The 57671-nt window shown below is 39.7% G+C and carries 42 protein-coding genes, 1 tRNA gene, 1 rRNA gene and 2 pseudogenes; 22 read left to right on the forward strand and 24 right to left on the reverse strand.

The features are described from left to right. The 3 genes from rrf to H4J61_RS04895 all read left to right on the forward strand — a co-directional run bounded on the left by rrf (window position 1) and on the right by H4J61_RS04895 (window position 2057). A 5S ribosomal RNA gene (rrf, locus tag H4J61_RS04885) occupies window positions 1-114 on the forward strand. A gap of 44 nt (window positions 115-158) precedes the next feature. Next, window positions 159-243: transfer RNA gene (locus H4J61_RS04890), tRNA-Tyr, on the forward strand. Between the two features lie 446 nt (window positions 244-689). Beyond that, window positions 690-2057, forward strand: coding sequence for a DEAD/DEAH box helicase (locus H4J61_RS04895; protein ID WP_182135890.1), 1368 nt, complete (start codon window positions 690-692; stop codon window positions 2055-2057). Between the two features lie 53 nt (window positions 2058-2110). Here the strand turns inward: H4J61_RS04895 and H4J61_RS04900 are convergent, their stop codons facing one another. Beyond that, a complete protein-coding gene (locus H4J61_RS04900) occupies window positions 2111-2554 on the reverse strand; it encodes a YaiI/YqxD family protein (RefSeq protein ID WP_182135889.1) in 444 nt (147 codons plus the stop codon). Window positions 2555-2661: 107 nt separating this feature from the next. Here H4J61_RS04900 and H4J61_RS04905 point away from each other — a divergent pair, with 107 nt between their 5' ends. From H4J61_RS04905 to H4J61_RS04915, 3 genes are all read left to right on the forward strand, one after another. Next, window positions 2662-3138: an acyl-CoA thioesterase gene (locus H4J61_RS04905; protein ID WP_182135888.1), complete on the forward strand. Its 477-nt coding sequence runs from the start codon at window positions 2662-2664 to the stop codon at window positions 3136-3138. A gap of 73 nt (window positions 3139-3211) precedes the next feature. Beyond that, window positions 3212-3565 (forward strand): DUF2750 domain-containing protein, encoded by a 354-nt coding sequence (locus tag H4J61_RS04910; RefSeq protein ID WP_182135906.1) that lies wholly within the window; start codon window positions 3212-3214, stop codon window positions 3563-3565. Between the two features lie 6 nt (window positions 3566-3571). Further along, window positions 3572-4828, forward strand: coding sequence for a DEAD/DEAH box helicase (locus H4J61_RS04915; RefSeq protein WP_182135887.1), 1257 nt, complete (start codon window positions 3572-3574; stop codon window positions 4826-4828). 150 nt (window positions 4829-4978) lie between these two features. Here the strand turns inward: H4J61_RS04915 and H4J61_RS04920 are convergent, their stop codons facing one another. Then, entirely contained in the window at window positions 4979-6094 is a 1116-nt protein-coding gene (locus H4J61_RS04920; RefSeq protein ID WP_182184173.1) for an alpha/beta hydrolase, read from the reverse strand. A 606-nt stretch (window positions 6095-6700) separates the two neighbouring features. Continuing rightward, the gene (locus H4J61_RS04925; RefSeq protein WP_182184175.1) at window positions 6701-6907 is read right to left on the reverse strand and encodes a cysteine-rich CWC family protein; all 207 of its coding nucleotides are present in this window, start codon (window positions 6905-6907) and stop codon (window positions 6701-6703) included. A 278-nt stretch (window positions 6908-7185) separates the two neighbouring features. Here H4J61_RS04925 and H4J61_RS04930 point away from each other — a divergent pair, with 278 nt between their 5' ends. After that, window positions 7186-9132, forward strand: coding sequence for a DNA topoisomerase III (locus tag H4J61_RS04930; protein ID WP_182184178.1), 1947 nt, complete (start codon window positions 7186-7188; stop codon window positions 9130-9132). Between the two features lie 302 nt (window positions 9133-9434). Here the strand turns inward: H4J61_RS04930 and H4J61_RS04935 are convergent, their stop codons facing one another. Next, window positions 9435-10064, reverse strand: coding sequence for a GNAT family N-acetyltransferase (locus H4J61_RS04935; protein WP_182135883.1), 630 nt, complete (start codon window positions 10062-10064; stop codon window positions 9435-9437). A 460-nt stretch (window positions 10065-10524) separates the two neighbouring features. Here H4J61_RS04935 and H4J61_RS04940 point away from each other — a divergent pair, with 460 nt between their 5' ends. Beyond that, entirely contained in the window at window positions 10525-10773 is a 249-nt protein-coding gene (locus H4J61_RS04940; RefSeq protein WP_182184180.1) for a DUF3297 family protein, read from the forward strand. A gap of 344 nt (window positions 10774-11117) precedes the next feature. Here the strand turns inward: H4J61_RS04940 and H4J61_RS04945 are convergent, their stop codons facing one another. From H4J61_RS04945 to H4J61_RS04965, 5 genes are all read right to left on the reverse strand, one after another. Further along, complete coding sequence (locus H4J61_RS04945; protein WP_182184183.1) at window positions 11118-11624, reverse strand: helix-turn-helix transcriptional regulator; 507 nt, start codon at window positions 11622-11624, stop codon at window positions 11118-11120. Between the two features lie 58 nt (window positions 11625-11682). Next, window positions 11683-13422: a DUF5666 domain-containing protein gene (locus H4J61_RS04950; RefSeq protein WP_182184186.1), complete on the reverse strand. Its 1740-nt coding sequence runs from the start codon at window positions 13420-13422 to the stop codon at window positions 11683-11685. A gap of 443 nt (window positions 13423-13865) precedes the next feature. Next, window positions 13866-15275 carry an aldehyde dehydrogenase family protein gene (locus H4J61_RS04955; RefSeq protein WP_182184188.1) on the reverse strand — a complete coding sequence of 470 codons (1410 nt, stop codon included), beginning with the start codon at window positions 15273-15275 and terminating at the stop codon, window positions 13866-13868. Window positions 15276-15334: 59 nt separating this feature from the next. Next, the gene (locus tag H4J61_RS04960; RefSeq protein ID WP_404852060.1) at window positions 15335-16975 is read right to left on the reverse strand and encodes an acetolactate synthase large subunit; all 1641 of its coding nucleotides are present in this window, start codon (window positions 16973-16975) and stop codon (window positions 15335-15337) included. Between the two features lie 147 nt (window positions 16976-17122). Beyond that, window positions 17123-18877, reverse strand: coding sequence for a S9 family peptidase (locus H4J61_RS04965; protein WP_182184193.1), 1755 nt, complete (start codon window positions 18875-18877; stop codon window positions 17123-17125). A gap of 375 nt (window positions 18878-19252) precedes the next feature. Between H4J61_RS04965 and H4J61_RS04970 the strand changes: the two genes are divergently transcribed. After that, window positions 19253-19780, forward strand: coding sequence for a hypothetical protein (locus tag H4J61_RS04970; protein ID WP_182184195.1), 528 nt, complete (start codon window positions 19253-19255; stop codon window positions 19778-19780). 342 nt (window positions 19781-20122) lie between these two features. Here the strand turns inward: H4J61_RS04970 and H4J61_RS04975 are convergent, their stop codons facing one another. Both H4J61_RS04975 and H4J61_RS04980 read right to left on the reverse strand, forming a co-directional pair. Beyond that, the gene (locus H4J61_RS04975; RefSeq protein WP_182135870.1) at window positions 20123-20884 is read right to left on the reverse strand and encodes an ABC transporter permease; all 762 of its coding nucleotides are present in this window, start codon (window positions 20882-20884) and stop codon (window positions 20123-20125) included. Further along, window positions 20881-21798 carry an ABC transporter ATP-binding protein gene (locus tag H4J61_RS04980; protein ID WP_259363114.1) on the reverse strand — a complete coding sequence of 306 codons (918 nt, stop codon included), beginning with the start codon at window positions 21796-21798 and terminating at the stop codon, window positions 20881-20883. Before H4J61_RS04980 ends, H4J61_RS04975 begins: the two co-directional genes overlap by 4 nt. A 410-nt stretch (window positions 21799-22208) precedes the next feature. On the opposite strand from H4J61_RS04980, the gene H4J61_RS04985 reads away from it, so the two are divergent. Next, window positions 22209-23024, forward strand: coding sequence for an ABC transporter substrate-binding protein (locus H4J61_RS04985; RefSeq protein WP_182184200.1), 816 nt, complete (start codon window positions 22209-22211; stop codon window positions 23022-23024). Between the two features lie 248 nt (window positions 23025-23272). Here the strand turns inward: H4J61_RS04985 and H4J61_RS04990 are convergent. Both H4J61_RS04990 and tnpA read right to left on the reverse strand, forming a co-directional pair. Continuing rightward, a pseudogene (locus H4J61_RS04990) lies at window positions 23273-23704 on the reverse strand (NAD(P)/FAD-dependent oxidoreductase); the annotation flags it as partial. A gap of 145 nt (window positions 23705-23849) precedes the next feature. After that, window positions 23850-24391, reverse strand: a pseudogene (gene tnpA / locus H4J61_RS04995) (IS66 family insertion sequence element accessory protein TnpA); the annotation flags it as partial. A 515-nt stretch (window positions 24392-24906) separates the two neighbouring features. On the opposite strand from tnpA, the gene H4J61_RS05000 reads away from it, so the two are divergent. The 3 genes from H4J61_RS05000 (at window position 24907) to H4J61_RS05010 (ending at window position 29776) form a co-directional block, all read left to right on the forward strand. Then, window positions 24907-27630, forward strand: a complete 2724-nt coding sequence (locus tag H4J61_RS05000) for a TrlF family AAA-like ATPase (protein ID WP_182181640.1) — start codon at window positions 24907-24909, stop codon at window positions 27628-27630. Window positions 27631-27641: 11 nt separating this feature from the next. Further along, window positions 27642-28259: a DUF6988 family protein gene (locus H4J61_RS05005; protein ID WP_220460115.1), complete on the forward strand. Its 618-nt coding sequence runs from the start codon at window positions 27642-27644 to the stop codon at window positions 28257-28259. A gap of 65 nt (window positions 28260-28324) precedes the next feature. After that, entirely contained in the window at window positions 28325-29776 is a 1452-nt protein-coding gene (locus H4J61_RS05010) for a hypothetical protein (protein ID WP_182181639.1), read from the forward strand. Between the two features lie 140 nt (window positions 29777-29916). Here H4J61_RS05010 and H4J61_RS05015 read toward each other — a convergent pair whose 3' ends face one another. Then, window positions 29917-31053: an NAD(P)/FAD-dependent oxidoreductase gene (locus tag H4J61_RS05015; protein WP_404852061.1), complete on the reverse strand. Its 1137-nt coding sequence runs from the start codon at window positions 31051-31053 to the stop codon at window positions 29917-29919. Window positions 31054-31384: 331 nt separating this feature from the next. Here H4J61_RS05015 and H4J61_RS05020 point away from each other — a divergent pair, with 331 nt between their 5' ends. Further along, complete coding sequence (locus H4J61_RS05020) at window positions 31385-32908, forward strand: hypothetical protein (protein ID WP_182135866.1); 1524 nt, start codon at window positions 31385-31387, stop codon at window positions 32906-32908. Between the two features lie 363 nt (window positions 32909-33271). Here H4J61_RS05020 and H4J61_RS05025 read toward each other — a convergent pair whose 3' ends face one another. Next, window positions 33272-33745, reverse strand: a complete 474-nt coding sequence (locus H4J61_RS05025) for a peroxiredoxin (protein WP_182135865.1) — start codon at window positions 33743-33745, stop codon at window positions 33272-33274. Window positions 33746-34261: 516 nt separating this feature from the next. On the opposite strand from H4J61_RS05025, the gene H4J61_RS05030 reads away from it, so the two are divergent. Beyond that, entirely contained in the window at window positions 34262-35620 is a 1359-nt protein-coding gene (locus H4J61_RS05030; RefSeq protein WP_182184206.1) for a dicarboxylate/amino acid:cation symporter, read from the forward strand. 150 nt (window positions 35621-35770) lie between these two features. On the opposite strand, the gene H4J61_RS05035 is transcribed toward H4J61_RS05030, so the two are convergent. Genes H4J61_RS05035 through prlC form a run of 3 tightly spaced genes read right to left on the reverse strand, consistent with a single transcriptional unit; the run spans window position 35771 to window position 39313 of the window. Then, on the reverse strand, window positions 35771-36562 hold the full coding sequence (locus H4J61_RS05035; protein WP_182184208.1) for a class I SAM-dependent methyltransferase: 792 nt from the start codon (window positions 36560-36562) through the stop codon (window positions 35771-35773). Further along, on the reverse strand, window positions 36552-37265 hold the full coding sequence (locus H4J61_RS05040; RefSeq protein ID WP_182184210.1) for a DNA-3-methyladenine glycosylase I: 714 nt from the start codon (window positions 37263-37265) through the stop codon (window positions 36552-36554). The genes H4J61_RS05035 and H4J61_RS05040 overlap by 11 nt, the downstream gene beginning before the upstream one ends. Before the next feature lie 5 nt (window positions 37266-37270). Continuing rightward, entirely contained in the window at window positions 37271-39313 is a 2043-nt protein-coding gene (gene prlC / locus H4J61_RS05045; RefSeq protein ID WP_182184212.1) for an oligopeptidase A, read from the reverse strand. A 258-nt stretch (window positions 39314-39571) separates the two neighbouring features. On the opposite strand from prlC, the gene gorA reads away from it, so the two are divergent. The 4 genes from gorA to H4J61_RS05065 all read left to right on the forward strand — a co-directional run bounded on the left by gorA (window position 39572) and on the right by H4J61_RS05065 (window position 48583). Continuing rightward, window positions 39572-40924 carry a glutathione-disulfide reductase gene (gorA, locus tag H4J61_RS05050; RefSeq protein WP_182135860.1) on the forward strand — a complete coding sequence of 451 codons (1353 nt, stop codon included), beginning with the start codon at window positions 39572-39574 and terminating at the stop codon, window positions 40922-40924. Window positions 40925-41141: 217 nt separating this feature from the next. Further along, window positions 41142-42053, forward strand: a complete 912-nt coding sequence (gene menA, locus H4J61_RS05055; protein WP_182184215.1) for a 1,4-dihydroxy-2-naphthoate octaprenyltransferase — start codon at window positions 41142-41144, stop codon at window positions 42051-42053. Window positions 42054-42584: 531 nt separating this feature from the next. After that, the gene (gene polA, locus H4J61_RS05060) at window positions 42585-45329 is read left to right on the forward strand and encodes a DNA polymerase I (protein WP_182184217.1); all 2745 of its coding nucleotides are present in this window, start codon (window positions 42585-42587) and stop codon (window positions 45327-45329) included. A gap of 404 nt (window positions 45330-45733) precedes the next feature. Next, window positions 45734-48583, forward strand: a complete 2850-nt coding sequence (locus H4J61_RS05065; protein WP_220461191.1) for a pitrilysin family protein — start codon at window positions 45734-45736, stop codon at window positions 48581-48583. A 432-nt stretch (window positions 48584-49015) separates the two neighbouring features. On the opposite strand, the gene H4J61_RS05070 is transcribed toward H4J61_RS05065, so the two are convergent. Beyond that, on the reverse strand, window positions 49016-50539 hold the full coding sequence (locus tag H4J61_RS05070; protein ID WP_182184220.1) for a S10 family peptidase: 1524 nt from the start codon (window positions 50537-50539) through the stop codon (window positions 49016-49018). 421 nt (window positions 50540-50960) lie between these two features. Then, window positions 50961-51539 carry a HutD family protein gene (locus H4J61_RS05075; protein WP_182184222.1) on the reverse strand — a complete coding sequence of 193 codons (579 nt, stop codon included), beginning with the start codon at window positions 51537-51539 and terminating at the stop codon, window positions 50961-50963. Window positions 51540-51790: 251 nt separating this feature from the next. Between H4J61_RS05075 and H4J61_RS05080 the strand changes: the two genes are divergently transcribed. After that, on the forward strand, window positions 51791-52297 hold the full coding sequence (locus H4J61_RS05080; RefSeq protein ID WP_182135855.1) for an outer membrane beta-barrel protein: 507 nt from the start codon (window positions 51791-51793) through the stop codon (window positions 52295-52297). 172 nt (window positions 52298-52469) lie between these two features. Here H4J61_RS05080 and H4J61_RS05085 read toward each other — a convergent pair whose 3' ends face one another. Together H4J61_RS05085 and H4J61_RS05090 are read right to left on the reverse strand one after the other, a co-directional pair. Then, a complete protein-coding gene (locus H4J61_RS05085; protein ID WP_182184224.1) occupies window positions 52470-53090 on the reverse strand; it encodes a cytochrome c in 621 nt (206 codons plus the stop codon). A gap of 243 nt (window positions 53091-53333) precedes the next feature. Next, window positions 53334-54566 (reverse strand): cytochrome c, encoded by a 1233-nt coding sequence (locus H4J61_RS05090; protein ID WP_182184225.1) that lies wholly within the window; start codon window positions 54564-54566, stop codon window positions 53334-53336. A 196-nt stretch (window positions 54567-54762) separates the two neighbouring features. On the opposite strand from H4J61_RS05090, the gene yihA reads away from it, so the two are divergent. After that, the gene (gene yihA / locus H4J61_RS05095) at window positions 54763-55419 is read left to right on the forward strand and encodes a ribosome biogenesis GTP-binding protein YihA/YsxC (RefSeq protein WP_182184226.1); all 657 of its coding nucleotides are present in this window, start codon (window positions 54763-54765) and stop codon (window positions 55417-55419) included. A gap of 306 nt (window positions 55420-55725) precedes the next feature. Here the strand turns inward: yihA and msrA are convergent, their stop codons facing one another. Both msrA and msrB read right to left on the reverse strand, forming a co-directional pair. After that, complete coding sequence (gene msrA / locus H4J61_RS05100; protein ID WP_182135852.1) at window positions 55726-56223, reverse strand: peptide-methionine (S)-S-oxide reductase MsrA; 498 nt, start codon at window positions 56221-56223, stop codon at window positions 55726-55728. Between the two features lie 3 nt (window positions 56224-56226). Further along, entirely contained in the window at window positions 56227-56670 is a 444-nt protein-coding gene (gene msrB / locus H4J61_RS05105; RefSeq protein WP_182135851.1) for a peptide-methionine (R)-S-oxide reductase MsrB, read from the reverse strand. Window positions 56671-56958: 288 nt separating this feature from the next. On the opposite strand from msrB, the gene H4J61_RS05110 reads away from it, so the two are divergent. Then, window positions 56959-57420 (forward strand): nuclear transport factor 2 family protein, encoded by a 462-nt coding sequence (locus tag H4J61_RS05110; protein WP_182184227.1) that lies wholly within the window; start codon window positions 56959-56961, stop codon window positions 57418-57420. The last annotated feature ends 251 nt before the right edge of the window (window positions 57421-57671 follow it).

Here is a 57671-nt window from a genome sequence, read left to right on the forward strand (position 1 = left end):
CTAGCGACAATAGCGACATGGCCCCACCTGATCCCATTCCGAACTCAGAAGTGAAACGTGTTAGCGCCGATGGTAGTGTGGGAGTTCCCATGTGAGAGTAGGACATTGCTAGGCTTCTATTTAGAATACCCAGCTTATGGCTGGGTTTTCGGCCCTGTGGAGGGGTTCCCGAGTGGCCAAAGGGATCAGACTGTAAATCTGACGGCTCAGCCTTCGGTGGTTCGAATCCACCTCCCTCCACCACCATTCTAAAACCCGTAACTAACGTTACGGGTTTTTTCGTTTCTATCTATCAATTAATCATTTTTTTTAGAGCCTTGCCGCCGATAGTTCTTCTTTTTCTATGTGAATTTTTACAGAAAGGAAGGATGAGAAGTGAATAAGTAAGCAATCAAGGCATATAAAAGCACTTTTTGTTTTAGTGTTTACCTCCTGTAGTCCTCTTGCTTCTCTCCCTGTGAGATATTTTTTCTTTTTACAGGTATAAAAGAATGAATGAGAAAGGAATAAGTGAATACTTAAGACATTAAAGAACAGCTTAACTTTACCTTCCCCTTCTCCATTAGTATTAATTTAGTTGCTGTTTATGATAGAAGAATAAGCACTTTCATTGCACTAAAGCCGTCTATACTGTATTCTGCATCGCCGTTTGACATTGGATCAAACCAACAGCGAGAAGAGAATATTCTATGAGTTTTACCGATTTAGGTTTATCTGCACCGATTCAAAAAGCCATTGCGGAAAAAGGTTACGATACGCCATCACCTATTCAAGCTCAGGCTATTCCTGCCGTGCTTGATGGTAAAGACGTTATGGCTGCTGCGCAAACGGGTACAGGTAAAACAGCCGGTTTTACTTTACCTATTCTTGAGCTGTTATCTAAGGGCGATAACGTCCGCCCAAACCAGGCTAGAACGCTTATTATCACTCCGACTCGTGAGCTTGCGGCACAAATTGCTGAAAACGTAGAAATGTATGGTAAATACTTACCATTGAAATCTACTGTAGTCTTTGGTGGTGTTAAAATTAACCCACAAATGCTGCGCTTGCGTCAAGGCGTTGATATTCTAGTCGCTACTCCTGGGCGTCTACTCGATTTATATAATCAAAAAGCGGTGCGATTTAATCAATTAGAGATTTTGGTACTTGATGAAGCAGATAGAATGCTAGATATGGGTTTCTTACGTGATATTAAGAAAATTTTATCTTTGCTGCCAAAAACACGTCAAACACTACTATTCTCAGCAACATTTTCTCCTGATATTCGTGAACTAGCTAAAGGCATAGTTAATGATCCCGTTGAAATTTCCATTAGCCCAAAAAACACGACTGCTGAATCTGTTGAGCAATTAATTTATTCGGTTGATAAAAACAGAAAAGCCGCTTTACTGACGCATTTAATTCTAGAAAATGACTGGCAACAAGTTATCGTGTTTATGAAAACTAAACATGGCGCAAATAAATTAACTAAACAGTTAGATGCCGCAGGTATCAGAGCTGCTGCTATTCATGGCAACAAAAGCCAAGGCGCGAGAACTAAAGCTTTAGCACAATTTAAAGAGGGTAATATTAGCGTACTTGTTGCTACTGATATTGCTGCCCGTGGTATCGATATAGAACAGTTGCCGCAAGTGGTTAACTTTGAATTGCCTAATGTACCAGAAGACTATGTGCATCGTATTGGACGTACCGGCCGAGCAGGTTCTACCGGTCATGCAGTATCTTTAGTCTGTGCTGATGAAATAGATTTACTTAATGATGTAGAACATGTCATACAAACGCATTTGCCAAGAGAAGTTGTTGCCGGTTTTGAACCCGTACATGCCTTACCAGAGTCACGTAATTTACGCGCTTTAAAAGCTCAAAAGCCAAGAAAATTTAAATCAGAAAGTGTTGAGCATAAAGATGGTCAACGCTCGGGCGAGAATGCTCGTGGTCATAAACCGACTGGAAAAAACAGACGCCATATCGGCAATAGCTCTGCTAGTAACCCTTATGGCAATAGCGACGGTAATGGTGGCGGACGTCGCCGCATTAATCCTAATCCAAGTAAATAATGATAATAGCAAGGGCAAAATAATTTTTTGCCCTTGCGCTATATTTGCTTAACTTATTGCTGCGCTAGTAACTTATCAAGATTGTTAGCAAAAGCTTGTCGATCACTTTGGCTAATAGGTGGCGCTCCACCTGTTTCAATACCACTAGAGCGCAGCGTATCCATAAAGTCACGCATATTAAGACGTTGACGAATATTGGCCTCTGTGTAAAGCTCGCCTCTAGGGTTGAGTGCTAAGCAGCCTTTTTCGACGACTTCAGCCGCTAAAGGAATATCTGCTGTTATCACTAAGTCATTTGGCTCGGCTCGCTTAACAATTTCATCGTCAGCAACATCAAAGCCAGCACTCACTTGTACGAAGCTGATCACCTTAGACGGCGGTACTTTTAGATAATGATTAGCCAATAATGTTGTAAGTGTTTGAGTACGCTCTGCGGCTCGAAATAGAATCTCTTTAATAACTACCGGACACGAGTCGGCATCAACCCAAATTTTCATGGTTATCCTTTAAATTTTAACTATGACCTAACTGGTGTAATGTACCTTTAAACCGCAAATATTGTAACCACTGTTAGCCTTAATTTTACTGATAAATAGGAAGCACCATGAAGCAACCGCAACGCGATATAACCTTAAGATTTTTAGCTGAACCTCAAGACGTTAACTTTGGTGGAAAAGTTCACGGTGGTGCAGTAATGAAATGGATTGATTTGGCTGCTTATGCCTGTGCAGCAGGTTGGAGTGGTCGTTATTGTGTTACGGCTTATGCGGGTGGTATTCGTTTTGTGGCGCCAATTCATGTCGGTAGCTTAGTAGAAGTTGAGGCGAAAGTGATTTATACCGGTAAGTCTTCCATGCATATAGCGTTGAAAGTAAATGCCTGTGATCCTAAGTCATTAAATCGTCGACTCACTACGCATTGTATTGTGATTATGGTCGCTGTTGATCAGAATGGTCAATCTGAGCGTGTTCCTGAATGGATACCTAAAACAACGGCAGATAAAAAAGAGCATGACAGCGCAATAAAGTTAATGGAAATGCGGAAAAACATCGGCGAAGAAATGCAAATTTTTGTAGAATAGCGCCGCCATTTAAAAATAGTTTTCATCAGGAGTTCATGTGTTAGAGCCAGAAAAAATCAAACAAATATTACAGATGGATGACGCGCAGCGCGCCGTTTACTTTATCAATGAAGCGGTCAGCCAAAACGAGTTATGGATCTTAACTGATGAACATGGCTGTGTAATGCTCAACACGGAAGAAGAGGACTGTGTACCGGTTTGGCCAAATAAAGAGTTTGCCCAAGCTTGGGCTACCGATGGCTGGCAAGCTTGCCAACCTGAAGCAATTTCTTTAAACAAATGGTTTAGTCGTTGGAGCACGGGTTTAGCCGATGACGAACTCGCTATTGTGGTGTTTCCAAGCCAAGACGAGCAAGGCTTAGTATATTACCCTGATGAACTTGAGCATGAACTTAAACAAAAACAACATTCGATTAATAAGCGATAGATAATCATGAGTTTTTCGTCCCTAGCATTAGATAAGTCACTTACCGATGCCGTTAAAGCCTTAGGCTATGATCAGCCAACGCCGATTCAACAGCAAGCCATTCCAGCTATTTTAGCCAATAAAGACATTATGGCTGGAGCTCAAACTGGTACAGGTAAAACTGCCGCCTTTGCTTTACCTATTCTGCAACGTTTAAGCGAGAATATTCCAGCACAAAGGCCAATTAGAGCCTTGGTATTAACACCAACGCGTGAACTTGCGCAGCAAGTGTATAAAAGCTTTGTTAGTTATGCTGAAAACACTGAGCTGAATATTGCGGTGGCTTATGGTGGTGTCAGTATTAAACCGCAAATTGAAGCCATTGAGCAAGGTGCTGATATATTAATTGCCACCCCTGGTCGGTTGTTAGACCATATTGTTAATGGCAGTGTTTTGTTAATTCACCTTGAAACTATTGTTTTTGACGAAGCTGACCGTATGTTAGATATGGGCTTTAAGGATGAAATTGACCGTATTTTAAATCGTCTACCGCCTAAGCGTCAGACTTTATTGTTTTCAGCGACTTTTGATGATGCCATTTTCAAACTCAGTAAAACCTTACTTAATGATCCACAACTTATTGAAGTCAGTGAACGTAATACCGCAGCAACAAAAGTAGAGCAAATTGTTTATACCGTTGATAGCGATCGAAAACGTGAGCTTACTTCATTTTTAATTGGTTCTAAAAACTGGCAACAAGTGCTTATTTTTACTCGCACAAAACTGGGCGCGGATGAACTAGCAAAAGAAATGTCAAAAGATGGCATTAAAACCCAATCTATTCATGGTGACAAATCCCAAGGTGCGCGTGATAAAGCCTTAGCAGAATTTAAAGCAGGTAAAACTCGCGCCTTAGTCGCGACCGACGTTGCCGCGCGTGGTATTGATATTAGCGACTTACGTTATGTGATCAATTATGAACTCCCCTATATTGCTGAAGATTACATTCATCGTATTGGTCGCACAGGACGCGCAGGTAATGAAGGCTTAGCTATTTCTTTAATGAGCCCATCAGAAACTTGGTTACTAGAAGCGGTAGAAAAAGTGTTAGACACCCGCTTAATGCAACAATGGCTACCAGGCTATGAGCCAGATTTAACTAAAACCGACCCACCAGCCCGTAAAAACACCTTAGGGCAGCAAAAAAAGCATGGTCGACAAAAGGCCTTTGGCGATAACAGTAAAGCTAAGTTGAATAAGCCGCATAAGTCACGTAAACGCTAAAGCAATAAATTAGTTCATCCTACTTATGATGACATTATAATCTTAATAGCCTTGCTAGTAGCGGGTTAGAGCAAGCAGAGGTTTAACTTCTGCTGGCTCTTGCACTAAACTGAACTGAGGTAAATTAAATTGAGGTAAAGTTAAGGCAGACTAAGTTAAGCGCCAAACTTGTGCTGATTTACATTTTCTTTTACGTGCACTGTCATCGTAAGCAAGATCATCAATACTTTGTCTAATGTCTTCATTAACCGTGGCCCATAAATAATAACTATGTTCTGTGACACCACGAACAATATCAGAGCAGTTGACTTGACTGATTTTATGGTGCAATTGCAAGGGTCGTGCTGTGCCATTATGGCCTAACCTATCGGTATTGCCTTTGGTGTAATCAGAAATATACATAGCTAAATCACCATTATTGTAATAAACCGTTACATGCTTGGCTAATTGATGCAAATTAACCATATGCTTTTTATCTTCAAAAATATCATCATCAACATCAGGTGCACACATAAAGATATGCTGAAATAATTGTGGACGGCGTTTTTGGTTATTGAGCTTATCTAATGAAACTAGGGCGTTTTGTAAAACAAAATTACCCATTGAGTGGCACAGTAAGTGTAGTTGTTGACCACATTCATTTATCGTTGGATCATTATGTTTAGGTCTGAGCGTCATCAGAAAGTCACGTAATTTAAGAAAGCCTCGCGCTACTGCTAAGCTTGAGTCTCTAGCATCGTTACGATCAGATAAATAAGCTTTATTTTTCACCATAGCGCCGTTTGAAGGCCAAGTAAAAAGAAACACGCTGGTATCCTTTAATTTATCATTATCTTGCGATACGCGGTTTAACATTAACTCTAATGCCATGGCAGAGGCGACCGCTTCAAACCAATCAACATTAAAACCATGAATAAAAACCACCAGATCACGTTTCAGATCCATTTGTTTCTTGATCTCATTAAAAGCCACAGTGGAAGCCAGAGGTGTGGTGAGGTTTTTTGGTTCTACAAAAGCAGCGATAAGACTTTTTTTCCGTAATTTTTTTTCAATATAGCCTGATAGGCTTTCACCATCACCTGATCGGTTATGGACCTTATCACTCAGGTAGTCGGTTACTTTATTAGCACCAACTTCAACCGTGACTCGACCAAAACGTAAGTTATTAGGTCGGTCAGCACTAAAATCTTGTCCATAACTGTCGGGAGTCCAACGTTGACCTAAGTGATTTCTGTTAGTGGCATAATGTAGCGTTAACGTGAGCATAGAAACATCCTGTAAAATTAAATTAAACTAGCATAATTGTAGCTAAGATATTTTTGCTCACAAGCGACTTAGGTCATTATGCTGATGTTATACCTTGATAAGTCTTGCTTATTAAGCTCACTTTTCCCTGCTTTAGCGCGGCATCGTCATAATGACTGTTTAATAGTTAATGCCGATAGAATAGGTTGAGCCATGACTCCAAGGCCACCAAATAACAGTAAGGGCGGGTGTCTCTTGAAAGGCTGGCTGAGTAAAAATCAATTGGTTTTTATTGGGGGGTTATTGGGGTTTATTAATTGACCCAATTCATCTTTAAGCGCTTGAGGGGCTTTTTTCATATTCTTTTTATGCCATTCTTCACTGAATAACTGCCGTAAAATAGTTAATATGCGCTCTTTTTTCCCATGAAAATTCGGCGAGTAAAGCGGATTGTTTGTCTTCCCAGCGCCAAGTTAGCTCATCACCTCATAGTGTTGTTATGGTGCTCAATATAGTGTCTTGTTTTGTTTGCTTATGTGACACGAAAATTCCTTTTTATTCATTTATGTAAGCAAGTAATTAGGTGAGAATTTAAGTTAAATAATATAAAAATACCTAGGTATGTTTTTAAGACTTGTTGATCACCTTGTTAAAGTCGAATTTATCGATGCAGCTTTTACAGATACATGATTTTCCAGATAAGGCTGCAGGCACTTGTGTCAATAAGTCGCGTTTAACATCACGACTTACGCACCAACAAGGTTGATTACCATTGACCGCACATAAATTATTTTGTTGGCATAAAGGGCATTGGTTGGTATCAATGGCAGGCATTAGCACTATTGCTCTAGATTAAGATTATTAAGCTTAAAAATAGCATAACTTCACTAACAGTAAAATATTTAGCGGTAAACTTTAGGCGCTGTTGTCACTAATTGTTGGTCTTAGGTAAAATTATCTGGCTAAGCACTGGCAATAGCAGAGACTGCTGGTTAGGGGCGCTACAGAAAGTTATTAATCAGCAACTTTTTCTTAGCTGTATAAATAAACAGTTTTAAATGCTAGGCTATCTAAAACATCAGGAGCCTTTGCTCTACAGGTAAGCCTTCATCTTGAAATTATATATCGCCGAAAAACCAAGCTTAGGTCGGGCAATTGCCGCCGCATTGCCAAAACCTCAAAAGAATCATCAAGGCTATATCGCACTGGCCAATGGTGACGTAGTAAGTTGGTGTATTGGCCATATTCTTGAACAAGCAAATCCTGAAGATTACGATCCCGCATTTAAAAAGTGGCAAATGGGCCATTTACCGATTGTGCCGCAGCAATGGCAACTAAAACCTAAAGCACAAACCCGGTCACAGCTTACTGTGTTACGAAAACTGGTTAAGCAAGCAGATGAAATTATTCATGCCGGTGACCCTGACCGAGAAGGCCAACTGTTAGTTGATGAGGTTATTGATTTTTTCAAGGTATCAGCAAAGAAGAAGCAAAATACTAAGCGTTTGTTAATTAGTGACTTAAATTTACCCGCAGTGCAAAGATCGCTGGCTAACTTACAAAGTAACCAATTATTTATGCCCTTATCAATTTCTGCTTTAGCGCGCTCAAGAGCCGATTGGCTTTACGGCATTAACTTAACGCGAGCTTATACCTTACAAGGGCAAAAAGCCGGTTTTAATAGCGTGTTATCTGTCGGCAGGGTACAAACGCCAATTTTAGGTTTAGTTGTGCGACGCCAACAAGAGATTGACCATTTTGTCGCGAAAGACTTTTATGATGTGCACGCACACTTACAAACCAGTAACCAAGCGCAATTCATTGCAAAGTGGCAACCCAGCGAGGCCTGCCAACCGCATATGGATGAAGAAGGCCGCGTGCTTAATCGTGCTTTAGCTGAAAATGTTGTTCGTCGTATTGACCATAAAACCGCTGAAGTGAGCTCAGTGATTGAGCAGCAGAAAAAGCAAGCAGCCGCATTGCCTTATAGTTTATCCGCACTGCAAATTGACGCGGCAAAAATATATTCATTGAATGCCAAGTTGGTATTAGATGTCTGTCAGGCATTGTATGAAAAGCATAAACTGGTGACTTACCCTCGTTCTGATTGTCGCTATTTACCCACTGAACATCATGCTCAGGCTAAAGGCATTATTGCCATGTTAGCCAGCGCAGATGAAGACTATGGCAAGTTTGCGCAAGGTGCTAATAGTGCGTTAAAAAGTAAAACTTGGAATAATGCTAAAGTAACCGCTCACCATGCCATTATTCCGACCGAAAAATCAGCGAACAAGTTGTCGTTGAACCCATTTGAAAAGCAAGTTTATTTTCTTATTGTTCGGCAATATTTAGCACAGTTTTATCCACCATACCAATATAACCAGTGTCGGGTTGAGCTGCTAATTGCGGGAGGTAAATTCTTAGCTAATGCTAAAACCCCGATCGCCCAAGGTTGGAAGGTGTTATTTCAGCGTGCAAAAAATAAGCCTGACAACGCAGCGCAAGACAATGACGAAAAGCTTAATAATCAACTATTGCCAAAATTAGTGCAAGGCGAGCAAGTACTCTGTCGTCATGGCGAACTCATTAGCCGTATGACACAAGCACCTAAGCAGTTCACTGATGCCAGTTTACTGAGTGCCATGACCGGCATTGCTAGGTTTGTTAGTGATCATGAGATTAAAAAACTTTTACGAGAAAACGACGGTTTGGGTACCGAAGCAACGCGTGCCGGTATTATCGACTTATTATTTAAACGTGATTATTTGCAACGCCAAGGCAAGAATATCAATGCCACTGTGATTGGCACGTCACTGATCAATGCCTTGCCTGTTGCGGCGACCATGCCTGATATGACTGCCCACTGGGAAGCCACACTGACTAACATTAGTGAGAAAAAAAGCCGTTATGAAGATTTAATCACTCCTTTAACATCAACTATAGCGCAGATGGTTAAGCAGTCAGAGCAACAGTCATTTGCCCAATTACCCAAAGTGGCTTTTAAGCGTAAGTCAAAAGCCAAAAAGCAGAGTACGTGGAAAAAAGCCGCGGTTAAATAAAGCCCATTTTTTATTGCTCAACATAGTTATACCTTTGGTGCAGGGTGAAGGGTGCAGGTGACAAGATAAGTTAGGATTAAGCTGTTAAGTTGATGCGACAAGCATTGGCCTTTACCTAATATTATGCCTTAACAATGACTGTTGAATAATGTCCCTAGCTATTTTTTTATCGAGCAAAAAGACCATTAATGAGCATTAAAAGGCACAGGGATAGACAGATACAAAAGGCAGAGAGAAATTTTCAAACGCTGCAGGTGATACTCGTGAACTAGGCATGTTCACGAGTATGTTAATCGCTAGTATTACAAGAGGGTTTGTGGGCTAGCGATAAAGACTTTAAAAGGTAAGGGTGCTTCTAACGCGCTGTCATCTATAGCTAAATAACTAAAACCTGACTGTTCAAAGAACGCGCTTAATGCTTCAGTGCTTAACTCGTCTGCGGTTAAGTTCATGGCCTGATAATAGGCGGTATTTTCAGGTGTTTCGCAGTCTTGTGCATCAACAAATAAACTCATTGGCATACACAGTGCCGAAATTGACTGTACTTTGCTGTAGTGTTGGGCAATTTCTTTTAGTAAAAATTTCGCAACACCCTGCTGGCGATATGCGGGTAAGACACTAATAGCTTCAATTAAGATATGATCTTTGGCTTTAGTATCAATTTTTGCCTGTAACTTTTCGACTAAATCTGCCGCGACATGTTGTTTTTTAAAAAATAAATTTAAGGGGACTTCCCAGTCGGTAGCATCGTGCTGGCTTAATAATTCATAGCTTTCGTCAGCACCACGGTGCTTATTTAAAGTGATTATTTCAATTTCTGCTTTGGCAATAACTTGGTTTTCATCATTTTTAACATTAATCTCTTGTGCTAATTGCCAGTCAAAGGCACTTTTTATTTCTGGTTTATTAAATTCTATGGTTAAGTTCATCATATTTCAGTGCTTAGCTTAACGGTGATATAGCACCGGATAACAAGCGACTGCCTTAAGTGGTTGGCACAGTAAATTTAAGGCAAAAATTTTGCGATTACTGCAGATTTTCATGCTCTGGCCCGTTTATACCACTAGTATGCCTGTCATACCAGCGTTTGATTTTTTAAGCGCTAGGCAACGAGAGGCTAATGTTTAAAAACTATGGATGATAATTTTGCTTGATAAATGCGTCTTAAGAATATAATTTGAGCGATTGTTAGTTGTTGCCATATTAAGCTGCTAATGAAAATTTGATGTTGCTGTCTTAGATAGTCCTTGCTTGCGAAAGGTAAATGTCTAACCCAGTATCTAATATCAAGGCAATACAGTTAAAATAGCTTTTAAATACACCAAGCACTATTGAGGGGAATGCTTATATTGCCTACAATAGCGCACTTTTTATTTACTACAGGTCACCAACATGAATGACACTAAATCGCTACCCGATTTACCCGATCGCCTTTCGATCAATCCTCGTAGCCCACATCATGTGGCAGAAATTTTTGAGCATGATATTGGTATTATGCTCAACGGCAAAGACCGTTCAGATGTCGAAGAATATTGCATTAGTGAAGGCTGGGTAAAAGTCGCCACACACAAAGCGTTAGACCGTCGCGGACAGCCGCTTTTAATGAAGGTAAAAGGCACGGTTGAAGCGTTTTATCGTTAATCATTATTAATGAAAAGTCGGTAACCTAAGAGCCTCGTCCAAGAGATATTGTACGGGGCTTTTTATTATCAATATTGTTAAAACGGAGAAAAAGCAACTCAAAGCTCAGCCGGCTGTTTTAAGCTTAATACCCGCTATTGGTTGTGAGTATTACTGATGAACTACCTCGTATTTACCCATTATTCATCATGAAAAAGTAGATCACTTAATCAGTGTAATGGTCTAATAAATAGCTTATGTTGCTGTCCTAAATAGTATTCTTTATTTACTCGCTATCGGCACGAGTATTAGTCATCGACATTAACACTAAGTATTAGCGTTAGTTATCACTCAGGGCATTAAGATTAATGCTTGGGATCAACTTCCCAAAATTCAAAGAAAATTGCGGCCAGTTCATGCCGGCCGCTGACTTGGGATTTTTTATAAACCGACGAAGCCTGGTTACGCACTGTTTTTTCTGATTTTTGCATTAGCGACGCAATTTCAGCAATCGTTAAGCCTTTTAAGAGAAAAAGCGCAATATCATGCTCTGCCGCCGTGAGTTCCCAAATAGCGAATTGCGCGTTAATGGCATCAAAAAAACTGTGCTTACTTCTTTCTAATTGTTCATTGAGTATTTTTTGCTGGTGTTGGCTGGAGTCTAATTGTCGCAGTAAATAGTTAGTTTGCTTGCTGCGGGTAAAAATATCTTTCATAAGAAAGATAAAAAGTGATAACGAAATAATAACCAGAGTGAGCTCTTGTGCTAAATGAATGTAGCTAACTTCACTTTTAAAATCGACATAAATATCTACCAGTTTAAAGCCAATGATAAGTGAAAGGGCCAGTGATATTATTTTATCTTTATGCATTTTAATCCCATAAAAAAAGCGAGGATAAACCTCGCTTTATTGCTACACTCCTTTGAGTTTAATCATCGTTTCCATTCGACTCAATTTCAGCTTCTAAGACGCGAATATAGGTATTTTCTACCCATACACCTTCAATCTCTACCGTAGTATTAACCGATATTGCATTCATAAAGTCAACTAAATTAACGTTTTGATCATTGAGTTCTAAGCGAGCGCTATTATCTAAACGTATTTCATAGCCATTAAGTGTAAAGCTAGTTGCGGAGAGTAATTGCGATACCCGACCTTCGATTTCTACGTAACCTTGGCCAGTATCATGGTCTGATGAATCGTCTTGGTCGTCTGATGGGTCATCGCCTTGTGAAGGTGACTCTAGTTCAAGTTTGTTAATGACTAATTGATTATTACTATCGTAGTAACCTTCTACTTCGACAGAGATACCTAGTACGAGCGCATTGATGAAATCATCCATGGCAACGACAATATCTTGATTAAGATACAGGCTGCTACTATTCAACATAATTCTGACGCCATTAATCGTGATTGATGAAGTGTCGAATGCACTGACAACCCCTTCAATTTCCCACTCATCGTTAAATTCGCTGCTGTTTTCTCGCTCAATTCGCTGTATGACTTTAACGCCATCAATCAGAGCAAACACTATTTCAACCGCATCATTAACTTGTAGACTTTGTAAATTAACATATTGATCGTCATCATCTTCAAAGCGGGTATTAATACTTAGCTTATACGCTTGGCCATACAGGGTAATTAATTGATTATCTCGATCAATTTGCTCAATATTGCCTTTAACTTTGCCATCAGAACGATATTTGTCTGCTTCAAATTCAACACGTACGACTACTTTGCTAGTCGACAATTCGAGTTCAACAAATACACCTGCTATTAAAGTATCTGCTGTGCCACCTTGGTATTGAACTGTATCAGCAAGCGTAAAGCTATAGCCATTGACGGTGATGGTGTTGTTCGTGGCATCGAACGCCGATACTATGCCTTCCACTTCATAACGAGAGAACTCTTCTGATGAAGAGTCGCTATTGCCGTCAAACATCTCGGTTTCAATGTGAGATGCGATAATCGTATCGTTGGTTAGCACACCTTCAACTTTGACTAAAGTCCCATTACTCAGTTCCCCTTCAATTGAGGCGGTATTGTAGTCAATAATCAATTGATTTAAGCGAAAGGTTCTATTCGTAGTATTGAGCTGTTCAATTAATCCTCGGGTATATTCGGCTTGGTCATTGCTGGTATCAGCGTCAAGTTTGATCATAGTGGCTAGATAAGAATTATCCTGTCTTAAATAACCATTAACTTCTATTCGCTGAGCCACAGACAAGTTAGCTTCAGTAATATCAATAAAGTGAGTCAGGTTGTTATAGGAGATTAACGTGCCTGCGACAATGATGGTTTGGTTATCACGATCTATCGAGCTCACCATGCCTTCTACTTCAGACTCATAAGTCACTCTTGAGGCTTCGGGGGTCTCACTATCATCGTCGCTTGAAGCAATAGTTACATGCATACCTACTTTCAATAACGAGACATCAGCACCACTATTGCCATTGATATTGATGTCAGCATTGTCAGTAAGGTAGCGTACGCCATCAACATAAACACTGCCAAAGCCAGTAATGACTCCGGTAGAGGAGACTAAGCTAGATGAACTTGCAATAGGTGCTGGTTGGCTCGGTGGAGCGATCGGCGCTGGAGTGATAGTCGTTTCAGAGCCACCTGAGCCGCCACAACCAAAAAGAAGTGTCGCGGTAATTATATTCAATGAGTAAATCTTTTTTTTGCTGTAAGACATTAGTGCTGCTACCTGTTGGTTAATCTAATTGATGCGAAGATACCAAACACTAAGTTTTATTCACATAGGTTGAATGACCTATAGGCCTATTTTTAAGCGCTGTAGCCTGATAATTAATAACTAAAAAGATATGTAGTGACTATTTCTATATCAAAGTGGAAAGTTGATTACGTGACATAATTACGTGAAATAATGACGTGATTGTATTAACGCTTCAGCACAGGTAGATTTATTTTCAAGTTATGTTTAGTCACACTTTATCTGTTGGCATAATAACGCTGCGCAGATGTTGAACGAATTATCGCGGTGCAATATCACGGTGCAATAATTTTTAAGTTACCGAGTGTAAAAAAAGAGTCGCTAATAATTAGAGACTCTTTTTTTATGAATAGTTATAGCACAGATTATTAACGTTAGAGCTTAATAACCGCCATTTTATCCTGAGACATATCGTGCATGGTATAAGCGATACCACCGGTATTATAACCCGATTGTTTACGTCCAGCGAAAGGCATCCAATCAACGCGAAAAGCCGTATGGTCATTGACCATTACTGCTGTAGCGTCCAATTCCTGTACCGCTTTCATGGCTATATCAAGGTTTTTGGTAAACACCGAGGCTTGAAAGGCATATTCCAACGAATTAGCTTGAGCAATGGCTTGGTCAATATCGTCATAACCATAGACACAAACAACAGGGCCAAAAACTTCCATGGTAGATACTTTGGCATCAACGGGGGGGTCAAGTAGCACGGTGGGCGCATAAGTGCTTTCACCCAGACGTTTACCGCCGGTGACTAGGGTTGCGCCTGCCGATACGGCTTCATCAACCCAGGCTTCAACACGATCAACTTCTTTAGGACGAATAAGTGGTCCGCATTCGGTCGCTTCATCAATTGCGTTACCGACAATAATTTTTTCTGCGCCGTTAGCCAACATTTGTGCGATAGCTTTGGCTTGCTCCCTAGGCGCAAAAATACGTTGTACAGACACGCACACTTGTCCCGAATGATAAAAACCGCCTTTTAGTAAACTTGGGATCATCGCTGCAATATCGGCACTTTCTTCAATAATAACTGGGGCAACTCCGCCATGTTCTAATGCGCAACGTGTACCGGGCGCCAATTTAGAGCGCAACATCCAGCCTATTTTGGCTGAACCAATAAAACTAAAAAAGGCGACACGAGGGTCGGTGATCATTTTTTCAGCGGTAGACGTTTCGCACATAATAAAACGGCACCACTGTGCCGGTAATCCGGCTTGATATAAAATATCAACAAATGCTTTACAAGATAATGGCGTATCTCGTGCAGGTTTAACTAGCACAGGACAACCGGCAGCTATCGCTGGCGCGACTTGATGGACAATTAAATTTAATGGATGATTAAACGCTGAAACGGCAACCACAACACCAATCGGCTCTTTGGTCGTAAAGGCGATTCTGCCCGCACCAGCTGGGGTTAAATCCATTGGGATTTGTTTACCGGTTAATGCTGATATTTCTTTCGCACAAAGCTCTACGCCGTCAATAGCTCTAGTAACTTCTACACGGGCATCAACTAGCGGCTTTCCGCCTTCACTGGCGATTAAAAGCGCTAATTCATCTGCTCTTTGTGAAATCAATATCGCTGTTTTTTTGAGAATATTGATCCGCTCAAAGGCAGGAAGCCATTGCTGGCGGTCTTTAAATAGTTGCTGAGCGGTAGCTAAATCTTTGTCAATATCATCCCAGGTGACTAAGGGTAAAGACCCTAGGTAAGTTTGATCATAAGGGTTAACAATATCGAACGTTTCAGCGCTTTTGCTTTTGTCTAATTCGGTCATAATATGCTCTTTAATAAGTTAAAAGTCGCTTGTTAACAAGCCATATCAAAATAATAGTTCTATAGTAAACAAACCTTTTCTGCCAATTCATCCACTAATACTTTTTGATTTTCAGAGTAATCAACGGGCAGTTCGACCAGGTGAACTCCGCCAGCTGAAAAAGCTTTTTCATAGGTAGCAACTATATTGTCAGCCGAAGTGATTCTATGACCGGTTGCGCCATAACTTTCTGCGTATTTAATAAAGTCAGGATTGTTAAACTCTAAGCCCCAATCAGCAAAACCAGAACTGGTTTGCTTCCAGCGGATCATGCCGTAAGCATTGTCATTTAACACGGTTACCACTAAGTTCAAGCCTAAACGAATGGCGGTTTCTAATTCTTGTGAATTCATCATAAAACCGCCATCACCACATATTGCCATCACGCGTCGGTCAGGATTTAGCATTGCAGCCATCATGCCTGACGGCAGACCTGCTCCCATGGTGGCAAGGGCATTATCAAGTAATACGGTATTGGGTTGATAAGCTTTATAGTTACGTGCAAACCAGAGTTTATACATACCATTATCTAAAGCGATAATATCTTTTTCGCCCATCACCTTGCGAATATCAGCTACAAAGCGTTGTGGGATAATAGGAAAACGCTCGTCATCTGCTCCCACTTCAATATGCTGCTCAATGGCGAGTTTTATTTTATCAAAATAGCTTCTATCAAACTCAACCTCTCCGACTAACTTATTTTTTAAGGCATTAACAGAAGCGGCTAAATCGCCAATAATTTCTAATTGTGGAAAATAAACTTGATCAACTTGGGCCGATTTATAATTAACATGAATCACTTTCTTAGCGCCTTCTTCCATAAAAAATGGCGGCTTTTCAATAACATCATGGCCAATATTAATAATTAAATCTGCACGTTCAATGGCACAATGTAAATAATCCCCTGCTGATAACGCTGCAGTACCTAAAAATAGACTTGAGCGTTCATCAACTACGCCTTTACCCATTTGCGTAACAAAGAACGGAATACGTGTTGAGTGAACAAAGCTACACATTGCCTCTCGAACATTTTGCCTATTTGCGCCAGCGCCAATGAGTATTAAGGGCATTTTAGCGCTTTTTATTAAGGCTACCGCTTCTTTTAGGGCCAAATCATTAGGGCTAGCGTAAAGCCGTTTATGGGGGTGCATTACTCCCGGGGTACACTCTTCAGCGGCAATATCTTCGGGTAACTCTAAAAGCACCGCGCCTGGGCGTTCTTCTTCACAAAGGCGGAAAGCTTCGCGCACTAATGAAGGAATAGTATCACCGTGGACAATTTGTTTAGACATTTTACAAATAGGATCAAACAAGCCAACTATGTCGATAATCTGGAACAGGCCTTGCTTTGATTTTTTAATCGGCTTTTGTCCCGTGATCATAATTAAGGGCATACCCCCTAAGTGAGCATAAGCGGCAGGCGTTGCTAAATTTGTTGCGCCAGGTCCCAGTGTTGCCATGCAAACACCGGCTTTGCCAGTAAGGCGACCATAAGTAGCCGCCATAAACCCAGCACCCTGTTCATGGCGAGTTAAGACTAATTTAATGGATGATTTTCGTAAGGATTCGACCATATCCAAGTTTTCTTCTCCTGGTACCGCAAATATATGGTCTACCCCTTCAGCTTCAAGTGCTTGCACAAATAAATCAGATGCTTTTATCTTGTTATTATCACTCATAATTTTTCCTTTATCAGTCTGCAGACAATGATGTTAAAAATGTTTACTTAGCCACATTATCATTAACAATACTGAAAAGTATCTGCAGGCGTATTAATAACAGAATAATTTTAGCGGGTGAAACATTAATCAGAATGCATAATGTGTTGCTTGACTAGCCACAATCACCCAAGTGATGATCATGGCGTTAATAAAGCCGCCGGTATAAACCCGACCGGTAACACGGTAGGCGACCGTAAAAACGACTGCCGCTATGGTCATTATTGGCACAAACTGCAATGCGATAATCGACCACAATGGCTCACTGGCTATTAACAGTGTGTTACCCATTAGCAGCGGCGTATATTGTGCGATCAACAACAGCAGATAACCAAGGTTCAATAACAGCCAGTTCACCCCTAACTCTTGACTAAAGCTCCAGTTATTGCGCCGCAGTTGGCCATGTAACACACTAGCCACAATGATAAGAAACAGGCTGAACGGAAGCAGATATAACAAAGCAATACCCATTTGCAACGGGCTTAACAGTTTGATGGCAAAGACCCAAATACGATAGTCGACATCAAATAAATAGTCGGTTAATACAAGCGATGTATAAAGTACGCCAACAACAGCAAATGCCAATAAAAATGAGTGCGCAATCGAGGATAATTGCACTCGGCCGTTCCAAGTTAAGCCATAGCTTGCAAAACTAGCACCGGTTTTACGGTTCAACAAAAAATGCCAAAGTAGAAACAGTGACATTGAAATAAGCCCAGTCAGCAGCGCCCATACTATAATTTGAGTGCTGATGTTCTGAGCGAACAAAGCTGATGCTTGCCATCCTAGCGTTTCGCTGATGCCTTTAAGCGGGAACAGTGTTAGTGCCGGCAAGGTGGTAAATATCAGTGCGCCTAGCCACCAACTTCGTCCGGTTAAACTGAACAATTTAGGTGTTGATGCTTTAAGTGAATGGAATGTTGAGGTTTGAACTAGCCTGCTTAGGGCAGGCGCGATGAGTATGACCATACCGATTAAAGCCAGTAATGTGCCGATTTCTTTCCATAGCCAAATTTGGTCGGTGGATGGAATGGGATGTGCACCGGCTAAAGTTTGATCAAACCAGTCGATAGCATGTCCTATTGCTACCGATGAAAAGTGAACGCCAGGATGAGTAACCGCTGGTTGATGAAAAATGCGTGCGCTACCGTCTGCAATATTGCCATAAATTTTGCCTGCAATGACGTCTTCAGGGGTATCAAACAGAGTTTTAAGTTTATCAGTTTGTCTGATGTCTGTTGGTATATCAACGCCCCACATCAGCGATGAAAACTCATCGTATTTGGAAAAAATAACCGCGATATTACGCGGCCAATCTGGAGTTCCTTCAGGCGCACCATAAGTACCGGGTGATGAACCCAGTATCACCAATGATTGGTAATCATTTGGATAGACACCGGCGGCCACAAGTGATGCCCAACCGCCCATAGAGTGACCTTCGAGGCCAATATTATTTTGATCAACGAACGGCAATGTCTTTATGTAGGCCAGTGTATCTATACCTCCAAAGCCATTAGCGAAAGCGGCGGGATCGGAATAACCATGGCCGGTTTGATCCGGCGCTAGTACAACGTAACCACGTCGCGCAAACTCGAGGGCAAAAACTGCTTGGGTTTCATTTGAGTTGATATAACCGTGTGTAGCAACAATGCCAGGTGCTGGGTTTGCGTTTGAAACGCTATTAGGTACGTAAAGCCGTGCGTGGGTAATAATGCCGTCGTTGCCGGCAAAGCGAACATGACTGACTTGTACGGTACCGCCATTCGTTTGTATTTGATTAGCTAGAAAGCCGCCAGACAGGATCAGTGCCACGGCTAATATCAGCACTCTGGGATAGTATTTCATCTACAGCCTTAAGGTATTTATTGTCTTTAGAAAGACGTGGAATTTTTGAATATTATGATGTTATTCTGCATTGCGGAATTAAGTATTGCAATATTTTAAACAGTATCAGGATAGGCTGTAAGTTAATTAACCCCCATGTTACTGCAAAATTTTATAGATAATGATGATGTAATGAGCGATTATGAGCAACACCAAGTCTTAAAATGACAACAAAACATAAATGGCTGGCAGTGTTATTAAAATCAGGGAAATGGCAACAGTGTGCTGAGCTTAAATATCTATTGCGAGTGCGGCTTTATCGCGTCAATAGGTTTCACCCATTAATGTCAACTCATGTAACTAAACACAACTAAAACATAGGTAAGGCAACTTTATATGTCATCTAGAGTAAGACTGATTCTTTCTGCCCTTATCTCATTTTTTTTCTATTTCGCCTGGTCATATTGGGCTAATAGTATTGCCAGTGACGATCAAGCATTGGTCTTAAGATCGGCGTTAGTACAAGGTACATTAAGCGCCACTATTACGCTTTTATTTACTTTTATACTGGAAAAGCTGATATCAAAATTTGGCCAAAGTTATCTATCTTTAATCTTTGTCGTGCCTATTATTTGCACGGTATATTCTAAAACCAAACAAAATATCGCTATTTTTAGAAGCTTCAGAAACGCCTTAAACCGCTCGGCCAAATACCTAAGTAACAACGCGATACCCGGCACTTTGTTGGTACCACTGTTGCCGATAGCGATCCAATCGAGTATTGCTATCGGGGTTAACTTCATTAATCAAACCCCCAACTTATGGTTAACTGTCGCCCCTAGTATAGTAATTACCGCTATTTATGGCTATGTCTATACTTTTACCTTGCTAGCTAAGCCGACTGAGCCGGTTTTATCAGAGTAAATATTGGGTATTCATCACTTGTCGAAGGTAGGGGGCGTTTGTTGTTTCAAAAACCATGTTGCGCGACGAGATTTAATGAGAGTTTAATGAGAGTCGAGTGATAGCAAAATAAGTGCCATAGAGACACTTATTCACCATAGTTTATCTTGAGTAATTTGGTTGGCAGGCTCAGGCAGTATTTTTGCCTAATTATGAGTCACTATCATTAATAACTTGACCATCAAGCGGTTGAATTATTAGCTTTAAATACCGAAATTAACAGGCATAAAAATATAAATTTTCAGAAAAACACAGCATGTTTAAACAGTAAAAAATGCTGTGTAATGTTTTAGCTTAACCTTATTATTTTCTTATCTGATAACCACTTTTAAATATCCAAGTAACCGCTAATAAACACAAGGCTAAAAAGCCGCCCATCACACAAAGACTTGTGATTAAACTTACATCAGCCACTTCGTAAAAACTCCATCGAAAGCCACTGATTAAATAAAATACTGGGTTAAACTGCGTTACTGTTTGCCAAAAGGGCGGCAACATACTGACAGAATAAAAGGTGCCTCCTAAGAAAACTAGTGGGGTAATAATAATCAGAGGGATCACTTGTAGCTTCTCAAAATTGTCGGCCCAGATACCAATAATAAAACCAAACAAACTAAAGGTAATGGCGGTCATCACTAAAAAGAATAACATCCAAAATGGATGGGCTATTTCAAGTGGAACGAAAAAATGCGCGGTGGCTAAAATAATCAAGGCTAATAACGTTGACTTAGTCGCTGCCGCACCCACATATCCGAGTAACACTTCAAAAGAAGATACTGGTGCAGAAAGTAATTCATAAATAGTGCCGGTAAATTTTGGAAAATAAATACCGAATGACGCGTTAGAAATACTTTGGGTTAATAGCGATAGCATTATTAATCCAGGGACAATAAAAGCACCGTAGCTAACGCCACCTATTTCAGTGATACGAGAGCCAATCGCCGAGCCAAAAACCACGAAATAAAGTGAGGTAGAAATTACCGGAGAAATAATACTTTGAAAAATAGTGCGTTTAGTGCGAGCCATTTCAAATTTATAAATAGCCGCAACAGCGTAACGATTCATGTTGTTTCCCTTACTAATGAGACAAATATGTCTTCTAGTGAGCTTTGGTCGGTTTTGATATCTTTAAAGGCAATACCGGCGACTGACAAATGCTGAAGTAAAACAGAAATTCCCGTGTGCTCTTCGGTGGTGTCATAACTATAAATTAACTGCAGTCCATCATTTTTAAGCTGTAAATTAAAATCAGCGATATTGGCAGGTATTTCAGTTAAGGGTTCTTTTAAATCTAGAATTAATTGTTTAGTACCTAATTGATTCATTAACGTTATTTTATCTTCAACCAAAATAAGTTGACCATTTTTAATCACGCCAATACGGTCTGCTATCTCTTCCGCTTCTTCAATATAATGTGTGGTTAAAATAATAGTGACGCCATCGTCACGTAATTGTCGTACCAATTGCCACATGTCTTTGCGCAGTTCTACATCAACGCCTGCCGTGGGTTCATCTAAAAATAAAATAGCCGGTTCATGAGACAGTGCTTTAGCAATCATCACTCGGCGTTTCATACCACCAGACAACTCGATGAGACGGTTATCTTTTTTATTCCAAAGTGACAATGATTTAAGTGTTTTCTCGATAAAAGCGGGGTCAGGTTTTTTGCCAAATAAACCACGACTAAATGACACAGTAGTCCACACTGTTTCAAAGGCATCTGTAGTCAACTCTTGTGGCACTAAACCAATAAGTTTACGGGTGTGTCGGTAATCGCTAACAATATCTTTACCGTCAACGGTAATTTGTCCAGAGGTGGCATCAACAATGCCGCAAATAGCACTAATGAGTGTGGTTTTACCGGCACCATTAGGGCCTAACAAGGCAAAAATTTCAGCAGGTTTTATTGATAAGTTAATATTATTAAGTGCTTGAAAACCACTAGCATAAACCTTATTAACATCGGTGATTTGAATCATTGGCTGCAAGATTATTTTCCGTCAAAATTTGAATGCTACTAAGGTATACGAGATGCCCTATTGATGGCTAGGAAAATCATTAAACTAACCGGCTAAATTTTTCTGCAGGCTACTCACTCGTAGCAAAAGATGGTCGCTCTTTATCAAGCAGGAGCATGCCAGCAAAGACTAAATTAGATACCGTAGTTCAGCGATAGTATGCTTGATGACAACAAAAGTTTTACCTTAGCAGTACGCGATTAAAAATAACTCTTCCCAACAGATAAGAAAAAAAATGCTAAAAAAATATAGTATTTGTGCAATAAAAATTCAGTAACATGGCTAGTTAATCATAGGACGATGAATTTAATATATAAGAATATAGCAGTGCTTTAGTAAAGGTAATATAGGTATCTATAAGCTTAATTAATATGCGAAACTTTGTTATCATGATTCACCAAGAGCTTGATATTCATCTTTTAATGAAAAAATTTATTTTAAAATCAATGGGGTTGTTTTTTTTCATGCTGCCTCAGCTAAAGGCATTTCAATATCCATCATCTATTGAAAATATTACTTTTTACACCGAAAATTACCCACCGGCTAATTATATAGAAAATGATAAGCTTAAGGGAATTTCAGTTGATACATTAAAGGCGATATGGAAACATCTAAAGTTACCAGAACAAAAAATATTTTTAGTACCTTGGGTACGTGGCTATAGATTTACCTTGGATAAAAATAATACCGCTTTATTGACTGTGTCTAAAACTCAAGCGCGTGAAGGTTTATTTAAATGGGTAGGGCCTTTTTTTTCCTCTACTTATGTCTTGATAGCAAAAAAATCAAAAAACTTTAACTTTTCCAGTTTAGGGCAAGTTTTTGACCATACCGTTGCAACAGTGCAAGGTGATATTTCAGAAATATCACTGCAGCAAGTGGGTTTTCCCTCGCCGAATATGGCAACAACGTCTCAATTAAAACAAGCCTTTCTAATGATGCAAGCAGACCGTGTCGACATGATCGTTGTGGCTACTCATGGTTTTGCCCATTTAGCGACACAACTTAAGTTTGATGTTAATGAATATGAACAGGTGTGGGTGGTCAACAAAAAGGCGAATTACTTGGCATTTAATATCAATACACCAGATAACGTCATAGAAACTTATCAAACAGCCTTTGACAGTATTGCCAAGCAAAGATTAAGCATTAAAGAGCATTATAAGTTATCTCCAGCTGATTACTAATGCGATGATTTTTCTGCCAGGGTCGTTTTTGCTGCTAGAAAAAACAAGTTAATTTCACTTAGGATCACTAAAAATCACGCTGGCTTAAAGCTGCACTGCTCAATCACAACTTTGAAAAACGATTGTTTTAGATGACCTAAGGCGATCTGAAGTAACGAGTTCAATAGAAAAATTAATGTCTATTGAACTAGTGATATTAAGCTAAATATGCGAAAACCCTATTAGCAAATCATAAACATAAGCAACTATTAAACCGCTTGCCCACAAGCAACGCCGCTGCTCCAGGCAAACTGGAAATTATAGCCGCCTAACCAACCGGTTACATCTATTGCTTCACCAATAAAATATAAGCCTTTGGCTTTCTTCGCTTCGAAGGTTTTTGATGATATTTCGTCAGTGTCTACGCCACCTAAAGTCACTTCAGCCGTGCGATAGCCTTCCGTGCCATTGGGCTTTATTTGCCAGTGATGTAGATATTGGCCTAGGTAAGTAATTTCGTCATTACTGATCTGGTTGATGGCTTTATCAGGAATATCTTTTTGTTTCACTAAAGCTTCAATAAAGCGCTTGGGTAGCACAGTTGAAAGCATATTTTTTAATGACTTTTGCCCACTGGTTTCACGCCATTCATTGATTAACTCATCGATAGGTGATGCTGGCAGTAAGTTAATAGAGCGCGCAAAGGGTGTCAGGTCTTGTCTTTTGCGCGAAGTGACGTGGTAAAGCGCCTGCGTATTCCATTCTTAATGGTCTAGACATTTCAAACTCCTTTTGAAATTGGTTTGGCCTAACTTACTTCATCATAGAGGCAAAAGGCAAGACCTGACACCCTATTTGCTCTTGGTTTTGCCTATCGGTCAGCGAAATCAGCTGTCCTCTTTGTCCTTCCAATAGGCATCAAACTTTTTTCCTAATACAAGCAAAGCAGCGGTTTCGGCTAAAGCTTTGTTTTTTCTGCGCAGCTCACGCTCTAATTCCTTAATGCGTTTTTTGTCTGACTTTTGCTCAGGCGTTATCTTTGCTCTTTTTATCGGTTTTGCTGTTGTATTAACCGCAATGCAAGCTTGTTTCCATGCTTTGATTTGCTCAGGATACAAGCCTTTCACTCGACAATACTCACTTAATTCAACTGCCGATAGTGTGGCTGTTTCCAGGACAACTGCAAACTTTTCCTCACTTGACCATTTATCTGACGAACTCACGTTTGACACGTTTAAACCTGAGGTATTAAAATGCTTTTGCCAACTATACAGGGTTGAAAGGTTAATGCCTTCTTGCTCTACAAACTTTCGAACTGACAAGCCACTTTGACTGAGCTTAGTTAATATTGCTGCTTTAAATTGACTTGAATATCTTTGATAATCCACTTGCTTTAACTTACCGCACCCTGTTTATTTATAAAATTAATTGAGGCGACAACAATCCTGACACAGGGGGTAAGCGTTAACTTGAATTTTTGCAATAGTACTAACAATTACCAATGTAAATAGTTTTAGCAAATTCTAGATAGTATTTAGATGATTTATAAATTAACTAGTTGTGATAAATTATCTTTAATAAAAATTATTAAGTTTTGGTTTGCTTTCATATTTCTACTTTTCTTTTACCAATCAAAACTAGTTTCAAAATATTAAGGAACAATACGTCTCATGAGTGTATTGAATAAATTATTATAAAATTACCGTAATACATCTAAAACAGAACGTGAGAAAGGGAATTACTTCGAAGAACTCACGGTTACTTATTTTAAAAATGAACCCACCTATAAAGATTTGTATTCTAACGTTTGGTTGTATTCAGATTGGGCAGCACCGGTTTAGAAACAATGAAAATTGTGAAAAGCTTACCTAAGTTGGATATTTAAAATTACAAGGAGTAGTAAATGATTGGTTCAGTATGGAATAAATGGGATTTGCACATCCATTCACCAATGACTCATCAAGCTAATGAGTTTGGTGAGTTATCAATTGCAGGGTACGTTACAAAACTACATGAGCAGCAGCTCTCATTAGTAGGAGTAACCAATTATTTTTATTTTGCGGATGCTGAATTAGAGAGCATTCGTAAGGAAATAGGTAAGCAACAAGCTCCTATAACAGTTTTAGGTAATATTGAATTTAGAATTGCACAGCCAAATAAAGATGGGGAGTGGATAAATTTACATTGTCTATTCGCTGAACACTTAACCTCTGATGATATTAACTCTGCTTTATCAAGATTAGAAATTTCAAATACCAATGAACATGGTCATGCTATTTATTGCTGCAAAGAATCATTTATTCAAAATAAACTTCAACCATCTGATGCCACAGTTGACTACGATAAATTACTTTCCCATTTAAAGAAAAGTTTTCGTTCTGGTATTGATTATCTTATAGCTGTTTGTCCAAATGGATATGGAGGTTTCAGACCTAACTTTGACGAAGGTCGTTCTTTAGCGTTAGCTAAGGAAATTGAGAAAAAAGGACAGATAATACTTGGTAGAAAACAAGATCGTAATTTCTTTTTGAATGACCTTGATAGGTATGTTGGAGCTGTCTCTAAACCAGTATTTACATGTTCTGATGCTCATTCTATAAATGGTCACGGAGAACCAGATAACAGAAGGTTTGGTATAGGTGAAAATTATACTTGGGTAAAAGCAAAGCCAACTTTTGAAGGTTTAAGGCAAACACTAATTGAGCCTGACTCTCGTGTGCAACAAACGGATGATTTCATCGAAAAATCATTTATGAAACCTAGATTTAAATCTATTGAACTAGGTGGTGATATTTTCACTGGTCAGTTAATAAAATTTGAGAATAAAACTATTCCTTTGAATCCTAATTTGGTTGCCATTATTGGTGGTCGGGGAGCAGGGAAAAGCTTGTTTTTAGATTCAATGTACTCTTTATTTAACCATAACTCGCCCTCGCATAACGCACGAAATGTAAATGTAGAAAGCTTAAGAATAACGGTAGATCAAGGAGATGGTACTGAGTTGTCTTTTAATTCTATTGATGATACTTATTCATATTTACATGTTTCTCAAGGTGACATTCAAAAGTTTAGCCAAGAGCCAAGTGAATTAAGTGATGAAATTAAAAAAATGTTGGGTATTCATCATTCAAGTTTTGATTCAGTCACCAGCAATTCAATCACTGTAAATGTAGGGAAATACAGAAGCTTTGTACAATATTGGGAGATGTCTGATAATGAGGGAAATAGAGTCAATAACCCTACTTATCAAAATAGCATTATTGAAAGAAATACTAAGTTGATGGCAACTATCACCAACCCTCAAAACCAACAGTTAATATCCCAATATCAACTAAACCTTAAGTCAGCAAATGTAAAAAAAGCGATTATAGAATCTCTTAAACAAGCACAGGCAGTTATCCAAAGATCTGAAGTGGAGATAAACCAACATTTAAGTTTGTTGAATGGTAATAAAGAAGTTTTAAATAAAATCCCACCAGTTATTACTTTGGGTACACAGCAGGCTATAACTAATAATATCCAACTTTTTGAGCAGGAAGTCTCTCAATTTGAGGTTAATAATCTAGCAATTGTTGAAAAATTTAAAGAGCAGGGGATTAATCAAGATATAGCTTCTTTACTAGATAAAATCTCTGAATATCAATCGGCAATAGATAGTGCTAATAATAAATTAATTGAGATTGAACAGAGAACAAATCAATATCATGAATATGTGAAGAATCGAGCTGATTTAGTATCTACATATCGTACATATATTGATGAACAAAAAAGTCATATTGATAAAAAGTTTCTGGCTTTGACTGAGCATAAAGAACATTGGGATGAGGCTCAAAACAATTTAGTAACGAAAATGATTTCTGATATTAAAATTAATGGCAGTATCGTATTCGATAATGATAAATTTTATTCAGGATTAGAAGCTTGTATCAATAGAGGTAGATTTAGAACTACTCAAGAGAAAACAACAAGTGAACGTCTTCAAGAAATGTTTGATGTATCTACAATTAGTGACTTTTTTGAGCTGATTGCAGGCGTTAAACAAATATATTGTGAAGGTGTAGTGGATGAACAAGGAAACCCTCAAAAAATATCAATAGAGGATCTCTTTTGGAAGTCCGAATATTTTAACCAAGGTGGGAGGTTTGAGCTGCTTAATTATCTATTTTCACCTGAAAGTATTAAAAGTTTTCTTTATGTAAATGCTGAGTTTGAATACAAAGGCAAAACTGTCGATAAATTGAGTGTAGGTCAACGAGGTACATTTTACGTTTGTTTAAAATTAGCTACAGATCCTTTTGGTAGCCCATTTGTTTTTGATCAACCTGAAGATGACTTAGATAACGATTTTATAATGGGGCAGTTAGTTCCTTTATTTAGAGAAATTAAAAAATATAGACAGGTTATTATTGTTACTCACAATGCCAACCTAGTAGTAAATACTGATGCAGAGCAAATAATTGTTGCTTCCAATGAAGGGGAAGTAATTAGCTATGAGTCGGGAGCACTAGAAGACGGTAATGTAACTAAAGATGAAGGTATAAGAGCTAGTATTTGTAACATTCTTGAAGGTGGTAGTTATGCTTTTGAGAAGCGAGAACGCAAGTATGGCATCAAATCTTTAGCATGATCCCATATACTATGAATGAACATTTAGCTCAGTCAGCAAAGCTTGAAAATAAGCTGATTGAGTTTTTATCTTTACAAGCTTTTACAACTGAAAAGCGAATCAAAGGTAGCCGCATTTTATGTAGTGTTGTTTATGAACATGCGGAAAGCGTCAAAATACTCATTTCTACAGGAAATCTAACTTCAGCTACTGGTTTAGTGAGATTGCAGTATGAAGCTTTGGTTCGAGCTATGTGGCTCTTATATGCTGCATCTGATGTTGCTGTTGATAAATTAATGGCAGAGCTAACCAATGAAAGTGCTCAAAAAGCTAACAAGTTGCCGATGTTAAGTGAAATGCTAACTAAACTTGAAGGTAAAGCTCCAGAGGTTGCTATGGACGCTTTAAATGAGTTTAAACAGTATTCATGGAAAGCATTAAGTTCATATGTGCATGGTGGTATACATGCCATCAGTCGTCATAGTAAAGGTTATCCAGTCGAACAATTAATTCAATTACTAAAAATTTCAAATGGATTGCTAATTATGGCAGGTATGCTGTTAGTTATTTTATCGGGAGATGCTAATCAAAAAGGCAAAATTCCAAGCATACAAATGAAATTTAAAGATTGCCTACCAGACCAAAAATAATACAGTTTTAAAGTTAAATTAAAACTTTGCTATTCAATGGATATTAAATAAATGGAATTACTAAAATGAATGAAAAACTATTCTCTAAATCTGTTAAAAAACAATTATCCAAAGAGTACGATGAAGATCTCTTAAAGTCTCTTGATAACAAGGAAAACCTTTATCAGCCACTAAAAGAATTTTTAACGGATAAGTCAGGAAATACTCTTTCGGTGCTTGAATTTACAAAGCCCGTTCATTTTCCCGTTAATTTTAAGAACGCCTTGAAAGGCGAGTATTCAAGAGTATTTGATTTATATAAAGAAGCTATTCAAATACATAATGAATTCATTGCTGGTACTAGATCACCTAATGATGCATTTGAATGGTTTAATACCGCTATTGTTGTAAATTTAATTCAAAATATTGAGCAAGTTTTTACAGAAATCGGAAAAAAAATTGCTCATAAAAAAAGAAGAAAGTCTGCATATGAAGCGCAAAAATTTTTATTTGAAAATGTGTTATCCCCACTCGATAAATTTACATGGCAAGCTGATTGTAAACTCGATTTATTCTTTCAACACGGGATTGATTTGCTCTGCCAATCATATTTGAGTGAATTTGTTATAGATGCTTTCAATCCAAATTCAACACTTTTAACTGGAAGCTTTCCATTAAACTATCAGGCAATTTGCCTAAATCCCAAAGAAGCTCACGTAATTCAAGAGCAAATGAAAATCTATAACGTTGCTGACTATGTATTGATGGAAAATACGATTAGAAATGTAGTTTCAAAAATTACAACAACAGAGTTATATAAACCAGATGTAAAAGAACAAGTTTTATTTGATATTTTTGAGTTAATCCCTCTTTATATAAAGAGTTGGGACGCATCCAGAAGTAAAATAGTCATCAATGAAAGCATTACTATTTTTATATTTTTAGATTTTGGTTTTCCAAGTTTTGTTATTGGTACTGCTGAAGATCGACCTGAGTTATTAAAAGCATCTACTTTGAGATTTTCATGGAGTGTAAATCATTCATTAAGATCTGAAGGGAAAAGAGATTGTTGTATACCCGAATTGACAGTACTTGGTGATTTTGTATTAGGAAAACTGTACGAAACGCTTATTTCGTTATATGCGATAAGAAAACCAGAGAATACAATCTTAATAAATGAAGAACCTGAAGAGTATTCAAAGGTTTCAGAGTCACAGCAATTAACCGACTTTACTGAGCAATATCATCAAATACTTTCATCTAAAATGGAAGATAATTCACTTACAATCTCAGAGTCTAAAAGTGTCGTACCTTCAATGTCGATGTCGGTATTTTTTAAGTTTATGAAAACAAATTTTGATTGTAATGTTGATGAAGGTAAAGGAAGTGAAATGAAAATATGGAGGGGAGGGCATAATATTTATACGCTAGGCAGGCATAAAAAAGATCCTCAAATTCATTCCTTTTTAATTAAAAAAATAATAAAACGCTTGGGAATATCGAGAACAAAATGGTTAGAAACATTGAACCAATTTTAGAATAGAAAATGTGTGTTTGGATCTTTAGCTTCTGTTAGTAACTGAGCATTCAACTAAACAATTACGGTTAACCGCAGGATCACAAGCAAGAATCTGTTCGCACAATTCAGAATTTGTTCGCTCTAATTATCTCTTGTCAATTAAACCGCTTGCCCACAAGCTACGCCGCTGCTCCAGGCAAACTGGAAATTATAGCCGCCCAACCAACCGGTTACATCTATTGCTTCACCAATAAAATATAAGCCTTTGGCTTTCTTCGCTTCGAAGGTTTTTGATGATATTTCGTCAGTGTCTACGCCACCTAAAGTCACTTCAGCCGTGCGGTAGCCTTCCGTGCCATTGGGCTTTATTTGCCAGTGATGTAGATATTGGCCTAGGTAAGTAACTTCGTCATTACTGATTTGGTTGATGGCTTTATCAGCAATATCTTTTTGTTTCACTAAAGCTTCAATAAAGCGCTTGGGCAGCACAGTTGAGAGCATATTTTTTAATGATTTTTGCCCACTGGTTTCACGCCATTCATTGATTAACTCATCGACAGGTGATGCTGGTAGTAAGTTAATGCTTACCGCTTGTCCTGCACGCCAGAATGACGAAATTTGTAAGATAGCGGGGCCAGATAAACCACGGTGGGTGAATAAAATATTTTCTTTGAATTTTGTGCCATCTTCACTGGAAACTTCAGTCGCTATGCTGATGCCTGATAATCCATCAAACTTTTGTTTGTCGTGATCGTGCAAGGTAAAGGGCACTAATGCGGCGATTGTCGGTAATACCTTCAGGCCAAATTGTTCGGCAACTTTATAGCCAATTGGGCTGGCACCTAATTTCGGCATGGTTAAGCCACCCGAGGCAATAATTAATGACTCACATTGGTAGCTTTCATCGGCGGTAATAACTTCATATCCGGTCGCATTTTTGTTGACTGAGGTCACTTCGCTGCGCATGGCAATATTGACACCGGCCCATTCACATTCGGTCATCAAAATATCAACGATGTCTTGAGCACTGTTGTCACAAAATAACTGCCCTATGGTTTTATGATGATAATTAAGGCCATGGCGGTCAACAAGCTCAATAAAGTCTTGTGCGCTATAACGGCTAAGGGCCGATTTTGCAAAATGAGGGTTTTGGCATAAGTAATTTTCTGGACTGGCATTTTCATTAGTGAAATTACAGCGACCACCACCAGAAATTAAAATTTTTCTGCCGGGTTTTTTACCCATATCAACCACAGTAACACTGCGGCCTCGATAGCCCGCAGTTGCTGCTGCCATTAAACCTGCGGCGCCGGCACCAATAATAACTACATCAGAAAATATCAACGAAATACCCTAATTTATGCTTTAAATGCCAGCATTATACGTGAGATGACGAAGCAGGGCGATAAGATAAAGCGCAAAGTTTTTAATCCAAAGCTAACGCGATAAGTGAGTTTTGTAAAGAAAGGTATAGATAAGTAAAGAAGTGCAAAGATACTGTGAATTCTCGAACTTAATCCTAAAATACAGCTCTACAAAGTGCTTTTTAGCTGTTTCAGCTGTAAGCATACACTCTCTGGCAGCAACCTCTGCGCAGTGATAGCCATTAACTTTATTGGAACAATATATGCGCTTAAAATCCAACCTATTTTCAACTATTTCGTCTGCAAAGCTAGTGTTATTTTCATCAGCATTATTAGTACTTGCTGGCTGTGGCGGCAGTGATGATAGTGATAATGTCGGTTATGTTAAATTTTACAATAGTTCGAAAAATGCTCCTGATATTATTTTAACCCTTGATCAAGACCTTGAATCAGACGATGACGACGACGCCGATAATTATGAAGTAAGCTTTAATGGCGTTGCCTACACTGAAGCCTTAAGTAAATTTGAAATAGAGACCAACAACTATTTTTATGAAATGGCTTGGCAAGATGAAGACAGCAGCGACCGAGACGATTTAGAGATAGTTGCGCAAGGACAAATTGCAGTAACCACAGATACTATTCAACTATTAGTGCTAACTGATGATATTACGTCGCCACAAGTTGAAAGCTACAGTATCGAGGTACTTGACGATGACGAGGATGATGAGGAGGACTTATTTAACTTACGAGTGTTAAATTTACACCCAGAGTCAGTCGGTGTTGATTTTTACATGTCAGGGTCGGATGAAAGCTTTAATGAAGCTATATTAGTGGGTCAATATAACTATAAGCAGTTATCAGATAATCAAAAATTTGACCAAGACGAATATATTTTCTATATCACTAAGTCGGGTACTCAAGAGGTTTTGTTTACTTCAGACGAGATAGATTATGCCTATGCGGCACAGTATGTGATGATTGTGCGCGAAAATACCGGTTCAGGTGTTTCCCCTTATGCCTTGGATAGAATGTCTAACTCATCAATAACTGAGCATTTAGACACAGATTCTGAAGCACAGTTTAGAGCCTATAACGCGATTAAAGCACATGAACTGATCCCAAATTATACCGGTAGCTTGGATATTTATATTAATGGTGTTGACGATGAAGCTGAAATAACAGCACTTGCGCAGGGTAACTTCAGTTCGACAATAGTGCAGAACAAGGGGGATTACAGCCTAGACTTATTGATTCCAGGTAGCTCAGAGCGCCTTTTAAGTAATCACCTACTAAGCTTGGCTGAAAACAGCAATAAAACCGTTTTCTTTTATTTGAATGAAGAAAATGTTGATCATGACGGCGATGGTGACGTAGATGAGGATGGTGATGGTATTGTTGATGAAATTGAAGTGACCATTAATTCGCTTGTGGTCCCTAATAGTACGCGTGAAAGTATCTACGATCATAAAATTACCATGATTGATTTAGTCGATAGTGACGATTTTAATCTGGTAAAATTCTATTTTGTTCGTAGTAATGAAACCATAGAAACCGCCCTGTATAACCGCAGCGCTGTGTATACTCAGCCTGAATCAATTTACCTACAAAACAATACGTATCAGGTGTTTGCAATAGCAGAGGTAGATAGTAGTGAGATTATTTTATCGAGTTTTCAACTGATACTGGATGCAGAGTCAGATGAGCTATTTTTAATCGCTGAAACTGATATTAATGCACCAACCGGTTATCGCATCGAAATGATAAAACAAACTGACGACGAGTAACTAACGACTAAGTTGATTGAGTATAAGCTCCTAGCTTGACAAAAAACTTTACAATAGCTGGGCAAATACAAAAGGCTTACCTCAATTAATAGGTAGGCTTTTTTTTTGTTGATTTTACTTTGATATCAACAAAAAAATCTAATTTATGTTTAAAAAAAAACAGCGTTATAGGTGAGATAAAGCACTAGCGCGATACGATAAAAAAGCGCTTGTTGCTCTCTAATATTCGCTGGCTTGCTTACCTAGCCTTGAGGTTATTTACTTCGAGGGTTATTTGTCTTGCTGTAACCGGTAAAAAAAACAGTGGGCAATAAAAAGGGAGCCATTGCTCCCTTTTTGCTTTAATAGCAGATTAAATCGCTTTTACAGCTGTTTAAGAATAGTTTCAGCATTACTGATTTCAAATTCTTGAGGCTTTTCAACGTTTAAGTTTGTTACAACACCATTGTCGATCACCATAGAATAGCGTTGCGAGCGTAAGCCACCAAACGCTGCTGTGTCCATTTCAAGACCCAGTGCTTTGGTATAGCTACCATCGCCATCAGCCAACATCATCAGGTTTTCAGCATTTTGTGCTTTACCCCAAGCTGACATTACGAAGGCGTCATTAACCGCGACGCAAATAATAGCGTCAACGCCTTTTGCTTTTAACTCGTCAGCAGCAACCACATAGCCAGGTAAATGCGTTACCGAACAGGTTGGGGTAAAGGCGCCAGGTACGGCAAACATCACCACTTTTTTGTTAGCGAAAAGTTCTGACGTTTTGTGGGTGATCATCTCACCATCTTTTAATTCTTGAAGTTGCCCATCAGGCATAGTTGCATTTAATGTGATCATAATATTTCCATTGTTGTGGTTATTGAGATAAAAGCCGTTTTACGGGTTTACATAGATAATTTTAATTGTGCGGCTCGAGTATAGTTTCTACAAAGAAATCTAGGCTTATCGATAATATGAGCAAGCTTATATCCATTTCTTTTTCTTAAGTATACGTAAAGACTTTACCATGCGCGCACTAGCTAAATAAACCTGCTTTTAGTTTAGAATAATGCGAGGTACTGCGCACGTAAATGCATGAATAATTATTATATCATTTAATGGCTGTGTTTTAAGCGCTCTGAAATATTGCTGCTTAAGCGTTATCACTCGTTTCCTAACAGTGAGGACTTGTGAAACCTTGATATTAATCAAAATGATCTTAATCTTTCCTGATTTTAGCGCTCGTTGTCATGGTAATTACACTAATAGTTATTATGCTTATATCAGGAAAATTCTCAATCTTTGGTTACGCCATTAATCAAAGGTGAGCTGGTAGTGTAAGGGTAAAACCAGCATTAATAATCAGGACTAAAAATGACACAATCAAAATTATTTTTTAATCCATTAAAAAACTTAGCCGACCAATTTGATAAGTTGGTTGAAGGTAAACTATGGCTGAAAGTTATTATTGCCTTAGCACTGGGGGTTATTTTTGGTGTGTTAATGGGGCCTGATTTAGGCTTGCTTTCAGCTGGAACCGTTAAAATTATAACGGCTTGGCTTGCCTTACCCGGACAAGTGTTTTTAGCGATTATTCAAATGATTGTTGTGCCCTTGGTGGTTGCTTCAATTGTGAGAGGGCTGGCGGCTAATAATAATCCGGCAGCGATGAAAAAAAATGGCATGATCGCTTTATTATTTATCATGGTATCAACGGCATTTGCCGCCGCAGTGGGGATTGTGCTGGCGCTTAATATACAACCAGGGAATTTTGTTGATGCCACCTCATTAATTGATGCTAACGTGGCACCTATGGTTAATAACGTGGCTAAAGGATTTCCTGCCGCCGCAGAGTTCCCTAGTAAAGTTTCAGCCCTGATACCTAAAAATCCACTGGCATCTATGGCCTCTGGTGAAATGTTGCAAGTTATATTGTTTGCCGCCGTTTTAGGCGCGGCTTTACTGTCTATTCCTGCGCAGCAGTCTAAACCATTATTTGACCTTTTAGGTGCTTTACAAGAGGTAAGTTTACGTATTGTGTCATGGGCCATGCTCTTAGCACCTTTAGCTGTTTTTGGCTTAATTACCCGCTTAGTCGCCAACCTTGGTTTGAATGTGCTAACCGGCATGGCTATTTACATGGCCACGGTATTATTAGGCCTATTGATTATTGCGATTGCTTATTTTATTGTCGCTAAAATAACCTTGGCACAGCGTTTTGGCGAGTTTTTTGTTAACGTGCGAGAGTTACTTTTACTGGCGTTTTCCACCAGTAGCTCGGCTGCGGTAATGCCATTAACCTTGCAAGTTGTTGAAGATAAGTTAAAAGTAAAACCTGAAATCTCCCGATTCTTAGTGCCATTGGGGGCAACCATTAATATGACAGGAACGGCACTTTATCAAGGCGTAGCGACAGTATTTCTTGCGCAAGTTTTTCATGTCGATTTAACCTTAACCAGTTATATATTTATTGTCACTATGTCGGTGGCGGCATCGATTGGCTCACCCGCAACGCCAGGAGCAGGGATTATCATTTTAAGCATGGTGCTCGAAGGCGTGGGTATACCCGCTGCCGGTATTGCACTGATTCTTGGGGTTGATCGGATATTAGACATGTGCCGAACCTCAGTCAATGTGCTTGGCGATGTGGTTACCTGCACAACCGTACAATACGTGACGACCAACGCGGCGTCAGACGAAAGTATCTCAAAGCTCGATAGCCCTGTTGGATAACTCAATTCAGAGCGTTAATTGTAGTGATGGCAGTGTGAAGTTTGGTCGTTCTAGGGAGCAAGGGCAAAACATGACAGGATTAAAAATAAGGCATGCAAAGTACAGAGCATGCCCATATTTCGTTAATTATGTTTCGTTAATTATAGTTCGTTAATTATTTTTCGGGATCGCTTGATTTACATAAACATCAAAGCGATTTTTTTTCATATTAATACTGGTTGATGGTGCTTTACCGGCTAGTGGTGGTGCATAGCTGGGGCGTTTAACCACCACACGATACTTGGCTAAGGCAATGGCAGGCGCTAGTAAGTTGTCAGCATCTAGGTCTTCACCTACTAGTGATTGAAATACACGCATTTCTTTTTTAACGGCAGCTGACTTCTCACGGTGCGGATACATAGGATCAAGGTAAATTATATCAGGTTGTTGGGCTAACGGAATATCTGCAATTAATGACGAGCTAATTAAACTCATGCGCTCGGTAATATCATTAATTTCAGTGCTGAGTTTTGCACGCTCTAAACCGTCTTCGAGTAAGGCGGCTACAATCGGCATACGTTCCATCATGGTTACGTAACAACCTAATGTTGCTAAGACAAAGGCATCACGGCCTAAGCCGGCGGTGGCATCAAGTACCTTGGGAGTAAAACCATGTTTTAAGCCCACCGCTTTAGCAATATCTTGACCTCGGCCACCACCAAATTTTCGCCGATGGGCGGTTGCGCCATCAACAAAATCAACGCAAATAGCGCCAATTTTTGGCTCATCAAGTTTACTCAGTTCTAAGCGTTGCATATTAACTTGTAAGGCAAACAGTAAGTGAGGATGATTTTTTATTGCGGCAATATCACCGATATAATCAAGTTGCCATTTTTTGGCGATTTTTTTTGCCTTGTCGACATCGACAGAATCTACATAGGCAACAGCAATGTTATTCAGCATCGATAACCTCTTCTAAATGAACATGATTATCACCCGTCGCGTAAGCAATTAAACGACTGAGTTGGCCGAGTGACAAGTCACACTGTGTTTGCCAGTCATTAAAGCTTGTTTGAATGGCGTTTAAGCTAGATTTTGTTTGAATACCACCAGTAATAATGTCGTGAGCGCGAAAGTAAGCTTCAACATCTCGGCTCAGAATAAAGGTGTCTTTACCTAACGCGCGCAGCGCATAAGGCCCAGTATTTCCGCCTAGGCGTTGACCCTGTTTTTTCAAATAAGCCCATAAGCCAATAATGTCAGTACTGGGCCACTGGGCAATAAATTCAGCAAAGCTATGGCCTTGTTGCTGCTGGTCAAAGATCATCAGCGCATTAGCTTTAATGGTTTTAACTTTATTAAAGTTACGGATTATTTTAGGATCGCTGGCTTTTCGCTCCATCATTTCTTCCGGCATCATTAAGACTTTTTCAATAGTAAAATTGAAAAAGCTTTCTTCGAAATTGGGCCATTTATTTTCCACTACGCGCCAAACAAAACCCGATTGAAAGACCTTTTTACTGAACTCAGATAAAAATCTGTCGTCAGTTATTGTGGGCAATAAATGATCTCGGTTACCTGGGCCTAATAATATATTAAGTCTAGCCGCACCACCTTTGCGGGCAGCGGCGCGTTGATAAATATCATCAAATTTTTCTAATGCCATGGTGATTAACCTGTAATGCCACTGTGACGCAGTAAAGCATCTATTTTAGGTTGTCGACCACGGAAAGCTTGAAAGAGTTCGCTTGGCTCTTTTGAGCCGCCCATTTCCAGTATATTGGTTAAAAAGTCATGACCCACGCTTTGGTTGAAAATACCTTCGTCTTCAAAGCGAGAAAAAGCGTCACTTGATAATACCTCGGCCCATTTGTAGCTATAATAGCCAGCGGCATAACCGCCACCAAAAATATGGCCAAAGCTGTGTTGAAAACGGTTGAACTCAGGCGCTTTAATAACCGCGTAGTCTTGGCGTACTTTATCTAGCACTTGCTGAATTTGATCACCTTTTTCTGGGCAATATTCTGCATGCATTTTAAAATCAAACAAGCTGAATTCAAGTTGACGGATCATTTGCATTGCGGATTGAAAGTTCTTGGCCGCTAACATTTTGTCGAGCATGTCTTGCGGTAAAGCTTCATCAGTTTGGTAGTGACCTGAAATAAAGGCCAGTGCTTCTGGCTGCCAGCACCAGTTTTCTAAAAACTGGCTGGGTAGTTCAACCGCGTCCCACGGCACACCGTCGATACCCGAAACACCCGCGGCGTTAATTTGCGTTAGCATGTGATGAATACCATGGCCAAATTCATGGAATAAGGTCACGACTTCGTCATGGGTAAATAATGCCGGTTTATCGCCGACTGGGCCATTAAAATTACAGGTCAGATAAGCAACCGGGTATTGCATATCACCATTAGCTAATTCACGACGGCCGACACAATCGTCCATCCAAGCGCCGCCACGTTTTTTCGAACGGGCGTATAAGTCTAAATAGAAGCTGCCTCGACGTTGCTGTTTACTGTCAAAGACATCGAAAAATTTGACATCTTTATGCCAAGTATCTACCCCTTTACGTTCGCTGATATTTAAACCAAACAAGCGATGCACCACTTCAAATAAGCCGGCAACCACTTTGCTTTCAGGGAAATAAGGTCGTAGTTCTTCGTCAGAAATGGCGTAACGCTCTTGTTTTAGTTTTTCACTGTAATAGGGTAAATCCCATGCTTGTAAATCACTTTGGGCAAAATTTTGTTTCGCAAAGGCGGTCACTTCGACTAAGTCTTGTTCACCTTGCGCTTTTGACTTAACCGCTAGGTCTTCTAAAAAGCCTAATACTTCATGGCTGTTATTGGCCATTTTTGTTGCCAATGATTTATCGGCAAAGCTGTTAAATCCTAGTAAGTTGGAAATTTCATGACGCAAAGAAAGTAATTCCGCCATAATAGGGCTGTTGTCATATTCGCCGCCGTTTGGCCCTATTTCAGAGGCGCGGGTAACATAGGCGCGATACATTTTTTCGCGTAGCGCTTGATTGTCGCAATAGATCATCACGGGTAAGTAGCTTGGAATGTCTAAGGTAAATAACCAACCGGTTTTTTCTTGTGCTTGTGCTAAAGCTTGTGCCGCTTCTTTTGCGCTTTCAGGTAAACCGGCTAAGTCTGCTTCATCAGTAATATTAACGCTAAAGGCTTGCGTGGCGTCGAGAATATTATTACCAAAAGTTGAGCTAAGTTCTGATAAGCGGGTCGATATTTCACCGTAGCGCTTTTTATCTTGCTCGTTCAGTGCAATGCCTGAGAGTTTGAAGTCTTTTAAGGTGTTACTGATGACTTTTTGTTGCGCTGTGTTAAGTGCTTTAAACGCTGCACTGTCATTTAATTGCTGGTAGGCCGCAAATAATCCGGCGTGCTGGCCAACAAAAGTACCGTATGCAGATAAAAGTGGTAAACATGACTCATAAGCATCGCGCAGCTTATCGCTATTGATCACTGAATTCATATGCGAAATGGGTGACCATAATTTACCTAACACATCATTTACTTCATCAATAGGGGCAACTAAATTGTCCCAAGTGAATTGGGTATTGTTTGCTAATACATCCGCAATCACTGTTTTACACTCTTTGATGGCTTGCTCAACCGCAGGTTTAACATGTTCTGGCTTGATTTTAGAAAATTGCGGCAGTGATGTCTTTTGTAATAATGGATTGGTCATAAAATTCGCATGTTTGCTAGATGATGCTGTAGATGTAATGGCAGATCAGTCGATAATCAAGGTGTAGCTTTCACTATTTAACACTAGAGAGGCAATTGAGAGAAAAATTTGAAATTTAATCGTTAAATATTATGTCATTTGCTGTCATAAAGAGGCAATAATGACCGGCATTGGCTGCGATGCTTGAATTTTGATGCTTTAAGTGCAATATAATCACTTGATGCTTTAAGCGCAATATAATCACATAGGAATAATAATATGACACAACATTTTGACTACATTTCGATTGGCGCCGGCAGTGGCGGTATCGCTTCTGCAAACCGAGCTGCACGTTTAGGCAAAAAAGCCGCCGTTATTGAAGCTAAGCATATTGGTGGCACCTGTGTGAATGTCGGTTGTGTACCAAAAAAGGCGATGTGGTATGCCGGACAAATTGCCGATGCATTACACTACGCGAATGACTACGGTTTTAAAGCGCCATTACAAAGCTTTGACTGGTCAAAGTTAGTAAAAAACAGAGAAGCTTATATTGAACGCATTCATGCGGCTTATGCGCGTGGCTTTGCCAGTAATGACGTTACCGTGATCAAAGGCTTTGCTAAGTTTGTTGATAAAAACACCTTAGACGTTGACGGGGTTTTATATACCGCTGACCATATTACCATTGCAACAGGTGGACGCCCAAGTCGTCCAGATATTGAAGGGGCTGAGCATGGTATTGACTCAGATGGCTTTTTTGCTTTAACTGAACAACCTGAAAAAGTTGCCGTGGTGGGGGCGGGTTATATTGCTGTTGAGCTTGCCGGTGTGTTGCATGCGCTAGGCAGCGAAGCTCATTTATTAGTGCGTAAAGAAAAGCCATTACGTAATTTTGATGACATGCTAAGCGATACGTTAGTAGAGCAAATGGCCAAGCATGGTCCAACACTACACACCATGAGTGTGCCAACGCGGGTTGAGAAACATCAGGATGGCAAATTAACCATTCATTTAGAAAATGGCCATAGTGTCGGCCCAGTAGACAGCTTAATTTGGGCGATTGGTCGTGAGCCAGCAACCGATAATATTAATATTGCCTCAGCAGGTATTGAGCTTGATGAACGGGGTTTTATTCCCACAGATAAATATCAAAATACGGATGTTGATGGTATTTATGCCGTTGGTGATAATACTGGCCGAGCCCAGTTAACGCCGGTTGCCGTCGCTGCTGGACGCCGCTTATGTGAGCGTTTGTTTAATAATAAGCCAGATTCGTATTTAGACTATTCCAATATAGCTACAGTGGTGTTTAGTCATCCGGTTATTGGTACGGTGGGTTTATCAGAAAAAGAAGCGATAGAAGAGCATGGCGAAGCGCAAGTTAAGGTTTACAGCTCTCAATTTACCGCTTTATATCAAGCGATTACTGAAGATTATCGTGACCCTACTCGCATGAAATTAGTCTGTGTAGGTAAAGAAGAAAAAATAGTGGGTATTCATAGCATAGGTTTTGGTAGCGATGAATTATTACAAGGCTTTGCGGTGGCGATGAAAATGGGCGCAACTAAGGCTGATTTTGATAATACTGTGGCTATTCACCCAACCTCAGCAGAAGAATTTGTCACTATGTAATTCATTAGGCTGTAGCTAATGATGCTTTAGTTTATTAGGCTTTAGGTTATTAAGCGTGTTTTTGCGTTAATGTAAACGCTGTATTCGTCATAGGGTACAGCGTTTTTTATTTTTCAAAGTTTAAGTTGATCTAGCTTCTTTTATGTCTAAATATTGGCTAGTCATTGTCTACATATAAGATAAGGTCAATAACCCTAATACTTCAACAGCCAAGCTAATGTTAATAAAGTCGCCGCTCAAGTCTCAGCTCAAATCTCAGATCAAATATTGGTGGCTGGCCATTCGGCCTCGCACCTTACTCGCCTCCATGGGTCCCATTTTATTAGGCACAGCATTGGCGACCCGTGAGGTTGACATTAACAAGGGTATATTTTTCTCGGCCTTAGTCTGTGCTATGTCATTGCAAATTGCGGTTAATTTAGCGAATGACCTTTTTGATAGTTTATCTGGGGTGGATAACGAACAAAGAGTGGGGCCGGTAAGAGTGGTGCAAGCGGGCTTAATCTCATTATCAGCGATAAAGCTTGGCTTAGCACTAACATGCACTGTGGCCATGCTTTCAGGGCTTTATCTTGTGGTTGAAGGGGGTTGGTGGATATTGGCGCTTGGCGTGTTGTCATTTTTAGGCGTGTTTACTTACAGTGCTGGACCCTTTCCATTGGCGTCAAATGCTTTGGGTGAAGTTACCGTGTTAATTTTCTTTGGCTGGGTGGCAGTGCTTGGCAGTTATTATTTGCAAACGGGCAGCCTTTCATTACTCGCCTTTGGCTTAGCCACCAGTGCAGGATTGTATAGCAGCGCCATTATGCTGGTGAACAATATTAGAGACATTGCTACGGATCAAGCGGTAAAAAAATATACCTTGGCGGTTATTTTAGGTGAACACAAGGCCAGAATGTTACTCGCTATGCTCATTACAGCTGCGTTAATTATTCATGCAATATTTGCCATACAGGTATCGTTTATACTTTGGCTCACTACTATTTTACTTGTGGCGCCAAGTTATTATGTGATTAAAAAAGGCTTTACCTTGCAAGGATCGGCACTTAATTCATTATTAGCTAATGTTGCTCAAGTAGGTTTTTTATATTGCTTTAGTGTCGCTTTGAGCGTGATGATATTTTTGTAATAACGGGGTGACAGTGAATGGAAAAATAGATGTACGATTTTGTCATGTTTTGTCATAGTGAAGACCAAGATTATTTAAATTTTTACAACAATTAAATTTATATAATTAAGCTAGCCCTTGTCAAATATAGCTTATGTTTTTTTGTTATTTAAAGGTGTCATAAAACGGTAAAAATAGTTTAACAATTGTCTGGTAATGAGGTTGTTTTCTGGTAACCTCTTAGCTCGCTTATTTATGTTGTTCGTTAATTAAACAGCTAAATTTAAGCTGAGAGATTTATTTATCCACATAATAAAAAAATAATAATAAATATTTGAAAAGGATTTCAGACTTACCTTTTTTCATCTAATACAAGTAGTTAAATAATAGTTGCCGTAAAGTTCGCCAGAACTTTAAGGTTTTTCATTGTGGTTTTCAACATACTTATCCACAATTATTGCTAATTGATGCGCCTAAATATAATGAATAGCTAGAGACAATTTGCCGATTATGGCATGCTTAGCCAATCTTTCTCCCAGTTATAAAATTATCATGCCAACTTCTGACCAATCACCGCTTATTTTAGTCGATGGTTCATCTTATTTATTTCGTGCTTATCACGTGCCATATTTGCAAGCTTTATCCACTTTAGACGGCCAACCTACCGGTGCTATTACTGGCGTTTTGAACATGTTCAGAAGTCTAAAAAAAGACTATCCCAATGGCAACATCGTGGCGATATTTGATGCCAAAGGGAAAACCTTTCGTAATGATATGTATGCTGAATATAAAGCTAATCGCCCGCCCATGCCGGATGATTTACGCACGCAAATTGCGCCAATACATGAAATTATTGTTGCCATGGGTTTACCGCTGTTAGTTATTGATGGCGTAGAGGCTGATGATGTTATTGGCACTTTATCGCATCAAGCCACGGCTTTAGGCATTGAAACCGTGATCTCAACCGGTGATAAAGATATGGCTCAGTTAGTTAACCCGCATGTGCGTTTAATTAACACCATGACCAATGTAGAAATGGATGAAGCAGGCGTTATTGAAAAATTTGGTGTGCGCCCTGATCAGATCATCGACTACCTTGCCCTGATGGGCGATAAAGTGGATAACATTCCTGGCGTGGAAAAGTGTGGACCTAAAACAGCGGTAAAATGGTTAACCGCACACCCTAGCTTAAAAGAAGTTATGGCACATGCCGACGACGTTAAAGGCAAAGTCGGTGAAAACTTACGCACTGCTTTAGTACACCTGCCGCTTTCTTATGAACTTGCCACTATTAAGCTCGACGTTGACCTTGAGCAAAGCGTTGCTGAACTGCAACCTAAAGCACCAGATACTGAAACATTAAGAACGCTTTACCAAAAATTTGAATTAAAACGGCTATTAACTGATTTAGACGCTGGCGATAGCAAAGCGGATACTGCAACAACACAAAGTAGCGAAGCTGTTGCCGACTTGCCTGCTGACGTTGACACTGAATATGACATTATTCTTGATAAAACCAGCTTTAATGTTTGGCTTGAAAAGTTAAGCGCTGCTGAGCTGTTTGCTTTTGATACTGAAACCACCAGCGTTAACTATATGAAAGCTAAACTGGTAGGTTTATCATTTTGTATTGAAGCTGGTAAAGCGGCTTATGTGCCACTAACGCATGATTATATTGATGCGCCAGAGCAGCTAGCACTCGACTGGGTGCTTGAGCAACTTAAGCCATTATTAGAGAGTGAAACCTGCTGTAAAGTGGGGCAAAATTTAAAATACGATGCCAATGTGCTCTCGCATTATAATATTGCCATGCAAGGTATTGCTTTTGATACTATGCTTGAGTCTTATTGTTTGAACAGTGTGGCAACGCGCCACAACATGGACGCGCTAGCAGAAAAATATTTAGGCTATAAAACCGTACATTTTGAAGATATCGCTGGTAAGGGCGCAAAGCAGCTGACCTTTAATCAAATTGAAATTGAAAAGGCCGGTCATTATGCCGCTGAAGATGCTGATATTACCATGCGTTTGCATCAAGCCATTTACCCACAATTAGCCAAAGTGAGTTCGCAGCACTCTGTTTTTACCGATATTGAGATGCCGTTACTGCCTGTACTTGCTCGCATGGAGCAACATGGGGTATTAATTGACTGCGATATGTTGGCTCAACAAAGCCAATCAATTGGTACACGTTTAGCTGAGTTAGAGATTGAAGCACATAACCTCGCAGGTAAAAGTTTTAACTTAAGCTCGCCTAAGCAATTGCAGGTAATTTTGTTTGAAGAGCTAAAAATACCGGTTATTAAGAAAACCCCTAAAGGTGCGCCTTCAACGGCAGAAGAAGTTTTACAAGAGTTAGCCTTAGACTATCCATTACCGAAAGTGATCTTAGAAAACCGTGGCTTAAGTAAGTTAAAGTCAACTTATACCGACAAGTTACCCTTACTAGTCGGGGCAACCACTAACCGTGTTCATACCTCTTATCAACAAGCGGTTACCGCAACAGGGCGTTTATCTTCGACCGATCCAAATCTGCAAAACATTCCTATTCGTAGTGAAGAAGGACGTAAAATACGTTTGGCTTTTATTGCTCCGCCTGAGCATAAAATTGTTGCGATAGATTATTCTCAAATTGAATTACGCATTATGGCGCATTTATCAGACGACCCGGGCTTAGTTAAAGCGTTTTCTGAAGGCAAAGACGTGCATAAAGCAACGGCAGCTGAGATATTTGCCGTACCGCTTGATGAAGTCACTATAGATCAACGCCGCAGCGCGAAAGCGGTTAACTTTGGTTTGATTTATGGTATGTCGGCATTTGGCTTAGCAAAACAACTTAATGTGCCTCGCCATACTGCACAAGCCTATATTGATAAATACTTTGAGCGTTATCCTAATGTTTCTCAGTATATGGAAGATACTCGTCAACAAGCCACTGAAACAGGTTATGTCGAAACCTTATTTGGTCGTCGACTGTATTTACCGGACATTAAAGCAAAAAATGCCATGCGCAAAAAAGCCGCTGAACGTGCAGCGATTAACGCACCTATGCAAGGTACTGCGGCTGATATTATCAAAAAAGCCATGTTGGCGGTTGATGCTTGGATACAAGCGCAAAACGATCCTAGAATCAAAATGACCATGCAAGTACACGATGAATTAATTTTTGAAATTCACCAAGATATTGTTGAGAAAACCACAGCAACCTTGGTTGAAATTATGAATAATGCCATCACCATGAGTGTGCCATTAATTGCCGAAGCCGGCATTGGTGATAACTGGGAACAAGCGCATTAGTGATATCAAAGGGGTATTACTATTGATTGGTTGAAATTAATATCCTTGCTGCACGTTCTTATTAAATAACGCCGAGTGATCCCTTCATGGTGTGTTGTTATTCAGGCCTCTATTCAGAGGCCTTTTTTTTACACCATTTTTCTCTTATTCAATATTCACTCATTCAAGCTGTAAGGCGGGTGTTGAATGCACTTAACTGTACTTGTGACGTTTATCTGTCTTAAGCCTATGGCGGCTAAATTACCTTAGCAGAGCAAGCGCAGGCATAGGTGCAGGTGAACTTTACATTAAGCTAAAGGTCAACAGTGGAATAATATCACTTAGCTATTGTACTTATGCACAATGGCGATAAAATCATATCCGCTCTACTAAATTTATATCATGATTGAATCGAGGAAAATATTTTGAAGAAATGGACGTTACCGCTGTTACTGACTTGTTTAGTCGCCTGTGAAAATACGGATAAGCTGCAAACCCAAACCCCTGATCGCATTGTTGATGGCATCACTTTTGTTGAGCAAGTGCGTACAGCAGCGAAAAAAACGGTGATCCCATATCAAAAATATGTTTTAGATAACGGTTTAACTTTGATTTTGCATCAAGACAGCTCAGACCCTTTGGTTCATGTTGATATGACCTATCACGTGGGCTCTGGCCGCGAAGAAATTGGTAAGTCAGGTTTTGCGCATTTTTTCGAACATATGATGTTTCAAGGCTCAGAAAATGTTGCTGACGACGAGCACTTTAGAATAGTCACTGAATCTGGCGGCACCATGAATGGCACCACCAACAGCGATCGCACGAATTACTTTCAAACCGTACCAGCGAATCAACTAGAAAAAATGTTGTGGCTTGAAGCTGACCGCATGGGATTTTTAGTGGATGCCGTGACACAAGAGAAATTTGAAATACAACGTGAAACCGTAAAAAACGAACGTGGCCAAAGTTATGAAAATCGTCCTTATGGACTGTTGCGAGAACGTGTTGCGGAAGCTATGTATCCTGTAGGTCATCCTTATTCATGGCAAACCATAGGTTATATTGACGATTTAAATCGCGTTAATGTTAATGACTTAAAAGCCTTTTTCTTGCGTTGGTATGGCCCTAATAATGCCACATTAACCATAGGCGGTGATCTTAATATTGCTGAAACTTTGGCAATGGTGAGCAAATATTTTGGTACTATTCCTCGTGGTCCAGCAGTAAAAATGCCTGAAAAATCCAGCTTTACACTCGAGGCTGATCGCTATATTTCTATGGAAGACAATGTGCATTTACCTTTAGTGTATATGTCGTATCCAACGGTGAGTGTTAGGCATAAAGACGAAGCCGCACTAGATTTACTCTCGAGTATTTTAGGTGGGGGTAAAACCTCATTACTTTATAAAAATTTAGTTAAAAATCAGTTGGCTGTGCAAGCCTCAGTAAGTCATCCTTGTGCTGAGCTCGCCTGTACTTTTAATATGTTAGCACTTCCGCATCCAGCGTCAGGTAAAACTTTGGCAGATATGGAAAAAGTGATTCGTGCTAGCTTGCTTGAATTTGAGCGCCGTGGTGTTGAAGATGACGATTTAATCAAAGCAAAAGCCGAAATGGAAGCTAACTTTGTCTTTGGTTTGCAAAGTGTAGCCGGTAAAGTCAGCCAATTAGCGGCGAATGAAACCTTTAAAGGCAATCCAAATTATATTGAGCAAGACATTGCCCGTTATGCCAAGGTCACCAAAGCTGATGTAATGCGTGTTTATGAAAAATATATCAAAAATAAACATGGCGTGATCATGAGCATAGTACCAAAAGGGAAAAAATTATTAGTTGCTGCGCCAGATAATTTCACACCACCAGCACGGGTTATCCCTGAACGTGCGATGACTTCAGATACCGACTTACAAGTGCGTAAAGCACAAGACAATTTTGACCGCAGCCTTATGCCAGTTGCTGGCGCAAATAAAGCCGTTGAAGTACCCAAAATGTGGCGCGAAACTTTTGCTAATGGTATGAAAATACTAGCAACACAAAGCAGCGAGACACCAACCACCTCAATGTTGATCAAAATTCCTGCGGGTCATTATTATGAAAGTAAAGAAAAGGCCGGCACAGCAGCACTTTTAGCTGCCATGTTAAATGAGTCTACCAGCAAACGTAGCGCTGAAGACATGAGCAAAGCTCTGCAAAAACTGGGTACTTCGGTTAGTATCTCAGCGGGTAATGACTATTTAGCGGTCAATATAAATACCTTAACTAAGCATATAGACGCCACGCTTGCCTTAGTTTATGAAAAATTAACCATGCCGGCGTTTTTGCCAAGTGAATTTGAGCGTAATAAAAGCAATGCCATTCAAGGTGCTATTAATGGTAAAAAAGATGCCGGATATTTAGCGTCAAATGCTTATCGCCAGTTACTGCATGGCGATAATATTGCGGCAACTTCTAGTGCCGGTTCAGAAGCCTCATTAGCTAATATCGACTTAGCCGATATTAAAGCGCTTTATCAAGCGCAAGTGCAGCCAAAAGGCAGTGAAATAATATTGGTGTCAGATTTAAACCAACGCGATATTTTGCAGTCTTTGAGTATCTTCAAAGCATTGACGGGTGCCGGCAAAGAGCTGTTATTAACCTTACCCGATTCAAATGCTAAGCGCGGCGTTATTTATTTAGTGAATAAAGACAATGCCACACAGGCTGCTATTCGTATGGGTAAACGTTCACTTACTGAAGATATTACCGGTGAATACTATCGAGCTTACTTAATGAATTTTGCCTTAGGCGGGGCATTTAATAGCCGTATTAATCTAAATTTACGTGAAGATAAGGGCTACACCTATGGTGCGCGTTCGTATTTTTATGGTGATAAATTCTCTGGCACCTTTACCGCAAGCGCAGAGGTGCGGGCTGATGTAACAGACAAGTCGATTGTTGAGTTTGTGAAAGAAATTACCCACTATGCGCAGCAAGGAATTAGCGATGAAGAGTTAGCTTTCATGCGCAACGCCATCAACCAAAAAGATGCGTTGAAATATGAAACACCAGGTCGTAAACTCGGATTTTTAGCACAAATTTTAGAACATGATCTCACGGCTGATTTTGTCAAGGAGCGCAATGACATTGTGGCTAATATCACTAAAGCAGACATTAACGCTTTAGCGAAAAAGCATTTAGTTTTAAGCGACATGTTAATGGTAGTAGTGGGCGACGCTCAGACCCTAAAACCTCAGCTTGAGGCCTTAGGTTACCAAGTGATTAATTACGACATTTAAACGAACGTAATGCTACTCAAGGCTGCCAATGGGTGGCCTTTTTACTTTCTGTGAATTATTTTTTACAGGGAGGAAAGAATGAGAAGGGATTAAGGGAAGTTTAACGACAAGTTTTGAGCTGTCAGCTGCCAGTAAGTTAACATAAGTTTTAAGCTTGGTTTTGCTGTGCTTTCCTCCTGCAGTTCTCCTGTTTTTCTCCCTGTGAGATATTTTTATTTTTTACAGGGAGGAAACAATGAGAAAGGAATGGGTAGGGCACTTAAGAAATTCAAGGCGGTGAGCTGTGCTTTAAGAGTAACAGTATTTGGTGTTGGTAGTGGTTCGCAGGTAAAAAGTTTAGAGATAGGATGGGTTGATAGGCAGATCTGGCATCAAGTTTGCCAGTGCCTAGGCACTGACAACCTTGATTAACGCAGTAAAATACTGGCTAGATTAGGGTTTGCTGGGATATTTTGCTGGTGTAGTTTTATTCGGTAAGGTGGCTTGCATAAACTCACGAAGATCTTGGTTAGACGCTTCTAAATCTTGATAACGTAAATACATCATATGGCCACTTTTATAACCCTTAAATGATAATCTGTCTTGCATTTTACCACTTGGGTCAATTTGGGATAAGGTATATTTAGCATCGAAATAGTTGGTGGCACCATCATAGTAACCTGACTGTATCATTACATTTAAGTATGGGTTTTGCGCCATCGCTAAACGTAAGTTTTCACCGGTTTTATTGTTGCTTCTATCCCAAGGGTGCACATTACCGAACATATTATATTTAAGGTCGGTTTTATAATTGAGCTCTTCACGTAAATAATAATTTATTGCTGGCGTAAAACTGTGCAACCAAGAGGTTAATTCAGCGTTGTAATCAGGGCTGCTACCGGTAACTTTTTCATCGATACCTAAATAGCGAGAATCTAAACGACCTACTGTTTGCTCGCGATTACGCAGTATTTCCTTCCAAAAATAAGACGCTTCAATATCTAAGTTATTACGCAAGACTTCTTGTACCGATAAACCAGAATATCGAGCGACTTGTTCGGCGATGCGCTGCTTTTCATCTTGAGCAATAAAGCCACCTTTGGCGAGCGCGGGCAAGTACTGCTCAAGGGTGAATTTTTCAATTTCAGGTAAAATGTCTAATAGATCTTTATTTTGCAAGTCGTCAGCAAGTGCTTTGTGGTACCAAGCGGTTGCAGCAAAATAAGGTAAACGATTGGCTGCTTTTACCGGGCCGTCACGTTTGATACCAATATCCGTGGGTGACACCAAAATAACGCCATTAAGGTACATCCACTGGCGCGATTGTAGTTCTAACGCTAAGCCTGCAACACGGGTAGTGCCATAACTTTCGCCAATAAGGTATTTGGGTGACTGCCAACGGTTATGGCGGGTAACAAAGGTGTTAATCCACTCTGCCAAGTATTTAATGTCAGCATTTACGCCAAAGAACATTTTCTTTTGCTCTTCTTTTGACGGCATTTTACCTTCTTTATTCGGTAAAACTCGTGAATAGCCGGTATTAACTGGGTTAACAAAGACAATATCAGCGCTGTTTAAAATGGAGAAGTCATTGGTTTTTACGCCGTATGGCTGTAATGGAAAACCTTCGTTGTTGACATTAAGTACTTTAGGGCCGGTATAAGCGACATGCATCCAAACTGAGGCAGAGCCGGGGCCACCATTGAATGAGATAAGTAACGGTCGAGCGGCTTTGTCTTTTACATTTGCGCGTTGATAATAGGTATAAAAAAGGCTGGCAGTAGGCTTACCCTCTTCGTCCCAAACCGGTTGAGTACCGGTCGTGGCGGTGTAATCAAATTTCTTGCCATTCACTTTTGTACTATGAGTGCTGGTGTTACTTTCATCAATGGCAATTTTGCGGTCAAACTCTGCATTGGCCAAGGGTGATAACAGTAACAGTAGGCTAGCTAACCTTATAAAATATTTAATGGTCATAATATTGTCCTTAGGGTTAAGGCGTAGTTTTTATTTTGTCTCTTGAGCCTACGTCAGCATGAAGAAAAAGTCATAATTAAAAGTTAGAACGAGTATTTCTAGCGATTAATAACCTTAACGACTGATTAAAATCCGGCGTACTAAATATAGCGTTCGCCTAGGTGTTTGAAGGAGTTAGTCAGTTTTAAAGCTTAATGATCACCTGTCGTCGGTATTTGTCTTAAAGACGGTTAAATTTCATTTAACTTAGTGGACTAAAGTCCACTCTACATTAGACCTACATTGAGTCTGCATTGAACTTACAAAGTGGCTGTGTATGGCGCTGCGGTTTTAGGTGTTTTTTTGTCGGTCAACTGTTAGTGCGACCACTTAAAGTCTTACTTAAGTGGGTAAACTGTGTCAATTACACCGGCCTAAAAAGTCAGGTGCAATTCGTTAGATAAACAACAATAAGGTGCTCACCGCTTAGGCTGGCGAAGTTGTTGGGTAAGTCGGTTATTTTTACTAAGTGTTGAGCAGGTAAAGTGATGACTTCTTGGCTCTGGTTTAAGGTCAGTGTGGCGTCTTTGAATAAGCTATAAATAAAGCACAGGGCGCTTGTTTCAAGTAAATAATTCTTCGCACTTCTTTGGCAGTTTACCTTGCTGTTAAAGGCCGATGTTTGGGTGATAACATTAAAGTCGGTTATTTCATTAGTATGTAAGTTGCCAACGGTTTTATTGCCACCATCAAAAGTAGCCAGGTCTAATAGCTGGGTTAAACGGTCAATTTTATTATCATTGTGTTGTAAGTTGATGCCGTCTCCGTCAATTAAAATGAGGTTGCGAGTATAGCCAGTAAAATTAGAGAAAACGCCATCTTCAACCACACTTGCCATACTTAATCGCCAGTCGAACTTGTCTAAGCTGCCGCCTGGGTTTATCGCCATTTCAATGGTTTCTCCTTGACCATTTTTCCATGGGACGGTTTTAAATTGTCTGGGTTGAATAATTTCTATCATCTTGTGTATCCTGATTAAACCGGCATATTCTGCTCATTGTTTAGATCATAGCGTGAAACTGAACCCAATGTCTTTGGCAAATGAGGTTTATTTAGCTCTCAGGCTAAATACATAAGTTGTTACTTATTTTTCTGATTTAACCCGGACAAAATAATTGCATAACGCAAGGCGCATTGTTAGCATGCGCGCTTTATTATCTCCCTTAACTCTCTATTTAAACTCACTATTTAAATTAATAAAAGGATATTATTGTGTTTAAAAAATCTTTAATTGCACTTTCTTTATTGGTATTACCTTTAACGGCTTCGGCTAACTGGTCAGCTGGCGCAGGCTATGCAGACTTATCACTTGAAAACCTTTCTTTAGGCGCTATTTATGGCGCTGTTGCTTATGAATTTGTCGAAGAGGGTAGTAAATTTTCACTAATACCTGAATTGCGTCTTGGCACCGGTATATCTGATGATAAAAGTCATAGTGTTAAAGTAGAAGTCGAACGCTTCACGGTACTTTCTGTTCGTGGCCAATACAATTATGATAATGGTTTTTATGTTTATGTGATGCCGTCATATGCCAACTTAGATCTGAAAGCCAGTTTCCGTGGCACGTCTGTCAGCGATGATGAATGGGAATTTGGTTTTGGTGTGGGTGTGGGTAAAAAACTGAACGAAAAAGTTAGCATTGAAGCGTCTTTTGAAAATTATGACACCACTGACACTGATACTGATGTGATAACTGTTGGTTTTAAATACGCTTTTTAAGCGCTTAAATAAACTTTATTATTTAAAAGGGCAGCCATAGTGCTGCCCTTTTATGTTCATAAAGAACGATGTCACGATCACATGCGAAAGCGTGACTGAATATAAAAAGCAGCGATTAACGCTGCTTTTTATAAATATTAACTTTTAAAAAGCTAATTAAATGGCTTAGGACTTATTTTAATGATGATGCGTACTGTGACAGTGCGGTAATGTCTTCATCAGTTAAATTCGCAGCAACACCTCGCATCATGCCATTCATGTCATTATAACGTGAGCCATTACGAAATGCGTCTAACTGAATCTTTAAGTATTCAGCATTTTGGCCAGCAAGAGCAGGAAAACCAGCATTTGCCATGCCTTTACCATCAACACCATGACAGGCCGCACAGGCGGTAATTTCCATTTCGGCATTACCACCTAAATAAAGTTTTTTACCTTTCGCATTAGCGGTACCGTTGCCATCAGTGACTTTTTGATTGGCATAAAATGCTGAGATATCAGCCATGTCTTGCTCACTAAGTGCCATTGCCATACCACCCATGATGGCGTTTACACGACCTGATTTACCACCAGAGGTCATGCCTAATTTAAATTCAGTAAGTTGCTTAACTAAGTAGTTAGCACTCTGCCCCGCTAACTTAGGGTACATAGGCACAAGACTATTACCGTCAGCACCGTGACAAGCAGCACACATGGCTGCTTTGCCTTTACCTGCTTCGGCATCGCCTTGCGCTGCATTGGCAGTAGTGACTGCACTTAATCCTAATAAAACAGTAATGATAAATTTTTTCATTGATTTAGTCTCTGCTTGTCGTAAACACGATAACGGGTTTACTTATAAAATTTGCTAAAATGTTGTTTTGGCATTCTACACGAATTTAATGGCTGTGAAATAATGTCATTAAAAAAACTAGTGAATACCAGTGCAGTAAATTTTTTTGCTGTACTGGCAGTATAAAATCACGGCAATAAAAAGCAGCGATAAACGCTGCTTATATTGAGATTAACTAGCTGACGTTAGCCCATTAAAAAAATATTACTTCATTGACGCCATGTATTTCGCTAACTCATCCATGTCGCTAGCTGAAAGCTTAGAAGCAACACTGCGCATCATGGAGTTGTAATCGTTATAACGCTCACCGTTTTTGAATTGCATTAATTGTGCTTTTAGGTACGCTTCGTTTTGGCCGGCGATAACTGGGAAGCCAGCCTTACCGGAACCTTTACCGTTAACACCGTGACAAGCAACACAAGCGGTGATTTTACGTTTTGCATCGCCACCTAGATAAAGTTTCTTACCAATCTTAGAGCCTTCCAAATCAGCAACAATAATTTTTTGAGCGGCAAAATAGCTGGCAATCTCTACCATGTCTTGCTCACTTAATACTGACGCCATAGACGACATAACCGCATTTTCACGTGCACCCGATTTAAACTCTTGTAACTGTTTTACAATGTAATCTGCATGTTGTCCTGCAAGTTTTGGGTAGATAGCAACAAGGCTGTTACCCTCGGCGCCGTGACATGCAGTACAAGTTGCGGCTTTGGCTTTACCAGCAATAACTTCAGCAGTTACCGGAGCTGATGGCGTTACTCTACGTGAAACCACGTTAGCAACGGCAGCAGTGTCAGCAAAGTAAGCTGCCATGTCAGCAATCTCATTGTTAGTCATGTTACCGGCAAATTGGTTCATGGCGTAGTTAATGCGATCTTTGTTTTTAAAATTCATTAACTGTGTTGCAATGTATTCAGGATGTTGATTGGCCAGGTTCGGATAAATTAATACCTTGCTGTTACCTTCGCTACCATGACAACCAATACATGAGGCAATATTGCGAGAAGGATCGCCTAATTCAAATAAGCTCTTACCCGCTGCAGGGTCAGGTACGTAAGCAGTAGGTGCTTTAATTGTCGCTGCGCTTGTACTTGCTTCAGTAGCGCTAGCATCTTGGCTTGCGCCATTACGCGGTAATGCTTCAAAGTAAGCCGCCAGATCAGCCATATCTTGCTCAGATAAACCTGCTGCCATTGAATACATTAATGAGTTTTCACGCTCACCTGATTTGAATGCTTTCAGTTGTACTACAATATAATCAGCATGTTGTCCCGCTAAATTAGGAAAGGTATCACTAATGCCAATACCATTTGCACCATGACAGCCAGCACAAGTAGCGGATTTAGCTTTACCTGCCTCTGCGTCACCAGTGGCGGCAACAGCAATATTAATACTTAGTAAGGTTATAATTAATGAAGTTAAAATATGTTTCATAGGAAAATTCTCAACATGCTTTGGTGTTTTTTATTGAATACATTCAATAAGCCAGAAAAATCGGGGATATCATACACCATTAAGGCTATTGCGCGGCTTGTTTAATAAAAAAAATTACCTAAATTCTAATACTATTGCATCTTTAGTATAAAAAAACGATATAATGCGGTTTTAATTTATATCGTTGGATCTAATCTTGTCATCTACAGCCATTCATCTAAGCAAAGCGACTTTTACCCTTAGCGCACCTGATATCCGTCGTTTACCAGCCGATAGTGGTATTGAAGTGGCATTTGCAGGTCGCTCTAACGCAGGTAAGTCAAGCGCGTTAAATACCCTAACAAATCAAAGAGGCCTTGCACGTACCAGTAAAACACCGGGCAGAACTCAGTTGATTAACATCTTTGAAATTGCCGAAAACAAGCGCCTAGTTGATTTACCTGGCTATGGTTTCGCTAAAGTGCCTATGGAAATGAAGAAAAAGTGGCAAAAAGCTTTAGGCGAATACCTAGAAAAACGCGAATGTTTGAAAGGTTTAGTGATACTGATGGATATCAGACATCCATTAAAAGACCTTGATATGGACCTAATTCAATGGGCTGTAGACGGAGAATTACCGGTTTTAGCCTTATTAACTAAAAGCGACAAACTTTCTCAAGGCAAAGTCAGCGGGCAAGTACTTGCGGTTAGAAAAGAGCTAGCAGCATTAAATGCTGATATTAAAGTGCAGGCATTTTCGTCATTAAAACGTACTGGCTCAGAGCAAGCAGACAAAGTCATTTGCGATTGGTTTCAAGATGAAAATCTGCAAGCCTTAAGTGAATTAGATGACGCGCCTTTAATAGAAGAATAAAAGTCAGAAGAATAAAAGTCAGAAGAATAAAAATAGCCAGTTGAGCAATACAGTACTCAACTGATTATATTGACATGACAACCTAATAAGTCACGTTGTACAGTAAGTAGGGTCAGTTTTTTGTTCCAGACAAAAACTAAATACCGACCTCCTTGTCGGCAATGTCATGACCACATGGTTCTGAAAGAGTGACCATGTACAGGCCGCTCTTAGCCATTTATGGCTCCCACGCCACGACATCATTGCTCGCCTATCAGTTGAAATAAACCACTCTTATGCAAAGCCTTTTAGGCCAGTTGCCTAGCCTTATTGTTCAGGTAGCACCCAATCAGGTCTTGGAAAATGGCAAGTGTAGCCATTAGGCATACGCTGTAAATAGTCTTGATGTTCTACCTCGGCTTGCCAAAAATCACTCACGGGCTCAACTTCAGTAACCACTTTACCTGGCCATAAGCCAGAGGCATCAACATCAGCAATGGTTTTTTCTGCCATGGCTTTTTGCGCTGCGCAAGTGTAATAAATTGCCGAACGATAGCCAGTGCCTAGATCATTGCCCTGCCTATTTTCTGTAGTAGGATCATGTATTTGAAAAAATAATTCTAAAATTTTTCGATACCCGATCACAGTATTGTCAAAGTAAACCTCAAGGCCTTCTGCATGAGTACCGTGGTTTCGGTAAGTCGCATTTTTAACATCGCCACCGGTATAACCGGCAGAGGTTTTTGTGATGCCGGGTAATTTGCGAATTAAATCTTGCATACCCCAAAAGCAACCGCCGGCTAATACGGCTCGTTCAATGGTCATATTCTATCCTTCTACTTGGGTTAAATAGGCTTCATAACCTTCAGCGGTCATATCGTCACGGTGAATAAACTTCAGTGAAGCTGAGTTAATGCAATATCGTAAGCCACCTTGTGCTGTCGGACCGTCAGTAAATACATGGCCTAAATGACTATCACCATGTGCTGAGCGGACTTCTGTGCGCACCATGCCATGATTTTCATCGCTAAGTTCACTGACATTCTTGCTTTCAATGGGCTTAGTAAAACTAGGCCAGCCACAACCTGCGTCAAACTTATCAGCTGAAGCAAACAAAGGCTCACCTGAAACCACATCAACATAAATACCTGGTGAGGTATTTTCCAATAACTCGCCAGTCCAAGGGCGTTCAGTACCGCTTTCTTGTGTAACACGATATTGCTCAGCGGATAACGCAGCAATAGCATCGCTTGATTTGGTATATTGTGACATAAGATCTCCTTAGTGGTTTGATGGCGATTAATGATTTATTGCAGCAATAAATTAATGAAATATGACTTTGCTCATTACTGTTTAACAATAGACCGGAAATGTCATGATTAATTCACCATAGTATTGAAACTATATTGAGCAAAAATTCGATATAACAAGGCTTACCTAAGGTAAACCAGCCGACTAATGTAAACCTGCTATGTTTAAGGGGCGATAATCGCAAATTCGAGTTTACTGAGAAGTGCGTTGTTTAGTAGGCCTTGTCGAAATATTAACAAGGAAGATAAAATGAACTTCAAATTAACCATAGCACTAATCGTCACGTTTACCGCTTTTAGCAGCTATGCTGAACGTTGGAATGAACAGCAAACACAAGTATGGAATATAGTTTTAGCTTCATATGAAGATATCGAGAAACGCGATAATAATTGGACAGATAAATGGGTAACCGAAGACGCCATGGTGTGGGGAAATAGTACCCCAATGCCTCGTGGCCGAAGTGCAGTAAAACGATGGGAAAAATTCAGTTTTGAAGATGGCTCAACTAACAATGTTGCTGAATATAGCCCAACAGCGATTGTTGTTCATGGTGATACCGCCGTTGCACATTATTACTATTCCAATGGCACTACAGCTAAAAAAGGAGAGCAAAAGGTTACTCATGGCCGTTGTAGTGATGTGTTAGTTAAAGATGATAAAGCGTGGAAATTTGTCGCTTGGCATTGTGCTGAAGAAGCGAAAAAATATTAATTAACTCTGTTTGAGATTAACTCCTAGCTGATGTTGAGCTAGGTTTTTTTTGTTAATTTTTCAGGGTGAGAACAAAAGCTAAATTTTAGACATAAAAAAACCGATGACCAAAGGGGTCATCGGTATGTAAGCTTGGGGAAGCTAGAATTCAAAATTAATACAACAGGTTCAAACGAGAACAAAGTTATTATAGAGCAACAACTCTACAAAAGTAAAGCCTTTACTCTAAAATAGTTTCTTTAGATCAAAAA

This window comes from Colwellia sp. MB3u-4 (assembly GCF_014077065.1).
GTDB lineage: Bacteria > Pseudomonadota > Gammaproteobacteria > Enterobacterales > Alteromonadaceae > Cognaticolwellia.

Coding starts and splice junctions, on each gene's coding strand:
- H4J61_RS04955 (WP_182184188.1), bottom strand. CDS start 15,275: ATGACCGAATTAGACAAAAGCAAAAGCGCTGAAACGTTCGATATTGTT.
- gorA (WP_182135860.1), top strand. CDS start 39,572: ATGACACAACATTTTGACTACATTTCGATTGGCGCCGGCAGTGGCGGT.
- H4J61_RS04970 (WP_182184195.1), top strand. CDS start 19,253: ATGTCATCTAGAGTAAGACTGATTCTTTCTGCCCTTATCTCATTTTTT.
- H4J61_RS05075 (WP_182184222.1), bottom strand. CDS start 51,539: ATGATAGAAATTATTCAACCCAGACAATTTAAAACCGTCCCATGGAAA.
- H4J61_RS04925 (WP_182184175.1), bottom strand. CDS start 6,907: ATGCCTGCCATTGATACCAACCAATGCCCTTTATGCCAACAAAATAAT.
- H4J61_RS04920 (WP_182184173.1), bottom strand. CDS start 6,094: ATGCTCACGTTAACGCTACATTATGCCACTAACAGAAATCACTTAGGT.
- H4J61_RS04985 (WP_182184200.1), top strand. CDS start 22,209: ATGCGAAACTTTGTTATCATGATTCACCAAGAGCTTGATATTCATCTT.
- msrB (WP_182135851.1), bottom strand. CDS start 56,670: ATGTCACAATATACCAAATCAAGCGATGCTATTGCTGCGTTATCCGCT.
- H4J61_RS05090 (WP_182184225.1), bottom strand. CDS start 54,566: ATGAAACATATTTTAACTTCATTAATTATAACCTTACTAAGTATTAAT.
- H4J61_RS05000 (WP_182181640.1), top strand. CDS start 24,907: ATGATTGGTTCAGTATGGAATAAATGGGATTTGCACATCCATTCACCA.
- H4J61_RS04905 (WP_182135888.1), top strand. CDS start 2,662: ATGAAGCAACCGCAACGCGATATAACCTTAAGATTTTTAGCTGAACCT.
- H4J61_RS04940 (WP_182184180.1), top strand. CDS start 10,525: ATGAATGACACTAAATCGCTACCCGATTTACCCGATCGCCTTTCGATC.
- H4J61_RS04945 (WP_182184183.1), bottom strand. CDS start 11,624: ATGCATAAAGATAAAATAATATCACTGGCCCTTTCACTTATCATTGGC.
- msrA (WP_182135852.1), bottom strand. CDS start 56,223: ATGACCATTGAACGAGCCGTATTAGCCGGCGGTTGCTTTTGGGGTATG.
- menA (WP_182184215.1), top strand. CDS start 41,142: ATGTTAATAAAGTCGCCGCTCAAGTCTCAGCTCAAATCTCAGATCAAA.
- H4J61_RS04935 (WP_182135883.1), bottom strand. CDS start 10,064: ATGATGAACTTAACCATAGAATTTAATAAACCAGAAATAAAAAGTGCC.
- H4J61_RS05035 (WP_182184208.1), bottom strand. CDS start 36,562: ATGCTGAATAACATTGCTGTTGCCTATGTAGATTCTGTCGATGTCGAC.
- H4J61_RS05005 (WP_220460115.1), top strand. CDS start 27,642: ATGAATGAACATTTAGCTCAGTCAGCAAAGCTTGAAAATAAGCTGATT.
- H4J61_RS04895 (WP_182135890.1), top strand. CDS start 690: ATGAGTTTTACCGATTTAGGTTTATCTGCACCGATTCAAAAAGCCATT.
- H4J61_RS04975 (WP_182135870.1), bottom strand. CDS start 20,884: ATGAATCGTTACGCTGTTGCGGCTATTTATAAATTTGAAATGGCTCGC.
- H4J61_RS05020 (WP_182135866.1), top strand. CDS start 31,385: ATGCGCTTAAAATCCAACCTATTTTCAACTATTTCGTCTGCAAAGCTA.
- H4J61_RS04915 (WP_182135887.1), top strand. CDS start 3,572: ATGAGTTTTTCGTCCCTAGCATTAGATAAGTCACTTACCGATGCCGTT.
- H4J61_RS05070 (WP_182184220.1), bottom strand. CDS start 50,539: ATGACCATTAAATATTTTATAAGGTTAGCTAGCCTACTGTTACTGTTA.
- H4J61_RS05030 (WP_182184206.1), top strand. CDS start 34,262: ATGACACAATCAAAATTATTTTTTAATCCATTAAAAAACTTAGCCGAC.
- polA (WP_182184217.1), top strand. CDS start 42,585: ATGCCAACTTCTGACCAATCACCGCTTATTTTAGTCGATGGTTCATCT.
- H4J61_RS04900 (WP_182135889.1), bottom strand. CDS start 2,554: ATGAAAATTTGGGTTGATGCCGACTCGTGTCCGGTAGTTATTAAAGAG.
- H4J61_RS04965 (WP_182184193.1), bottom strand. CDS start 18,877: ATGAAATACTATCCCAGAGTGCTGATATTAGCCGTGGCACTGATCCTG.
- H4J61_RS05040 (WP_182184210.1), bottom strand. CDS start 37,265: ATGGCATTAGAAAAATTTGATGATATTTATCAACGCGCCGCTGCCCGC.
- H4J61_RS05085 (WP_182184224.1), bottom strand. CDS start 53,090: ATGAAAAAATTTATCATTACTGTTTTATTAGGATTAAGTGCAGTCACT.
- H4J61_RS05010 (WP_182181639.1), top strand. CDS start 28,325: ATGAATGAAAAACTATTCTCTAAATCTGTTAAAAAACAATTATCCAAA.
- H4J61_RS04980 (WP_259363114.1), bottom strand. CDS start 21,798: ATGATTCAAATCACCGATGTTAATAAGGTTTATGCTAGTGGTTTTCAA.
- prlC (WP_182184212.1), bottom strand. CDS start 39,313: ATGACCAATCCATTATTACAAAAGACATCACTGCCGCAATTTTCTAAA.
- H4J61_RS05110 (WP_182184227.1), top strand. CDS start 56,959: ATGAACTTCAAATTAACCATAGCACTAATCGTCACGTTTACCGCTTTT.
- H4J61_RS05025 (WP_182135865.1), bottom strand. CDS start 33,745: ATGATCACATTAAATGCAACTATGCCTGATGGGCAACTTCAAGAATTA.
- H4J61_RS05015 (WP_404852061.1), bottom strand. CDS start 31,053: ATGGCAGCAGCAACTGCGGGCTATCGAGGCCGCAGTGTTACTGTGGTT.
- H4J61_RS04910 (WP_182135906.1), top strand. CDS start 3,212: ATGGATGACGCGCAGCGCGCCGTTTACTTTATCAATGAAGCGGTCAGC.